At 59.1% G+C, this 53981-nt stretch carries 69 protein-coding genes and 1 pseudogene (1 of these 70 running past the window's edge); 49 read left to right on the top strand and 21 right to left on the bottom strand.

Annotated elements, in window-relative coordinates; translation table 11 throughout:
* From fusA to rplQ, 30 genes are all read left to right on the top strand, one after another.
* Positions 1-1956, top strand: partial view of an elongation factor G gene (fusA, locus tag AO268_RS18150; protein WP_099169437.1) — the 3' portion only. It extends 150 nt beyond the left edge of the window; the window shows 1956 of its 2106 coding nt (coding positions 151-2106); the start codon falls outside the window, past its left edge; it ends in the stop codon at positions 1954-1956.
* A 30-nt stretch (positions 1957-1986) separates the two neighbouring features.
* Positions 1987-3180, top strand: coding sequence for an elongation factor Tu (gene tuf, locus AO268_RS18145; protein WP_029299269.1), 1194 nt, complete (start codon positions 1987-1989; stop codon positions 3178-3180).
* Between the two features lie 157 nt (positions 3181-3337).
* Positions 3338-3649 carry a 30S ribosomal protein S10 gene (rpsJ, locus tag AO268_RS18140; protein ID WP_003186070.1) on the top strand — a complete coding sequence of 104 codons (312 nt, stop codon included), beginning with the start codon at positions 3338-3340 and terminating at the stop codon, positions 3647-3649.
* A gap of 81 nt (positions 3650-3730) precedes the next feature.
* On the top strand, positions 3731-4366 hold the full coding sequence (rplC, locus tag AO268_RS18135) for a 50S ribosomal protein L3 (protein WP_003194649.1): 636 nt from the start codon (positions 3731-3733) through the stop codon (positions 4364-4366).
* Positions 4367-4378: 12 nt separating this feature from the next.
* Positions 4379-4981 carry a 50S ribosomal protein L4 gene (gene rplD, locus AO268_RS18130; RefSeq protein ID WP_029299292.1) on the top strand — a complete coding sequence of 201 codons (603 nt, stop codon included), beginning with the start codon at positions 4379-4381 and terminating at the stop codon, positions 4979-4981.
* Entirely contained in the window at positions 4978-5277 is a 300-nt protein-coding gene (gene rplW, locus AO268_RS18125) for a 50S ribosomal protein L23 (RefSeq protein ID WP_002555488.1), read from the top strand. The genes rplD and rplW overlap by 4 nt, the downstream gene beginning before the upstream one ends.
* A 14-nt stretch (positions 5278-5291) precedes the next feature.
* Positions 5292-6116, top strand: a complete 825-nt coding sequence (gene rplB, locus AO268_RS18120) for a 50S ribosomal protein L2 (protein ID WP_003176423.1) — start codon at positions 5292-5294, stop codon at positions 6114-6116.
* A gap of 16 nt (positions 6117-6132) precedes the next feature.
* Positions 6133-6408, top strand: coding sequence for a 30S ribosomal protein S19 (rpsS, locus tag AO268_RS18115; RefSeq protein WP_002555486.1), 276 nt, complete (start codon positions 6133-6135; stop codon positions 6406-6408).
* Between the two features lie 11 nt (positions 6409-6419).
* A complete protein-coding gene (gene rplV / locus AO268_RS18110; RefSeq protein WP_003103908.1) occupies positions 6420-6752 on the top strand; it encodes a 50S ribosomal protein L22 in 333 nt (110 codons plus the stop codon).
* 13 nt (positions 6753-6765) lie between these two features.
* Complete coding sequence (gene rpsC / locus AO268_RS18105; RefSeq protein ID WP_003176422.1) at positions 6766-7452, top strand: 30S ribosomal protein S3; 687 nt, start codon at positions 6766-6768, stop codon at positions 7450-7452.
* A gap of 12 nt (positions 7453-7464) precedes the next feature.
* Positions 7465-7878: a 50S ribosomal protein L16 gene (gene rplP / locus AO268_RS18100; protein ID WP_003232424.1), complete on the top strand. Its 414-nt coding sequence runs from the start codon at positions 7465-7467 to the stop codon at positions 7876-7878.
* Positions 7878-8069 carry a 50S ribosomal protein L29 gene (gene rpmC / locus AO268_RS18095; protein WP_002555481.1) on the top strand — a complete coding sequence of 64 codons (192 nt, stop codon included), beginning with the start codon at positions 7878-7880 and terminating at the stop codon, positions 8067-8069. Before rplP ends, rpmC begins: the two co-directional genes overlap by 1 nt.
* Positions 8070-8071: 2 nt before the next feature.
* The gene (gene rpsQ, locus AO268_RS18090) at positions 8072-8338 is read left to right on the top strand and encodes a 30S ribosomal protein S17 (RefSeq protein WP_003176419.1); all 267 of its coding nucleotides are present in this window, start codon (positions 8072-8074) and stop codon (positions 8336-8338) included.
* A gap of 23 nt (positions 8339-8361) precedes the next feature.
* Positions 8362-8730 carry a 50S ribosomal protein L14 gene (gene rplN / locus AO268_RS18085; protein ID WP_002555479.1) on the top strand — a complete coding sequence of 123 codons (369 nt, stop codon included), beginning with the start codon at positions 8362-8364 and terminating at the stop codon, positions 8728-8730.
* Between the two features lie 11 nt (positions 8731-8741).
* A complete protein-coding gene (gene rplX / locus AO268_RS18080) occupies positions 8742-9056 on the top strand; it encodes a 50S ribosomal protein L24 (RefSeq protein WP_029299388.1) in 315 nt (104 codons plus the stop codon).
* A gap of 22 nt (positions 9057-9078) precedes the next feature.
* The gene (gene rplE, locus AO268_RS18075) at positions 9079-9618 is read left to right on the top strand and encodes a 50S ribosomal protein L5 (protein ID WP_003210069.1); all 540 of its coding nucleotides are present in this window, start codon (positions 9079-9081) and stop codon (positions 9616-9618) included.
* Positions 9619-9631: 13 nt separating this feature from the next.
* Positions 9632-9937 carry a 30S ribosomal protein S14 gene (gene rpsN, locus AO268_RS18070; protein ID WP_003176414.1) on the top strand — a complete coding sequence of 102 codons (306 nt, stop codon included), beginning with the start codon at positions 9632-9634 and terminating at the stop codon, positions 9935-9937.
* Between the two features lie 208 nt (positions 9938-10145).
* On the top strand, positions 10146-10538 hold the full coding sequence (rpsH, locus tag AO268_RS18065; RefSeq protein ID WP_017848802.1) for a 30S ribosomal protein S8: 393 nt from the start codon (positions 10146-10148) through the stop codon (positions 10536-10538).
* A 12-nt stretch (positions 10539-10550) separates the two neighbouring features.
* A complete protein-coding gene (gene rplF / locus AO268_RS18060) occupies positions 10551-11084 on the top strand; it encodes a 50S ribosomal protein L6 (protein WP_003176412.1) in 534 nt (177 codons plus the stop codon).
* A 10-nt stretch (positions 11085-11094) separates the two neighbouring features.
* Positions 11095-11445: a 50S ribosomal protein L18 gene (rplR, locus tag AO268_RS18055; RefSeq protein ID WP_003186037.1), complete on the top strand. Its 351-nt coding sequence runs from the start codon at positions 11095-11097 to the stop codon at positions 11443-11445.
* 3 nt (positions 11446-11448) lie between these two features.
* A complete protein-coding gene (gene rpsE / locus AO268_RS18050; protein ID WP_003186035.1) occupies positions 11449-11949 on the top strand; it encodes a 30S ribosomal protein S5 in 501 nt (166 codons plus the stop codon).
* A 2-nt stretch (positions 11950-11951) separates the two neighbouring features.
* Entirely contained in the window at positions 11952-12128 is a 177-nt protein-coding gene (gene rpmD, locus AO268_RS18045) for a 50S ribosomal protein L30 (RefSeq protein WP_003176408.1), read from the top strand.
* A gap of 3 nt (positions 12129-12131) precedes the next feature.
* On the top strand, positions 12132-12569 hold the full coding sequence (gene rplO / locus AO268_RS18040; RefSeq protein WP_003176407.1) for a 50S ribosomal protein L15: 438 nt from the start codon (positions 12132-12134) through the stop codon (positions 12567-12569).
* Complete coding sequence (secY, locus tag AO268_RS18035; RefSeq protein ID WP_053125863.1) at positions 12570-13898, top strand: preprotein translocase subunit SecY; 1329 nt, start codon at positions 12570-12572, stop codon at positions 13896-13898.
* A 28-nt stretch (positions 13899-13926) separates the two neighbouring features.
* Entirely contained in the window at positions 13927-14043 is a 117-nt protein-coding gene (rpmJ, locus tag AO268_RS18030) for a 50S ribosomal protein L36 (RefSeq protein WP_002555468.1), read from the top strand.
* Positions 14044-14172: 129 nt separating this feature from the next.
* Complete coding sequence (gene rpsM, locus AO268_RS18025) at positions 14173-14529, top strand: 30S ribosomal protein S13 (RefSeq protein ID WP_076964124.1); 357 nt, start codon at positions 14173-14175, stop codon at positions 14527-14529.
* Between the two features lie 30 nt (positions 14530-14559).
* Positions 14560-14949: a 30S ribosomal protein S11 gene (gene rpsK, locus AO268_RS18020; protein WP_002555466.1), complete on the top strand. Its 390-nt coding sequence runs from the start codon at positions 14560-14562 to the stop codon at positions 14947-14949.
* Positions 14950-14967: 18 nt separating this feature from the next.
* Complete coding sequence (gene rpsD / locus AO268_RS18015) at positions 14968-15588, top strand: 30S ribosomal protein S4 (protein WP_003210056.1); 621 nt, start codon at positions 14968-14970, stop codon at positions 15586-15588.
* A 22-nt stretch (positions 15589-15610) separates the two neighbouring features.
* Positions 15611-16612 (top strand): DNA-directed RNA polymerase subunit alpha, encoded by a 1002-nt coding sequence (locus tag AO268_RS18010; RefSeq protein WP_003176403.1) that lies wholly within the window; start codon positions 15611-15613, stop codon positions 16610-16612.
* Positions 16613-16653: 41 nt separating this feature from the next.
* Positions 16654-17040 (top strand): 50S ribosomal protein L17, encoded by a 387-nt coding sequence (gene rplQ / locus AO268_RS18005; protein ID WP_007918448.1) that lies wholly within the window; start codon positions 16654-16656, stop codon positions 17038-17040.
* A gap of 83 nt (positions 17041-17123) precedes the next feature.
* Here rplQ and AO268_RS18000 read toward each other — a convergent pair whose 3' ends face one another.
* Positions 17124-17597, bottom strand: coding sequence for a hypothetical protein (locus AO268_RS18000; protein WP_076964123.1), 474 nt, complete (start codon positions 17595-17597; stop codon positions 17124-17126).
* A 276-nt stretch (positions 17598-17873) separates the two neighbouring features.
* Here AO268_RS18000 and AO268_RS17995 point away from each other — a divergent pair.
* Positions 17874-19322: pseudogene (locus AO268_RS17995) on the top strand (catalase).
* A gap of 155 nt (positions 19323-19477) precedes the next feature.
* Positions 19478-19942, top strand: a complete 465-nt coding sequence (bfr, locus tag AO268_RS17990; protein WP_029299402.1) for a bacterioferritin — start codon at positions 19478-19480, stop codon at positions 19940-19942.
* Positions 19943-20009: 67 nt separating this feature from the next.
* Here the strand turns inward: bfr and uvrA are convergent, their stop codons facing one another.
* On the bottom strand, positions 20010-22844 hold the full coding sequence (gene uvrA / locus AO268_RS17985; protein WP_099169436.1) for an excinuclease ABC subunit UvrA: 2835 nt from the start codon (positions 22842-22844) through the stop codon (positions 20010-20012).
* A gap of 178 nt (positions 22845-23022) precedes the next feature.
* Here uvrA and AO268_RS17980 point away from each other — a divergent pair, with 178 nt between their 5' ends.
* Together AO268_RS17980 and AO268_RS17975 are read left to right on the top strand one after the other, a co-directional pair.
* Positions 23023-24417 (top strand): MFS transporter, encoded by a 1395-nt coding sequence (locus tag AO268_RS17980; protein ID WP_076964120.1) that lies wholly within the window; start codon positions 23023-23025, stop codon positions 24415-24417.
* 9 nt (positions 24418-24426) lie between these two features.
* Positions 24427-24942: a single-stranded DNA-binding protein gene (locus AO268_RS17975; RefSeq protein WP_017849542.1), complete on the top strand. Its 516-nt coding sequence runs from the start codon at positions 24427-24429 to the stop codon at positions 24940-24942.
* 138 nt (positions 24943-25080) lie between these two features.
* Here the strand turns inward: AO268_RS17975 and AO268_RS17970 are convergent, their stop codons facing one another.
* From AO268_RS17970 to AO268_RS17960, 3 genes are all read right to left on the bottom strand, one after another.
* Positions 25081-25959, bottom strand: coding sequence for a pirin family protein (locus AO268_RS17970; protein WP_076964119.1), 879 nt, complete (start codon positions 25957-25959; stop codon positions 25081-25083).
* Positions 25960-26064: 105 nt separating this feature from the next.
* Complete coding sequence (locus AO268_RS17965) at positions 26065-26976, bottom strand: LysR substrate-binding domain-containing protein (protein WP_099169435.1); 912 nt, start codon at positions 26974-26976, stop codon at positions 26065-26067.
* An 88-nt stretch (positions 26977-27064) separates the two neighbouring features.
* A complete protein-coding gene (locus AO268_RS17960; protein WP_099169434.1) occupies positions 27065-27697 on the bottom strand; it encodes an isochorismatase family protein in 633 nt (210 codons plus the stop codon).
* 399 nt (positions 27698-28096) lie between these two features.
* On the opposite strand from AO268_RS17960, the gene tam reads away from it, so the two are divergent.
* Positions 28097-28858, top strand: a complete 762-nt coding sequence (gene tam, locus AO268_RS17955) for a trans-aconitate 2-methyltransferase (protein WP_099169433.1) — start codon at positions 28097-28099, stop codon at positions 28856-28858.
* A gap of 10 nt (positions 28859-28868) precedes the next feature.
* Here tam and AO268_RS17950 read toward each other — a convergent pair whose 3' ends face one another.
* Positions 28869-29417, bottom strand: coding sequence for a cysteine hydrolase family protein (locus tag AO268_RS17950; RefSeq protein ID WP_076964115.1), 549 nt, complete (start codon positions 29415-29417; stop codon positions 28869-28871).
* 96 nt (positions 29418-29513) lie between these two features.
* Here AO268_RS17950 and AO268_RS17945 point away from each other — a divergent pair, with 96 nt between their 5' ends.
* Together AO268_RS17945 and AO268_RS17940 are read left to right on the top strand one after the other, a co-directional pair.
* On the top strand, positions 29514-30497 hold the full coding sequence (locus AO268_RS17945; RefSeq protein ID WP_099169432.1) for a GlxA family transcriptional regulator: 984 nt from the start codon (positions 29514-29516) through the stop codon (positions 30495-30497).
* A 194-nt stretch (positions 30498-30691) separates the two neighbouring features.
* Positions 30692-31576: a sugar nucleotide-binding protein gene (locus AO268_RS17940; protein ID WP_099169431.1), complete on the top strand. Its 885-nt coding sequence runs from the start codon at positions 30692-30694 to the stop codon at positions 31574-31576.
* A gap of 165 nt (positions 31577-31741) precedes the next feature.
* Here AO268_RS17940 and AO268_RS17935 read toward each other — a convergent pair whose 3' ends face one another.
* The 5 genes from AO268_RS17935 to AO268_RS17915 all read right to left on the bottom strand — a co-directional run bounded on the left by AO268_RS17935 (position 31742) and on the right by AO268_RS17915 (position 35797).
* Positions 31742-32440 (bottom strand): OmpW/AlkL family protein, encoded by a 699-nt coding sequence (locus tag AO268_RS17935; protein ID WP_076964112.1) that lies wholly within the window; start codon positions 32438-32440, stop codon positions 31742-31744.
* Between the two features lie 120 nt (positions 32441-32560).
* The gene (locus tag AO268_RS17930; RefSeq protein WP_099169430.1) at positions 32561-33079 is read right to left on the bottom strand and encodes a DUF3299 domain-containing protein; all 519 of its coding nucleotides are present in this window, start codon (positions 33077-33079) and stop codon (positions 32561-32563) included.
* 11 nt (positions 33080-33090) lie between these two features.
* Positions 33091-34356, bottom strand: a complete 1266-nt coding sequence (locus AO268_RS17925) for an ABC transporter permease (protein ID WP_099169429.1) — start codon at positions 34354-34356, stop codon at positions 33091-33093.
* A 1-nt stretch (position 34357) separates the two neighbouring features.
* Positions 34358-35068 carry an ABC transporter ATP-binding protein gene (locus AO268_RS17920; RefSeq protein ID WP_099169428.1) on the bottom strand — a complete coding sequence of 237 codons (711 nt, stop codon included), beginning with the start codon at positions 35066-35068 and terminating at the stop codon, positions 34358-34360.
* Positions 35069-35203: 135 nt separating this feature from the next.
* On the bottom strand, positions 35204-35797 hold the full coding sequence (locus tag AO268_RS17915; protein WP_076964108.1) for a DUF2796 domain-containing protein: 594 nt from the start codon (positions 35795-35797) through the stop codon (positions 35204-35206).
* A 134-nt stretch (positions 35798-35931) separates the two neighbouring features.
* Here AO268_RS17915 and AO268_RS17910 point away from each other — a divergent pair, with 134 nt between their 5' ends.
* Positions 35932-36279 carry a hypothetical protein gene (locus tag AO268_RS17910; RefSeq protein WP_099169427.1) on the top strand — a complete coding sequence of 116 codons (348 nt, stop codon included), beginning with the start codon at positions 35932-35934 and terminating at the stop codon, positions 36277-36279.
* Here AO268_RS17910 and trxA read toward each other — a convergent pair.
* The 4 genes from trxA to AO268_RS17890 form a co-directional block, all read right to left on the bottom strand.
* Positions 36276-37148, bottom strand: coding sequence for a thioredoxin (gene trxA, locus AO268_RS17905; protein ID WP_076964106.1), 873 nt, complete (start codon positions 37146-37148; stop codon positions 36276-36278). The two genes, AO268_RS17910 and trxA, sit on opposite strands and share 4 nt — an antisense overlap.
* Before the next feature lie 72 nt (positions 37149-37220).
* The gene (locus AO268_RS17900; RefSeq protein WP_099169426.1) at positions 37221-38210 is read right to left on the bottom strand and encodes an Abi family protein; all 990 of its coding nucleotides are present in this window, start codon (positions 38208-38210) and stop codon (positions 37221-37223) included.
* Positions 38211-38473: 263 nt separating this feature from the next.
* Entirely contained in the window at positions 38474-39127 is a 654-nt protein-coding gene (locus tag AO268_RS17895; RefSeq protein ID WP_099169425.1) for a class I SAM-dependent methyltransferase, read from the bottom strand.
* Entirely contained in the window at positions 39124-39579 is a 456-nt protein-coding gene (locus AO268_RS17890) for a YbaY family lipoprotein (RefSeq protein WP_076964103.1), read from the bottom strand. Before AO268_RS17890 ends, AO268_RS17895 begins: the two co-directional genes overlap by 4 nt.
* Before the next feature lie 139 nt (positions 39580-39718).
* On the opposite strand from AO268_RS17890, the gene nrdR reads away from it, so the two are divergent.
* The 11 genes from nrdR (at position 39719) to AO268_RS17835 (ending at position 47926) form a co-directional block, all read left to right on the top strand.
* Complete coding sequence (gene nrdR / locus AO268_RS17885; RefSeq protein ID WP_162493898.1) at positions 39719-40183, top strand: transcriptional regulator NrdR; 465 nt, start codon at positions 39719-39721, stop codon at positions 40181-40183.
* Positions 40180-41316 (top strand): bifunctional diaminohydroxyphosphoribosylaminopyrimidine deaminase/5-amino-6-(5-phosphoribosylamino)uracil reductase RibD, encoded by a 1137-nt coding sequence (ribD, locus tag AO268_RS17880; protein ID WP_076964101.1) that lies wholly within the window; start codon positions 40180-40182, stop codon positions 41314-41316. The genes nrdR and ribD overlap by 4 nt, the downstream gene beginning before the upstream one ends.
* A gap of 37 nt (positions 41317-41353) precedes the next feature.
* Positions 41354-42016, top strand: a complete 663-nt coding sequence (locus tag AO268_RS17875; RefSeq protein ID WP_044269053.1) for a riboflavin synthase — start codon at positions 41354-41356, stop codon at positions 42014-42016.
* Positions 42017-42031: 15 nt separating this feature from the next.
* Positions 42032-43123: a bifunctional 3,4-dihydroxy-2-butanone-4-phosphate synthase/GTP cyclohydrolase II gene (gene ribBA / locus AO268_RS17870; protein ID WP_076964100.1), complete on the top strand. Its 1092-nt coding sequence runs from the start codon at positions 42032-42034 to the stop codon at positions 43121-43123.
* 90 nt (positions 43124-43213) lie between these two features.
* Complete coding sequence (ribH, locus tag AO268_RS17865; protein WP_099169424.1) at positions 43214-43690, top strand: 6,7-dimethyl-8-ribityllumazine synthase; 477 nt, start codon at positions 43214-43216, stop codon at positions 43688-43690.
* The gene (gene nusB, locus AO268_RS17860) at positions 43687-44187 is read left to right on the top strand and encodes a transcription antitermination factor NusB (protein WP_076964099.1); all 501 of its coding nucleotides are present in this window, start codon (positions 43687-43689) and stop codon (positions 44185-44187) included. Before ribH ends, nusB begins: the two co-directional genes overlap by 4 nt.
* A gap of 18 nt (positions 44188-44205) precedes the next feature.
* On the top strand, positions 44206-45171 hold the full coding sequence (gene thiL, locus AO268_RS17855; protein ID WP_099169423.1) for a thiamine-phosphate kinase: 966 nt from the start codon (positions 44206-44208) through the stop codon (positions 45169-45171).
* 66 nt (positions 45172-45237) lie between these two features.
* A complete protein-coding gene (locus AO268_RS17850) occupies positions 45238-45966 on the top strand; it encodes a substrate-binding periplasmic protein (protein WP_099169422.1) in 729 nt (242 codons plus the stop codon).
* Between the two features lie 129 nt (positions 45967-46095).
* Positions 46096-46713, top strand: coding sequence for a GTP cyclohydrolase II (gene ribA, locus AO268_RS17845; RefSeq protein WP_076964096.1), 618 nt, complete (start codon positions 46096-46098; stop codon positions 46711-46713).
* Complete coding sequence (locus AO268_RS17840) at positions 46710-47129, top strand: nuclear FMR1 interacting 1 family protein (protein ID WP_076964095.1); 420 nt, start codon at positions 46710-46712, stop codon at positions 47127-47129. The genes ribA and AO268_RS17840 overlap by 4 nt, the downstream gene beginning before the upstream one ends.
* Positions 47129-47926: a cobalamin-binding protein gene (locus tag AO268_RS17835; RefSeq protein WP_076964094.1), complete on the top strand. Its 798-nt coding sequence runs from the start codon at positions 47129-47131 to the stop codon at positions 47924-47926. The genes AO268_RS17840 and AO268_RS17835 overlap by 1 nt, the downstream gene beginning before the upstream one ends.
* 146 nt (positions 47927-48072) lie before the next feature.
* Here AO268_RS17835 and AO268_RS17830 read toward each other — a convergent pair whose 3' ends face one another.
* From AO268_RS17830 to AO268_RS32765, 6 genes are all read right to left on the bottom strand, one after another.
* Complete coding sequence (locus tag AO268_RS17830) at positions 48073-49968, bottom strand: TonB-dependent receptor domain-containing protein (protein WP_099169421.1); 1896 nt, start codon at positions 49966-49968, stop codon at positions 48073-48075.
* A gap of 133 nt (positions 49969-50101) precedes the next feature.
* Complete coding sequence (dxs, locus tag AO268_RS17825; protein ID WP_099169420.1) at positions 50102-52000, bottom strand: 1-deoxy-D-xylulose-5-phosphate synthase; 1899 nt, start codon at positions 51998-52000, stop codon at positions 50102-50104.
* Between the two features lie 98 nt (positions 52001-52098).
* Entirely contained in the window at positions 52099-52986 is an 888-nt protein-coding gene (ispA, locus tag AO268_RS17820; protein ID WP_076965339.1) for a (2E,6E)-farnesyl diphosphate synthase, read from the bottom strand.
* The gene (locus tag AO268_RS17815) at positions 52983-53225 is read right to left on the bottom strand and encodes an exodeoxyribonuclease VII small subunit (RefSeq protein ID WP_029299452.1); all 243 of its coding nucleotides are present in this window, start codon (positions 53223-53225) and stop codon (positions 52983-52985) included. Before AO268_RS17815 ends, ispA begins: the two co-directional genes overlap by 4 nt.
* 179 nt (positions 53226-53404) lie before the next feature.
* A complete protein-coding gene (locus tag AO268_RS17810) occupies positions 53405-53716 on the bottom strand; it encodes a contact-dependent growth inhibition system immunity protein (RefSeq protein WP_076965338.1) in 312 nt (103 codons plus the stop codon).
* Entirely contained in the window at positions 53713-53928 is a 216-nt protein-coding gene (locus AO268_RS32765) for an RNase A-like domain-containing protein (protein ID WP_176561390.1), read from the bottom strand. The genes AO268_RS17810 and AO268_RS32765 overlap by 4 nt, the downstream gene beginning before the upstream one ends.
* Positions 53929-53981: the final 53 nt, after the last annotated feature.

The raw sequence follows: 53981 nt of genomic DNA, 5'->3' as shown, positions 1-53981 counted from the left end.
GACTGGATGGTTCAGGAGCAGGAGCGTGGTATTACCATTACTTCTGCTGCTATTACCGCCTTCTGGAAAGGTTCTGCCAAGCAGTACAAGGACGAGCACCGCTTTAACGTAATCGATACCCCGGGCCACGTGGACTTCACTATTGAAGTTGAGCGTTCCCTGCGTGTACTCGACGGCGCGGTCGTTGTGTTCTGCGGTACTTCGGGTGTTGAGCCTCAGTCGGAAACCGTATGGCGTCAAGCCAACAAGTACGGTGTTCCACGTCTTGTTTACGTAAACAAGATGGACCGTGCCGGTGCGAACTTCCTGCGCGTGATCGGTCAGATCAAGCAGCGCCTGGGTCACACTCCGGTGCCAATCCAGTTGGCAATCGGTTCCGAAGACAACTTCCAGGGCCAGATCGATCTGATCACCATGGAAGCGGTCTATTGGAACGATGCCGACAAAGGCATGACTCCTCGTCGCGAGCCTATTCCTGCTGAACTGCAGGAACTGGCTGACGAATGGCGTAACAACCTGGTAGAAGCTGCGGCCGAAGCCAACGAAGAATTGATGAACAAGTACCTCGAAGGTGAAGAACTCACCAACGTGGAAATCAAGGCTGCTCTGCGTCAGCGTACTATTGCTGGTGAGATCGTCTTGGCTGTTTGTGGTTCTTCCTTCAAGAACAAGGGTGTTCCCCTGGTTCTCGACGCCGTTATCGACTACCTGCCTGCTCCAACCGACATTCCTGCTATCAAGGGTACCAACCCGGATAACGAGGAAGAAGAGATGGAGCGTCATGCAGACGACAACGAGCCGTTCTCGGCCTTGGCGTTCAAGATCGCTACCGACCCATTCGTGGGTACCCTGACTTTCGTCCGCGTTTACTCGGGCGTGTTGGCCTCCGGCGATGGCGTGATCAACTCGGTCAAGGGCAAGAAAGAGCGTGTGGGTCGTATGGTGCAAATGCACGCAAACGCCCGTGAAGAGATCAAGGAAGTGCGCGCTGGTGACATCGCGGCCCTGATCGGCATGAAGGACGTCACCACTGGTGAAACCTTGTGCAACGCTGATAAGCCAATCATCCTGGTTCGCATGGACTTCCCGGAGCCGGTTATTTCGGTTGCCGTAGAGCCTAAGACCAAGGATGACCAGGAAAAAATGGGTATCGCACTGGGCAAGCTTGCTCAGGAAGATCCATCTTTCCGCGTCAAGACTGATGAAGAGACTGGTCAAACGATCATCTCCGGCATGGGCGAGTTGCACCTGGACATCCTGGTTGACCGGATGCGCCGTGAGTTCAACGTCGAAGCCAACATCGGTAAGCCTCAGGTTTCCTATCGTGAGCGCATCACGAAGAACTGTGAAATCGAAGGCAAGTTCGTTCGTCAGTCCGGCGGTCGTGGTCAGTTCGGTCACTGCTGGATCCGTTTTGCTCCTGCTGACGAAGGTCAGGAAGGTCTGCAATTCGTGAACGAAGTAGTAGGTGGTGTTGTTCCTAAGGAATACATCCCTGCTATCCAGAAGGGCATCGAGGAGCAGATGAAGAACGGTGTTGTTGCCGGCTATCCGCTGATCGGCCTGAAAGCAACCGTTTTTGACGGTTCTTACCACGACGTCGACTCCAACGAGATGGCGTTTAAGGTGGCTGCCTCCATGGCAACCAAGCAACTGGCCCAGAAGGGCGGTGGTGAGTTGCTTGAGCCAATCATGGCGGTAGAAGTTGTTACACCTGAAGACTATATGGGTGATGTCATGGGCGACCTTAACCGTCGTCGCGGCATGATCTTGGGTATGGAAGACACGGTTTCCGGCAAAGTGATTCGCGCCGAGGTTCCGTTGGGTGAGATGTTCGGTTATGCGACCGACGTTCGCTCCATGTCCCAGGGTCGCGCAAGCTACTCTATGGAATTCAAAAAATACAACACAGCTCCGGCGCATATCGCTGAAACTGTATCCAAAAAACAAGGCTGATTCAGTCCTTTAGGCAAGGAGTTAATTGTCGTGGCTAAAGAAAAATTTGATCGTTCCCTACCGCACGTCAACGTTGGCACCATCGGTCACGTTGACCACGGTAAAACCACTCTGACTGCTGCTCTGACTCGCGTTTGCTCCGAAGTATTCGGTTCCGCAATCGTTGATTTCGATAAAATCGACAGCGCGCCAGAAGAAAAAGCTCGTGGTATCACCATCAACACCGCGCACGTTGAATACAACTCGCTGATCCGTCACTACGCTCACGTTGACTGCCCAGGTCACGCCGACTATGTGAAGAACATGATCACCGGTGCTGCCCAGATGGACGGCGCAATCCTGGTTTGCTCGGCCGCTGATGGTCCGATGCCACAAACCCGTGAGCACATCCTGCTGTCCCGTCAGGTTGGCGTTCCGTACATCGTGGTTTTCCTGAACAAGGCTGACCTGGTAGACGACGCTGAGCTGCTGGAACTGGTTGAGATGGAAGTGCGCGATCTGCTGAGCACTTACGACTTCCCAGGCGACGACACTCCGATCATCATCGGTTCTGCTCGTATGGCTCTGGAAGGTAACGACGAAAACGAAATGGGCACCACTGCCGTTCGTAAACTGGTTGAGACTCTGGACAGCTACATTCCAGATCCAGTTCGTGTTATCGACAAGCCGTTCCTGATGCCAATCGAAGACGTATTCTCGATCTCCGGTCGCGGTACTGTTGTAACTGGCCGTATCGAGCGCGGTATCGTCAAGGTTCAGGATCCACTGGAAATCGTTGGTCTGCGTGACACTACCGTCACCACCTGCACCGGTGTTGAAATGTTCCGTAAGCTGCTCGACGAAGGTCGTGCTGGCGAGAACTGCGGCGTTCTGCTGCGTGGTACCAAGCGTGACGACGTTGAGCGTGGCCAGGTTCTGGTCAAGCCGGGTTCGGTCAAGCCGCACACCAAGTTCGAAGCTGAAGTGTACGTGCTGAGCAAAGAAGAAGGCGGTCGTCACACTCCGTTCTTCAAAGGCTACCGTCCACAGTTCTACTTCCGTACTACTGACGTGACTGGTAACTGCGAACTGCCGGAAGGCGTTGAGATGGTAATGCCGGGCGACAACATCAAAATGGTTGTTACCCTGATCAAAACCATCGCAATGGAAGACGGTCTGCGCTTCGCTATCCGTGAAGGCGGCCGTACCGTTGGTGCTGGTGTTGTAGCTAAAATCATCGAGTAAGCATCTCTTCTGAGATAGCTTCGATGTTTTGAAAAGCCCCCGCTCAGCGGGGGCTTTTTTATTGGGTTGACACCTATCTGGGGCGTCTATAGAATTGCGCCTCCTTTTAACGGGCGTATTGCGCTCGCTGGGAATAGCAGCCGGAGTCTGAAATCCAATGCAAAATCAGCAAATCCGTATCAGGTTGAAGGCTTTTGACCATCGCCTGATCGACCAATCCACCCAGGAAATCGTGGAAACCGCGAAACGTACTGGGGCACAAGTGCGTGGTCCTATTCCACTGCCTACCCGCAAAGAGCGGTTCACCGTTCTGGTCTCCCCGCACGTCAACAAAGACGCGCGTGACCAGTACGAGATCCGTACTCATAAGCGCGTTCTGGACATCGTCCAGCCAACGGATAAAACCGTTGATGCTCTTATGAAGCTTGATCTGGCGGCCGGTGTGGAAGTACAGATCAGCCTCGGCTAAGACTCGGGTCTTAGTCGTGTAACGCTCTGAAATGGGCGGCCATAGCGGGTGAAAGCCCCGTACACTCATGAGGTTTACAACATGACTATTGGTGTAGTCGGTCGTAAATGCGGTATGACCCGTATTTTCACCGAAGAAGGTGTCTCCATTCCGGTCACGGTCATTGAGATCGAGCCGAATCGCGTCACCCAGTTCAAAACTGAAGAAACCGATGGCTATCGTGCAGTGCAAGTCACTGTCGGCGAGCGTCGTGCTTCGCGCGTGACTGCTGCTCAAGCAGGTCACTTCGCTAAAGCAAACGTTGCAGCTGGTCGTACTGTCATGGAGTTCCGTCTTGAAGATGGCGACTACCAGGCTGGCGATCTGATCAACGCTGAAATCTTCGCCGCTGGTCAACTGGTTGATGTAACCGGTCAGTCCAAGGGTAAAGGCTTCCAGGGTACGATCAAGCGTTGGAATTTCCGTGGCCAAGACAACACTCACGGTAACTCCGTTTCCCACCGCGTCCCGGGCTCTATTGGCCAGTGCCAGACTCCTGGTCGTGTATTCAAGGGCAAAAAAATGTCCGGTCATATGGGCGCTGAGCGCGTGACCGTGCAGTCCCTCGAAGTAGTGCGCGTCGACGCTGAACGCAATCTGTTGTTGGTCAAGGGTGCTGTTCCTGGCGCTACTGGCGGCAACCTGGTTGTACGTCCAGCGGCCAAGGCTCGCGGTTAAGGGGAAGCTGACATGCAATTAAATGTAAATGACGCTCAAGCGATCGAAGTTTCCGAACTGACATTTGGCGGCGAATTCAACGAGACGCTCGTTCACCAAGCAGTCGTGGCCTACATGGCCGGCGGCCGTCAAGGTAGCAAGCAGCAAAAGACCCGTTCCGACGTTCGTGGTGGCGGTAAGCGCCCTTGGCGTCAGAAAGGTACTGGCCGTGCTCGTGCCGGTACTATCCGTAGCCCAATCTGGCGTGGCGGCGGTACCACTTTCGCAGCTCGTCCACAGGATCACTCTCAGAAGCTCAACAAGAAGATGTATCGCGCAGCACTGCGCTCCATCCTTGCTGAACTCGTGCGTACTGATCGTCTGGTCGTGGTTCAGGACTTCGCTGTTGAAGGTCCAAAAACCAAAGATCTGCTGGGCAAGCTGAACAACATGAATCTGACCGACGTTTTGATCGTGTCCGAAGCTGTTGATCAGAACCTGTACCTGGCTGCTCGCAACCTGCCACACGTTGATGTACGTGACGTGCAAGGTTCCGATCCAGTTAGTCTGATCGCATACGACAAGGTGTTGATCACCGTGTCGGCCGTGAAGAAATTCGAGGAGCTGCTGGGATGAACCAGGAACGCGTATTTAAAGTTCTGCTTGGCCCGCACGTTTCCGAAAAGGCTACGGTTCTGGCTGACAAGAAAGGCCAGTTCGTTTTCAAGGTTGCAACTGACGCAACCAAGCTGGAAATCAAGAAGGCCGTCGAAAGCCTGTTCAGCGTGAAAGTAGAGCGTGTTACTACCCTGAATGTTCTGGGTAAGAGCAAGCGCACTGCTCGCGGTCTGGGCAAGCGTAATGACTGGAAGAAGGCAGTTATCTCGCTTCAGCCAGGCCAAGATCTCGATTTCAGCAGCAGTGCTGAGTAAGGAAGGGGTGCATCATGGCAATCGTTAAATGCAAACCGACTTCCCCTGGCCGCCGTTTTGTGGTCAAGGTGGTCAACCAGGAGCTGCATAAAGGCGCTCCTCACGCACCGCTGCTCGAGAAGAAATCGAAGACTGGTGGTCGTAACAACAATGGTCGTATTACCACTCGTCACATCGGTGGTGGCCATAAGCAGCATTATCGTCTGGTCGATTTCCGTCGCAACGACAAAGATGGCATCTCTGCCACTGTCGAGCGTATCGAATACGATCCAAACCGTACTGCTCACATCGCTCTGCTGCTGTACGCAGATGGCGAGCGTCGCTACATCATCGCGCCTAAAGGCGTGAGTGCTGGCGACCAGCTGATCGCAGGTGCCCTGGCACCGATCAAGCCGGGCAACGCTCTGCAGCTGCGTAACATTCCAGTTGGTAGCACCGTACACGGCATCGAATTGAAGCCAGGTAAAGGCGCACAGATCGCTCGTTCCGCTGGTGCTTCGGCTCAGCTGATCGCTCGTGAAGGTGTCTACGTGACCCTGCGTCTGCGTTCTGGTGAGATGCGTAAAGTACTGGCTGAATGCCGTGCGACCCTGGGCGAAGTCTCGAACTCCGAGCACAGCCTGCGTTCGTTGGGTAAAGCTGGTGCCAAACGCTGGCGTGGCGTTCGCCCAACCGTTCGTGGTGTTGCCATGAACCCGGTTGACCACCCACACGGTGGTGGTGAAGGTCGTACCTCTGGTGGTCGTCATCCGGTATCGCCATGGGGCTTCCCGACTAAGGGCGCGAAGACTCGTGGTAATAAGCGTACCGACAAAATGATCGTCCGTCGTCGCAAGTAAATAGAGGGATACGACAGTGCCACGTTCTCTGAAAAAAGGTCCTTTTATTGATCTTCACCTACTGAAGAAGATCGAAGTGGCGGCGGAAAAGAACGATCGCAAACCAGTTAAGACCTGGTCGCGCCGTTCTATGATCCTGCCACAAATGGTCGGTTTGACCATCGCAGTACACAACGGTCGTCAGCACGTCCCAGTTCTCGTTAACGAAGACATGGTCGGCCACAAACTGGGCGAGTTTGCCGGTACCCGCACTTATCGTGGGCACGTGGCAGACAAGAAAGCCAAGCGTTAAGGGGTTAGGAAATGGAAGTAGCCGCTAAGTTGTCGGGCGCTCGAATCTCCGCCCAGAAAGCCCGCTTGGTCGCCGACCAGATCCGCGGGAAGAAGGTGGGCGAAGCGCTCAACCTGTTGGCTTTCAGCAGTAAGAAAGCCGCCGAGATCATGAAGAAAGTGCTGGAGTCGGCCGTAGCCAACGCCGAGCATAACGAAGGCGCAGACGTTGATGACCTGAAGGTCAGCACCGTTTTCGTCAACGAAGGGCGTTCGCTGAAGCGTATCATGCCGCGTGCCAAAGGCCGTGCTGATCGCATCGTCAAGCGGTCTTGCCATATCACTGTCAAGGTTGCTGACAAGTAACGGAGTCGAAGAGATGGGTCAGAAAGTACATCCCATTGGCATTCGCCTGGGAATCGTCAAGGAGCACACCTCCGTCTGGTACGCAGACGGTCGGACTTATGCGGACTATTTGTTCGCTGATCTGAAGGTGCGTGAGTATCTCCAAGACAAACTAAAAAGCGCGTCCGTAAGCCGTATCGATATCCATCGTCCGGCCCAAACTGCACGTATCACCATCCACACCGCTCGTCCAGGTATCGTTATCGGGAAGAAAGGTGAAGATGTTGAGAAACTGCGTCAGGACCTGACCAAGCAAATGGGTGTGCCTGTGCACATCAATATCGAAGAGATCCGCAAGCCGGAGCTCGACGGTATGCTGGTTGCGCAGAGCGTAGCTCAGCAGCTGGAGCGCCGCGTAATGTTCCGTCGTGCTATGAAGCGCGCTGTACAGAACGCCATGCGCATTGGTGCCAAGGGCATCAAAATCCAAGTGAGCGGTCGTCTCGGCGGTGCTGAAATCGCACGTACTGAATGGTATCGCGAAGGTCGTGTGCCACTGCACACCCTGCGTGCCGACATCGACTATGCCAACTACGAAGCTCACACCACTTACGGTGTGATCGGTGTAAAGGTTTGGATCTTCAAGGGCGAAGTAATTGGTGGTCGCCAAGAAGAACTGAAACCACAAGCACCAGCGCCTCGTAAAAAAGCTGCTAAGTAAGGGGTACGCCAAATGTTGCAACCTAAGCGTACGAAGTTCCGCAAGCAGATGACAGGCCACAACCGTGGTCTGGCGCAGCGCGGTAGCAAAGTCAGCTTCGGCGAGTTCGCGCTGAAGTCTGTAGCTCGTGGTCGTCTCACCGCTCGTCAGATCGAGTCAGCGCGTCGTGCACTGACCCGTCACGTAAAACGTGGCGGCAAGATCTGGATCCGTGTATTCCCGGACAAGCCGATCTCCAAAAAACCTCTCGAGGTTCGGATGGGTAAAGGTAAGGGTAACGTGGAATACTGGGTAGCCCAGATTCAGCCAGGCAAAGTCCTGTATGAAATCGAGGGTGTAACTGAAGAGCTGGCGCGTGAGGCTTTTGCCCTGGCTGCTGCAAAGCTGCCGCTCGCCACCGCCTTTGTTAAACGGACGGTGATGTGATGAAAGCGAATGAACTTCGTGAAAAATCCGCACAGCAGCTGAACGAGCAACTGCTCGGCCTGCTGCGCGACCAGTTCAATCTGCGTATGCAGAAAGCAACTGGCCAGTTGGGGCAGTCTCATCTGCTCTCGCAAGTTAAGCGTGACATTGCTCGCGTGAAGACTGTGCTCAACCAGCAGGCAGGTAAGTGATCATGGCTGAAGCCGAAAAGACTGTCCGTACGCTGACTGGCCGTGTTGTCAGCGACAAGATGGACAAAACCATCACCGTTTTGATCGAGCGTCGCGTTAAGCACCCGATCTACGGTAAATATGTTAAGCGTTCGACTAAGCTGCACGCGCACGACGAAACCAACCAGTGCCACATCGGCGACAAAGTCACTATTCGTGAAACTCGTCCGCTGGCCAAGACCAAGTCTTGGGCACTGGTTGATGTTCTCGAACGCGCTGTGGAAGTCTAAGGACTAGGGGTCGGAGAAATTATATGATTCAGACTCAATCCATGCTCGATGTGGCCGATAACAGCGGCGCTCGCCGTGTTATGTGCATCAAGGTGCTGGGTGGCTCCCATCGTCGTTACGCTGGTATCGGTGACATCATCAAAGTTACCGTCAAGGAAGCAATTCCTCGCGGTAAAGTGAAAAAAGGCCAAGTGATGACTGCTGTTGTAGTCCGCACTCGTCACGGCGTACGTCGTGCTGATGGCTCCATTATCCGCTTTGATGGCAACGCTGCTGTTCTTCTGAACAACAAGCAAGAGCCGATCGGCACCCGTATCTTTGGGCCAGTGACCCGTGAACTTCGTACTGAGAAGTTCATGAAGATCGTCTCGCTCGCCCCAGAAGTGCTGTAAGGAGATCCGACATGCAAAAGATTCGTCGTGACGACGAGATCATCGTGATCGCCGGCAAAGACAAAGGTAAGCGCGGTAAGGTGCTGAAGGTTCTTGCTGATGACCGTCTGGTCATTGGTGGTCTGAACCTGGTCAAGCGTCATACCAAGCCTAACCCCGCGTCGGGCGTACAGGGCGGTATCGTCGAGAAAGAAGCGCCATTGCACGCTTCTAACGTCGCCATCTTCAACGGCGAAACCAACAAGGCTGACCGCGTTGGTTTCAAAGTAGAAGACGGTAAGAAAATTCGTGTCTTCAAGTCGACCCAAAAAGCGGTTGATGCTTGAACACTGCTAGGTAGATAAGACCATGGCACGACTAAAAGAGATTTACCGGAAGGAAATCGCTCCGAAGCTTAAGGAAGAACTTAAGCTTTCGAACGTGATGGAAGTTCCGCGCGTTACCAAAATCACCCTGAACATGGGTCTGGGCGAAGCGATCGGCGACAAAAAAGTCATCGAGCACGCTGTTGCTGACCTGGAAAAGATCACCGGTCAAAAAGTCGTTGTGACTTACGCTCGGAAATCCATCGCTGGCTTTAAAGTCCGTGAAGGTTGGCCGATCGGCGTCAAAGTGACTCTGCGCCGTGAGCGTATGTACGAGTTCCTGGATCGTCTGCTGTCGATCTCCCTGCCTCGGGTTCGCGACTTCCGCGGCCTGAATGCCAAGTCCTTCGATGGTCGTGGTAACTACAGCATGGGCGTGAAAGAGCAGATCATCTTCCCGGAAATCGACTACGACAAGATCGATGCTCTCCGCGGTCTGGACATCACCCTGACCACCACTGCCAAGAACGATGATGAAGGCCGCGCTCTGCTGCGTGCGTTCAAATTCCCGTTCCGCAACTGATTGGAGTAGGACCATGGCCAAGATGAGCATGAAAAACCGCGAGCTGAAGCGTCAGCTCACGGTTGCCAAGTACGCCAAGAAGCGTGCAGCACTGAAAGCTATCATCGTTGATCTGAACGCAAGTCCAGAAGCGCGTTGGGAAGCTACAGTAGCTCTGCAGAAGCAGCCACGTGACGCAAGCGCCTCGCGCATGCGTAACCGCTGCCGCCTGACCGGTCGTCCACACGGCGTTTACCGCAAGTTCGGCCTCGGCCGTAACAAACTGCGTGAAGCGGCTATGCGTGGTGACGTACCAGGTCTGGTCAAAGCCAGCTGGTAAGTACTTTCGACGTCTCGGTGGCCAGGATCGCAAGATACTGACCGCCGGTGGCCTAGAAACTGGAACAAGCCCCTTTTGGGGCTTGTTTCATTTCCGGAGTGTGTCTAAAATACGCGGCTCGCCTGAGCCCGTGTGTTTTATGCCCGGAGATTCTCGGTGACATATGTAGCCGCAAGGCTAATTTTTTTGTATTAGGAGCGTCTAGCCCATGAGTATGCAGGACCCGTTAGCGGACATGCTAACTCGTATCCGTAATGCCCAGATGGCTGAAAAGTCCGTCGTAAGCATGCCATCTTCCACGTTGAAGGTAGCTGTTGCCAAAGTCCTGAAAGACGAAGGCTACATTGCGGGTTATCAGATCAGCAGCGAAATCAAGCCACTGCTGTCCATCGAGCTGAAGTACTTCGAAGGCCGTCCGGTCATCGAGGAAGTGAAGCGCGTTAGCCGTCCAGGCCTGCGTCAGTACAAGTCCGTTGAAGATCTGCCGAAAGTTCGTGGCGGTCTCGGTGTGTCTATCGTCTCCACCAACAAAGGTGTGATGACGGATCGTGCTGCGCGCGCTGCCGGTGTCGGCGGCGAAGTTCTTTGCACTGTGTTCTAAGGGGGGATAAGCATGTCTCGCGTCGCTAAGAACCCCGTTAAGCTGCCAGCCGGTGTCGAAGTAAAATTCGCAGGCCAACAGCTTTCGGTGAAGGGTGCCAAGGGTACTCTTGAACTGAACATCCATTCGTCCGTTGAGATCGTTGAAGAAGCTGGTGAGCTGCGTTTCGCTGCTCGCAATGGCGATCAACAAACTCGCGCAATGGCCGGTACCACGCGTGCGTTGGTAAACAACATGGTCCAAGGCGTAAGCCAAGGCTTCGAGCGTAAGCTCCAGCTGGTCGGTGTTGGTTACAAAGCGCAAGCAAAAGGCACGGTTTTGAACCTGGCCCTTGGCTTCTCGCACCCAGTGGATTACGAACTGCCGGAAGGCATCACCGCTGAAACTCCTAGCCAGACCGATATCCTGATCAAGGGCATCGATAAGCAGCTGGTAGGTCAAGTGGCTGCCGAGATCCGCGACTTCCGTCCACCAGAGCCGTACAAAGGCAAAGGTGTGCGCTACGCGGACGAAGTCGTCCGTCGTAAAGAAGCCAAGAAGAAGTAGGGCATAGCAAATGACCGACAAAAAAGTTACTCGACTGCGTCGCGCTCGCAAAGCACGCCTGAAAATGCACGAACTCGAAGTCGTGCGTCTCTGCGTGTTCCGCTCGTCGCAGCACATCTACGCCCAGGTCATCTCGGCCGACGGCAACAAAGTCCTGGCAAGCGCCTCGACTTTGGATAAAGAACTGCGTGATGGTGCCACTGGCAACATCGACGCGGCCACTAAGGTTGGCCAGCTGGTCGCTACGCGTGCTAAGGCCGCTGGCGTCTCGCAAGTGGCTTTCGACCGCTCTGGCTTCAAGTACCACGGCCGCGTTAAAGCGCTGGCTGATGCTGCTCGTGAAGCTGGGCTGGAGTTCTAAGTTATGTCAAATAACGACCAAAAGCGCGACGAAGGCTACATTGAGAAGCTGGTTCAAGTTAACCGCGTAGCCAAAACCGTTAAAGGCGGCCGTATCTTCACCTTCACCGCGTTGACCGTGGTAGGTGATGGCAAGGGCCGTGTTGGCTTCGGCCGTGGCAAGTCGCGTGAAGTGCCTGCTGCGATCCAGAAGGCAATGGAAGCTGCTCGTCGCAACATGATCCAAGTTGACCTGAACGGCACCACTCTGCAGTACGCAATGAAGTCCGCTCACGGCGCTTCGAAGGTGTACATGCAGCCTGCTTCTGAAGGTACCGGTATCATCGCTGGCGGCGCTATGCGTGCTGTCCTCGAGGTTGCTGGCGTTCAGAACGTTCTGGCCAAGTGCTACGGCTCGACTAACCCTGTAAACGTGGTTCACGCCACTTTCAAGGGTTTGAAAGCTATGCAATCTCCTGAATCCATTGCCGCCAAGCGTGGCAAAAGCGTCAAGGAGATCTTCTGATCATGGCTACCGTTAAAGTAACGCTGATCAAAAGCATGACCGGCCGCATCCCTAACCACAAATTGTGCGTTAAGGGTTTGGGTCTGCGTCGCATCGGTCACACTGTAGAAGTCCAGGATACTCCCGAGAATCGCGGGATGATCAACAAGGCTTACTACATGCTGCGTGTCGAGGGTTAATCGATGAAACTCAATGATCTGAGTCCAGCGCCGGGTTCCCGTCGCGAAAAGCATCGTCCGGGCCGTGGTATCGGTAGCGGTTTGGGTAAGACTGGTGGCCGTGGCCACAAAGGTCAGACCTCCCGCTCCGGTGGCACCATCGCTCCAGGCTTTGAAGGCGGTCAACAGCCGCTGCATCGTCGCCTGCCGAAGTTCGGTTTCGTTTCCCTGAAGGCCATGGATCGCGCAGAAGTGCGTTTGTCCGAGCTGGCTAAAGTGGAAGGCGACATCGTTACCGTGCAGACCCTGAAAGATGCCAACGTGATCAACGTCAACGTACAGCGTGTGAAAATCATGCTGTCCGGTGAAGTGACTCGCGCTGTCACTATCGGCAAGGGAATCGGCGCCACCAAAGGTGCGCGTTCGGCTATCGAAGCAGCTGGCGGCAAGTTCGAGGAATAAATGGCTAAGCAAGGTGCTCTCTCAGCGCTCGGCAAAGGCGGTATGTCTGAACTTTGGGCTCGTCTGCGTTTTCTGTTCCTGGCGATTATCGTCTACCGAATAGGCGCACACATCCCGGTTCCAGGTATCAACCCGGACCGACTCGCAGACCTGTTTCGACAGAATGAGGGGACCATTCTTAGCTTGTTCAACATGTTTTCCGGCGGCGCGCTGGAGCGGATGAGCATCTTTGCACTGGGGATCATGCCGTACATTTCGGCATCGATCATCATGCAGTTGATGAGCGCCGTCAGCCCGCAGCTGGAGCAGTTGAAGAAGGAAGGTGAAGCTGGTCGTCGCAAGATTAGCCAGTACACCCGCTACCTCACTGTCGTTCTTGCTCTTGTCCAGGCGATTGGCATGTCCATTGGCCTGGCAGGGCAGGGCGTAGCGTTCACTGGTGACTTTGGCTTCCATTTCGTCGCGGTAACCACGTTTGTGGCTGGTGCGATGTTCATGATGTGGCTGGGTGAGCAGATTACTGAGCGTGGTGTTGGCAACGGTATCTCGATGTTGATTTTCGCAGGTATCGTCGCCGGTCTTCCGAGGGCAATCGGGCAGTCTTTCGAGTCTGCACGTCAGGGTGATATCAATATCTTCGCCTTGGTTGCCATCGGTTTGCTGGCAGTAGCGATTATCGGTTTTGTGGTGTTCATTGAGCGTGGCCAGCGTCGTATTGCTGTTCACTACGCCAAGCGTCAGCAGGGCCGCAAGGTCTTCGCCGCGCAGACCAGCCACTTGCCGCTGAAAGTGAATATGGCCGGTGTAATTCCTGCTATCTTCGCGAGCAGCATTTTGCTGTTTCCGGCTTCGTTGGGTGCCTGGTTCGGTCAGTCTGAAGGTATGGGCTGGTTGCAGGACATCTCGCAGTCGATCGCTCCTGGTCAGCCGTTGAATATTCTGCTGTTTAGTGCAGGGATTATTTTCTTCTGCTTCTTCTATACGGCGTTGATGTTCAATCCGAAAGACGTAGCGGAAAACCTGAAGAAGTCCGGTGCCTTTATTCCGGGTATTCGTCCAGGCGAGCAGTCGGCACGCTACATTGATGGCGTTCTGACCCGTTTGACCCTGTTCGGTGCTCTATATATGACGGCCGTGTGCTTGTTGCCCCAGTTCCTGGTGGTTGCAGCAAACGTTCCGTTCTACCTTGGCGGGACCTCGTTGCTGATCGTCGTCGTGGTTGTGATGGACTTCATGTCCCAAGTACAATCGCACCTCGTTTCGCACCAGTACGAATCCCTGATGAAGAAAGCCAACCTGAAGGGCTACGGCAGCGGCATGTTGCGCTGAGTACCCCATAAGGTTCGAGGAGTTGGTGATGAAAGTTCGTGCATCGGTGAAAAAGCTGTGCCGTAACTGCAAGATTATTCGCCGCGAAGGTGTTGTTCGAGTAATTTGCAGCGCGGAACCGCGTCACAAACAGCGCCAAGGCTGAGTGTGATCCGCTTGAAGCCCGGCAGCTAGTGCGCTGCCGGGTTGATTATTTGTTATTACAGCGATATTATCTCGCGCCCTATTTCTTGGCTTCCGGGGCGTAGGTAGCTGTCAATTGGAGTCCCACTGAATGGCCCGTATTGCAGGCGTTAACATTCCAGATAACAAGCACACTGTTATCTCGCTGACCTACATCTATGGTGTTGGTCGCACTACTGCGCAGAAAATTTGCGCAGTTGCTGGGGTAAACCCAGCCGCTAAGATCAAGGATCTGAGCGACGAGCAGATTGAATCGCTGCGTGGCGAAGTGGCGAAGTTCACCACTGAAGGTGACCTGCGTCGCGAAATCAACATGAAAATCAAGCGTTTGATGGACCTCGGTTGCTATCGCGGTCTGCGTCATCGTCGTGGTCTTCCAGTGCGCGGTCAGCGTACCAAGACTAACGCGCGTACCCGTAAAGGTCCGCGTAAGCCGATCCGCAAGTAATCGCCCCAGCGAATCGACAGGAAAATTATCATGGCAAAACCTGCTGCTCGTCCTCGTAAAAAAGTTAAAAAGACAGTGGTTGATGGCATCGCCCACATCCATGCGTCTTTTAACAATACCATCGTGACCATCACCGACCGTCAAGGTAACGCGCTTTCTTGGGCTACCTCCGGTGGTTCGGGTTTCCGCGGTTCCCGCAAGTCCACCCCGTTTGCTGCTCAAGTAGCTGCTGAACGTGCTGGTCAAGCTGCGCTGGAATATGGCCTGAAAAACCTCGACGTTAACGTCAAGGGTCCAGGTCCAGGTCGTGAGTCTGCTGTCCGTGCTTTGAACGGCTGTGGCTATAAGATCGCCAGCATCACCGACGTGACGCCAATCCCGCACAACGGGTGCCGTCCGCCGAAGAAGCGCCGCGTGTAATCCAGGAGATTGTAAAGAATGGCTCGTTACATTGGTCCAAAATGCAAACTCGCTCGTCGCGAAGGCACCGATCTCTTTCTGAAGAGCGGCGTGCGCGCGATCGAATCGAAGTGCAACATTGAAGCAGCACCTGGTATCCACGGCCAACGCCGCGGTCGCCAGTCCGACTACGGCACCCAACTGCGTGAAAAGCAGAAGGTCCGTCGTATCTACGGCGTTCTCGAGCGTCAGTTCAGCGGCTACTACAAAGAAGCTGCTGGCAAGAAAGGTGCAACCGGTGAAAACCTGCTGCAACTGCTCGAATGCCGTCTGGACAACGTTGTATACCGTATGGGCTTTGGTTCTACTCGTGCCGAATCCCGTCAGCTGGTATCGCACAAATCCGTCAGCGTAAACGGCCAAACCGTTAACGTCCCGTCCTACCAGGTTCGTGCTGGTGACGTGGTCGCGATTCGCGAGAAAGCAAAAAACCAACTTCGCATTGTCCAAGCTCTCGATCTGTGTGCCCAACGTGGCCGCGTAGAATGGGTAGAAGTAGACACTGAGAAGAAGTCGGGCGTTTTCAAGAACGTTCCTGCTCGCAGTGATCTGTCCGCCGACATCAACGAAAGCCTGATTGTCGAGCTCTACTCCAAGTAAGGGCTAGAAAATAGGTGCATCCATGCAGATTTCGGTAAATGAGTTCCTGACACCCCGCCACATTGATGTGCAGGTTGTCAGTCCAACCCGCGCCAAGATCACTCTCGAGCCTCTCGAGCGTGGTTTTGGCCACACCCTGGGCAACGCGCTGCGCCGCATCCTGTTGTCCTCAATGCCCGGCTGTGCAGTAGTCGAGGCCGAGATTGACGGTGTGCTCCACGAGTACAGCGCCATCGAAGGTGTACAGGAAGACGTAATTGAAATCCTGTTGAACCTTAAAGGTCTGGCTATCAAGCTGCACGGCCGTGACGAAGTTACGCTGACCTTGTCGAAGAAGGGTTCGGGGGTGGTTACCGCTGCCGATATTCAGCTGGATCATGATGTCGAGATCGTTAACCCCGATCACGTAATCGCTAACCTGGCGTCTAACGGCGCCCTGAACATGAAGCTCACCGTAGCTCGTGGTCGTGGTTATGAACCGGCCGACTCGCGTCAGAGCGATGAAGACGAAAGCCGCAGCATTGGTCGCTTGCAGCTTGACTCTTCGTTCAGCCCGGTTCGCCGTATCGCATACGTGGTGGAAAACGCCCGTGTCGAGCAGCGTACTAACCTGGACAAGCTGGTTATTGATCTGGAAACCAACGGTACTCTGGATCCTGAAGAGGCTATTCGCCGCGCTGCAACCATCCTGCAACAGCAGTTGGCTGCGTTCGTCGACCTCAAGGGTGACAGCGAACCAGTGGTAATCGAGCAGGAAGACGAGATCGATCCGATCCTGCTTCGCCCGGTTGACGATCTGGAACTGACTGTACGTTCGGCTAACTGCCTTAAGGCGGAAAACATTTACTACATCGGTGACCTGATTCAGCGTACCGAAGTAGAACTGTTGAAGACTCCGAACCTGGGCAAGAAATCCTTGACTGAAATCAAGGACGTTCTGGCCTCCCGCGGTCTGTCCCTCGGCATGCGCCTCGACAACTGGCCGCCTGCAAGTCTTAAGAAGGACGACAAGGCGACTGCCTGATCGTCGTAATCACCGAACGTGAGTTTGGTAAGGAATGAACCATGCGTCATCGTAAAAGTGGTCGTCACCTGAGCCGTACCAGCTCGCACCGCAAGGCCATGTTTCAAAACATGGCGGTGTCGCTGTTCGAGCACGAGCTGATCAAAACTACACTGCCGAAAGCCAAAGAACTGCGTCGCGTTGCTGAGCCGCTGATCACTTTGGCCAAGACAGACAGCCTGGCTAACCGCCGTTTGGCTTTCGACCGTACTCGCTCGAAAGCTATCGTTGGTAAGCTCTTCAACGACCTGGGCAAGCGTTATGCTACCCGTGAGGGTGGCTACCTGCGCATCCTCAAGTGCGGTTTCCGCACTGGCGACAACGCGCCTATGGCGTACGTCGAGTTGGTTGATCGTGCTACTGCTGGCGAAGCTGTATCCGCCGAGTAAGACGACAGTCTGCTACGAAAAACCGGGCCTAGTGCCCGGTTTTTTGTGGGCGATGGAAAAGCATCCGGTTGTGGGGATGATGCTTATTGTCGAGCGGCAACAGGCCACTTGATCGAACGAGGGTCCGCTTCCTGATTCTTCTCGAGCAGGAAGGTGCCGTCCTGCTTGGGGATGTTCTGGTCGCTGGGGATGTGAGCTTGCTGTCCGAAGATGCCGGTCTTGGCATTAAATGTCAGGTCATGCAGCGCCACATTTCCGTACCAGTCCTCTGAGGGGAGTGAGATATAACTGATGGCGTAGTCTTGATCTGCGAAGGAGCCTTTCACGACATAGACGCCATAGTGCTCTTCACCCGGAGAAATGATTTTGTATAACCCATTCTCATAGTAATAAAGCGTCGCTTCCTTGAAGGGTTTGGCGTCATAAAGCTTCTGATAGGTCAGGTGGTGGATATGGGTAGGCTTACCGAATGTGACGTCAATGGACGGGGCTGCAGGAGCTGCCAGAGCCGGAATACTGAAGGTTAAGAACATCAATCCCATCAAATTTATTTTCATCATTGTGTGCCATGACTTTTCTGGGGTGGGGCCTGAGTATATGAGTTCGGGTACCTAAAAATTATTTCTGAGCCCCCAAGGAATCTTTAGCAAATGTACCAATACCGGTTCCACGGCCAGTGGCCTGTTTGGCTTTGGCTATTTGAATCAGAATTTCGTTAGTAATTAACTATCGATGTGCATGATTTAATAAATTTGATGGTGTCATCTTCCTGGTCAATACTCTCTCCAAGCCGATTAGCCGGCAGTTCCATGACTGACCTGAGGAGATTGAGCATGAGCCAGAATAAAACCCTTACAACCGCCAGCGGTGCTCCCGTCGCGGATAACCAGAACTCCCGTTCCGCTGGCCCGCGTGGCCCGCTGCTGCTCGACGATTTTCACCTGCTCGAGAAGCTTGCCCACTTCAACCGTGAAAACATCCCAGAGCGTCGTGTACACGCCAAAGGCTCGGGCGCGTATGGCACATTCACGGTGACCAAAGACATCACCCGCTACACCAGTGCCAAACTGTTTGAAGCGGTTGGCAAGCAGACTCCGACCTTCTTGCGTTTCTCGACAGTCGGCGGTGAGCGCGGCTCGGCTGATACTGAGCGCGACCCACGTGGTTTCGCCCTGAAGTTCTACACCGAAGAAGGGAACTGGGACATCGTGGGCAATAACACCCCGATCTTCTTCATCCGTGACCCGCTGAAATTCCCGGACTTTATCCACACCCAAAAGCGTTTGCCGCAAAGCAATCTGAAAAGTGCGCAGATGAAGTGGGACTTCTGGTCGCATTCGCCTGAGGCGCTGCACCAGGTCACCATCTTGTTCTCGGACCGTGGCATCCCGGACGGCTATCGTCATATGCACGGCTTTGGTAGTCACACCTACAGCCTGATCAGCGCCAAGGGTGAGCGTCACTGGGTCAAGTGGCACTACAAGACCAAGCAAGGCATCAAGAACCTGGCGCCTGCCGATGCTGCACGCCTTGCCGGCACCGACCCGGATTAAGCCCAGCGCGATCTGTTCGAGGCCATTGAGCGCGGTGACTTCCCAAAATGGCGGGTGTGCATCCAGATCATGACCGAGGCCCAGGCCAACGCTCATTACGAGAACCCTTTCGACGTGACCAAAACCTGGTCGCAGAAAGAATTCCCGCTGATTGAAGTGGGGGAACTGGAGTTGAACCGCAACCCGCAGAACTACTTCGCCGAAGTGGAGCAGGCCGCGTTCGGTCCAAGCAACATGGTGCCTGGTGTCGGTTTGTCGCCGGATCGCATGCTGCAAGGTCGCGTGTTCGCTTACGCTGACGCACACCGCTATCGTATTGGTACCAACCACCAGCACCTGCCGGTGAATGCTTCGCGCAGCCCGGTCAACAACTACCAGCGCGATGGCTCCATGGCGTTTGGCAGCAACGGTGGCGCGGCTCCCAACTACGAGCCCAACAGCTACAGCGATGCGCCCAAACAGGCTCCGCAGTACGCAGAACCTGCCCTGGCCCTCAGTGGTGTGGCGGATCGCTACGATCACCGCGAAGACACTGACTACTACAGCCACGCCGGTGCGTTGTTCCGCCTGATGAATGCTGAGCAAAAAGCGCTGTTGATCAACAACATCGCCGGTGCGATGGCGGGTGTTTCCAGCGATGTGGTTCAGCGTCAGTTGCAGCACTTCTTCAAGGCCGATCCGGCTTATGGAGAAGGGATCGCAACGGCACTGGGTGTATCGCTTAACTAACTCTAAGTGATAAGCAGAACCGCCCTCATTTGGGCGGTTTTTGCGTTATTTCAGCTACTTTTCTCCGAAAAACTTCACTTTTATGCCGTTCATCCCGTGACCTGCGGGTCCGCTTGGTTCAAACTACAGCCTTTCAAGCAGGGAGATGTAGGGCGATGCAAGGTCACCCCGACGTAATCGATTACCTCAACACGTTGCTGACGGGCGAACTGGCAGCTCGTGACCAATATTTCATCCACTCGCGTATGTACGAAGACTGGGGCTTTACCGAGCTCTACGAGCGTATCAACCACGAAATGGAAGAAGAGGCACAGCACGCCGACGCACTGATGCGCCGTATCCTGATGCTCGAAGGCACGCCGCGTATGCGTCCTGACGACCTGGATACCGGCACCACCGTGCCTGAGATGCTCGCCAGCGACTTGCGCCTGGAATACAAGGTTCGCGCTGCGCTCTGCAAGGGCATTGAGCTTTGCGAAAAGCACAACGACTATGTGACCCGGGAAATCCTGCGCGTACAGTTGAACGATACCGAAGAAGATCACACTTATTGGCTGGAAAAGCAGTTGGGTCTGATCAAGTTGATCGGCCTGGAAAACTACCTGCAATCGCAGTTCTGATTCCGCCGGCATAAAAAAGCCCCTGTCACCGTAGCGGTGACAGGGGCTTTTTGTTGGGCCCGAAAACTCAGGCCCGGTCGCGCGCCAGCAACGGCTTCAGATAGTAGCCAGTGTGGGACTGCGGCATCTCCGAAACCTGCTCCGGCGTACCCACCGCAATAATCTGCCCACCCTTGGAACCGCCTTCCGGCCCCAGGTCCACCAGCCAGTCGGCTGTCTTGATCACATCCAGGTTGTGCTCGATCACCACTACGGTATTGCCGTGGTCGCGCAAACGATGCAGTACGTCGAGCAATTGCTGGATATCCGCGAAGTGTAAACCGGTGGTCGGCTCATCGAGGATATACAGGGTCTTGCCGGTATCGCGCTTGGACAGCTCGCGGGACAGCTTCACCCGCTGCGCCTCACCACCGGACAGCGTAGTCGCCGACTGCCCTAGCTTGATATACGACAAGCCCACGTCCATCAGGGTCTGGAGCTTGCGTGCCAGGGCTGGCACTGCATCAAAGAACACCCGCGCTTCCTCGATGGTCATCTCGAGGGTTTCATGGATGTTCTTGCCCTTGTATTTGATCTCCAGGGTTTCGCGGTTGTAGCGCTTGCTCTTGCACACATCGCACGGCACGTAGATGTCCGGCAAAAAGTGCATCTCGACCTTGATCAAGCCGTCGCCCTGGCACGCCTCGCAGCGCCCGCCCTTGACGTTGAAGGAGAAACGCCCAGGCCCATAACCCCGGGAGCGGGACTCCGGCACGCCGGCAAACAGTTCGCGTATGGGCGTGAACAGCCCGGTATAGGTCGCCGGGTTGGAGCGGGGGGTACGACCAATCGGGCTCTGGTCGATATCCACCACCTTGTCCAGCAGCTCCAGGCCCTTGATGCTGTCATGGGCGGCAGCTTCCAGGGTGGTGGCACCGTTCAATGCGGTGGCGCTGAGGGGGAACAGGGTGTTGTTGATCAGCGTCGACTTGCCTGAGCCGGATACACCGGTCACGCAGGTCAGCAGGCCCAGAGGGATTTCCAGATCGACATTGCGCAGGTTGTTGCCGCGCGCGCCCTTGAGGTGCAGCGCCTGTTTTTTGTTACGTGGCGTACGTTTGACCGGCACTTCGATTTTCACCCGGCCAGACAAGTATTTGCCGGTCAATGAGTCCGGGTGGGCCATGACTTCGGCCGGTGTGCCCTGGGCAACAATATGGCCGCCATGCACGCCCGCACCGGGGCCGATATCGACGACGTAGTCCGCCAGGCGAATGGCATCCTCATCATGCTCGACCACGATCACCGTGTTGCCGATATCCCGTAGGTGCTTGAGCGTGCCCAGCAAGCGATCGTTGTCGCGCTGATGCAGGCCGATGGAGGGTTCGTCGAGGATGTACAGCACGCCCACCAGGCCGGCACCGATCTGGCTGGCCAGGCGAATGCGCTGGGCCTCGCCGCCGGACAGGGTGTCGGCACTGCGATCCAGGGACAGGTAGTCCAGGCCCACGTTGACCAGGAACTGCAGGCGCTCGCGGATTTCCTTGAGGATCTTGTCGGCAATCTCGCCGCGGCGCCCGGTCAGCTTCAGTACGCCGAAGTATTCGCAGGCATCGCCGATCGGCAGGTTGGTCACCGCCGGCAGGGTCTTCTCGCCGACCCATACGTGGCGGGCTTCGCGACGCAAGCGGGTGCCGCGGCAATCCGGGCAGGGCTGGGTGCTGAGGAACTTGGCCAACTCCTCGCGCACGCTGGCCGACTCGGTTTCCCGGTAGCGCCGTTCCAGGTTAGGCACGATGCCCTCGAACGGGTGGGAGCGCTTGACGATATCGCCACGGTCATTGAGGTACTTGAAGTCGACGTTCTGCGAGCCGCTGCCATGCAGGATGACTTTCTGTTGCTCGGCCGGCAACTCGTTGAACGGCACTTCCAGGCTGAATTTATAGTGGGCGGCCAACGACCCGAGCATCTGGAAGTAATACACATTGCGTCGGTCCCAGCCGCGTATTGCGCCCTCCGCCAGCGTCAGGTCGCCATTGACCAGGCGCTTGATATCGAAGAACTGCTTGACCCCCAGGCCATCACAGGTCGGGCAGGCGCCGGCCGGGTTGTTGAAGGAGAACAGCTTGGGCTCCAGCTCGCTGATGGCATGGCCGCAGATCGGGCAGGCAAAGCGCGCGGAGAAGATGATCTCTTCGCCCGGCTCGTCGTCCATCGGCGCCATCAGGGCGATACCATCCGCCAGCTTCAATGCGGTCTCGAACGACTCCGCCAGGCGTTGCTGCAGATCGGCGCGCACCTTGAACCGGTCGACCACTACATCGATGGTGTGCTTCTTCTGTTTATCCAGCTTCGGCGCTTCATCCAACTCATACAGCTTGCCGTTGATGCGGGCGCGGACAAAACCCTGGGCGCGCAGCTCTTCAAAGACCGACAAGTGCTCGCCCTTGCGCTCGCGAATCACCGGGGCCAGCAGCATCAGCTTGGCGCCTTCCGGCTGGGCCAGCACCAGGTCGACCATCTGGCTGACGGTCTGGGCTTCCAGGGGGATGTCGTGATCCGGGCAGCGCGGGATGCCGACGCGTGCGTACAGCAAGCGCAGGTAATCGTAGATTTCGGTGATGGTGCCCACGGTGGAGCGCGGGTTGTGGGAGGTGGACTTCTGTTCGATGGAAATGGCTGGCGACAGGCCTTCAATGGTGTCGACATCAGGCTTTTCCATCATCGACAGGAACTGCCGGGCATAAGCCGACAGCGACTCCACATAACGCCGCTGACCTTCGGCATACAGCGTATCGAACGCCAGTGATGACTTGCCGGACCCGGACAAGCCGGTGATGACAATCAGTTTGTCCCGGGGCAGGGTCAGGTCGATGTTCTTCAGGTTGTGGGTTCTAGCCCCACGAATCAGGATCTTGTCCAAGATGGCCTCGCACGGCGGGCGTAAATAATGCAGGAGTATACGGCTAAAGACTGGATGAATATACACTGCCAAAAGGCCGCTTGCAGCCTGACATGAAAGCCACGCGGCAAAGCGCCGCATATACCCTCTCAATCGATGGGACTGGTAGAATCGCCGCCGGTTCACACGAGGTTTTTCCATGCACGATCCCCACAGCGAACGCATGAGTAGCGGCGAGACCCGAGCGGCAAGCGGTCTGGCCCTGGTGTTCGCCTTCCGTATGCTGGGTATGTTTATGGTGTTGCCGGTGCTGGCGACCTATGGCATGGACCTCGCCGGCGCGACCCCGGCCCTGATCGGCCTGGCGATTGGTGCCTATGGCCTGACCCAGGCGATTTTCCAGATCCCGTTCGGGATCATTTCCGACCGCATTGGCCGCCGGCCGGTGATCTACCTGGGGCTGATCGTCTTCGCCCTGGGCAGCGTGTTGGCAGCCAATGCCGATTCGATCTGGGGCGTGATCGCCGGGCGCATCCTGCAAGGTGCCGGGGCGATTTCCGCGGCGGTGATGGCGCTGCTGTCGGACCTGACCCGCGAACAACATCGCACCAAGGCCATGGCCATGATTGGCATGACCATCGGCTTGTCGTTTGCCGTGGCCATGGTGGTCGGCCCCCTGCTGACCCGCGCCTTTGGCTTGCACGGCTTGTTCCTGGCCACCGGCGGCATGGCGCTGTTCGGCATCCTGGTCGTGGCCTTTATGGTGCCGCGCTCCACCGGGCCGCTGCAGCACCGCGAGTCGGGTGTGGCGAAGCAGGCGCTGCTCCCGACGCTCAAGCACCCGGACCTGCTGCGCTTGGATTTAGGTATCTTCGTATTGCACGCGATGTTGATGTGCAGTTTCGTCGCCTTGCCCCTGGCGCTGGTGGAAAAAGCCGGGTTGCCCAAGGAGGAGCACTGGTGGGTGTACCTGACCGCGTTGCTGATTTCGTTCTTCGCCATGATCCCGTTCATCATCTACGGCGAGAAGAAACGCAAAATGAAACGAGTTTTGCTCGGCGCCGTCGCGACATTGATGCTCACTGAACTATTCTTCTGGCAGTTCGGCGACAGCCTACGGGCGCTGGTAATCGGCACGGTGGTGTTTTTCACCGCGTTCAACCTGCTGGAGGCGTCACTGCCTTCGCTGATCAGTAAAGTTTCACCGGCCGGCGGCAAGGGCACGGCCATGGGGGTGTATTCCACCAGCCAGTTCCTCGGCTCGGCGCTGGGCGGCATCATGGGCGGCTGGATGTTCCAGCATGGCGGTTTGTCGGTTGTGTTCCTCGGATGTGCCGGGCTGGCTGCACTTTGGCTGGTCTTTGCTGTTACCATGCGCGAACCTCCCTACGTCACAAGTCTGCGTTTGCCGCTATCGCCCGAGGCGATCCGTGAAAGCGGTCTGGTCGAGCGCCTGAAGGCCGTCGTAGGGGTAACAGATGCAGTCGTGGTCGCGGAAGAGGCGGCCATTTACATCAAATTGGACACCGAACTATTGGATCGCGCGACGCTCGAGCAACTGGTAAACCCAGTGCCGACAGCGCGCCCAGCCTAGGAGAACGTTATGGCCCGTGGGGTTAACAAAGTCATATTGGTCGGTACATGCGGCCAGGATCCCGAAGTTCGCTACTTGCCTAACGGTAACGCCGTGACCAACCTGAGTCTGGCGACCAGCGAACAGTGGACCGACAAGCAGACCGGCCAGAAGGTCGAGAAAACCGAATGGCACCGTGTGTCGATGTTCGGCAAGGTTGCAGAGATCGCCGGTGAATACTTGCGCAAAGGTTCGCAGGTCTACATCGAAGGCAAACTGCAGACCCGCGAGTGGGAAAAAGACGGCATCAAGCGTTACACCACAGAAATCGTGGTCGACATGCAAGGCACCATGCAACTGCTGGGCGGCCGTCCACAGGGCGACCAACAGGGCCAGGGCGGCATGTCCAACTCGGCACCGCGTCCACAGCAGTCCCGTCCGCAGCCAAGCCAGCAGCCACAGCGTGAGTCGCGTCCAGCGCCACAGCAGGCGGCACCGCAGCCAGCAGCCGACTTCGACAGCTTTGATGACGATATTCCGTTCTAGGATACGGCTCAGATACTTGATGTAAAGTTTTACCCTGAAAGCCCCGGTGCATAAGCATCCGGGGCTTTTTTATTGCGCCAGCGCAACCAGCGATGGCCGCGTATCTGCAGGACGCCCGAGGGCGGCTTAGAGAGTGTGTCAGCTCGGGATTTGTCCGAAGCCGCCTTTGGCGTATTTGACGAGAGTGCGACGGATGTCTTCCTCGGTTGTCATCACCAGAGGGCCGTATTTGATGAAAGGTTCACCGATGGGGCTGCCAGCGATGAGCACGAAGTGGCACGGTTCGCTCGAAGTCATCCTTAGTTCGACTTGCGCGCCAGCGCTCACGGTTGTGGAGTGGCCCGCGGGTATGCTCTGCTCCTCTGCATTGCAGTGAACCGTCAATGTACCGCTGACTGCATAAATCCAGGCTTGAAAGCCTTCAGCAAGCGTATGAGCAAATACGCCGTCGGCTTGCAGGGAACCGTCGAGCAAGGTTAGCGGCTCTGGCGTGCCCTCCGCTCCGATGACATCGCCACTGCGTCCCAGTACCACCCGAACGCGGTGTCCGGGTGCCTGAATGATCGGTACCTGTTGTGCCGGTACATGAAGCGTACGCGCGGGTGTCAGCTTGAGATGGCTCGGGAGATTAACGAACACTTGCAGAGCATGGGTGCGAGCATTTGCTTCAGGGACTTCCTCGTGAACCGCGCCACTCGCGGCTGCCAGCCAGTACAGGTCACCAGCTTTGAGTGCGAGGTTGTGCCCCAGGGTGTCACGGTTCAGCAAGTTGCCTTCTGAATCCTCGAACATCACCGTGACGGCAGAAATCCCGGCATGAAGATGCGGTGCGAAAGTGGGCGCGGTCATGACGAAGTGGTCCACCATAAGCAGCGGGTCCATACGGGTGGCAAACATGTCCTCAGAGAAATGCAGAGCGGTGAAGCCTTCGCCGATGGTGTGAGTGACACCCGAGACGATCTGACCCAGTCGTGGGCTGGCGAGTGTGTCGGGTTCAAGCCTGGTGATGTGATTCATGATACGGCCCTCTGATTGGTGTCCTGTTGGGGGGCAATCTAGAGGCGAACCCGGAAACCGAGAAGCCGTCCATTTCAGGATTCAGCGTCCAAGGCAATGGACGATCTACATCAAGACCTTTTTCGGGAATTCTCGGGCCAGGTGATCGAGAAACGCGCGTACTGAAGGCAAGAGTCCTTGCCGAGAAGGAATGAGCGCGGTGATGGTCGAATCGCCCGCCAGCCATTGTGGCAGTACGCGTCGCAAGGCTCCAGACCGCACAGCTGCCTGGCAGATATAACCCGGCAAGGCCACGATACCCAGGCCGCTGATGGCTGCCTGCTGCAAACCGGTGATGTCGTCGCTTTGCAGCCTCGGCTCCAGCGGTATGACTGCTTCTTCGTTCGCGTGATGGGCGTGGCGCAAGCGCCATATTGGCACTGCACCGGGCCGGGCCATGAACAGCGTGGGGTGTTTGTGCAGGTCCTGAGGGGTCTGGGGCTCACCGTTGGCGTCCAGATAACGGGCTCCGCCAAACAGGAACCAGGGGGCCGGCGCAAGTGTGTGCTGTACCAGGTCAGAGTCGGGCAACGGGGCGGAATGAGCGCGCACAGCGACATCGTAGTTTTCACCGACGATGTCGACGGTCCGGTTGGCCGCGAGGGAAACAATATTGACGTTGGGATACTGGGTGAGGAAGTCGGCAATAATTTCCGACATGACGTATTGCATTATCGCGTTGCCCGCCGTGCAGCGAATCGTGCCACTCGGTTCGGTCAGGCGATGCCGGATCGTGCTCTCGGCCAGCTCAGCCTCACGCAGCATGGCGACGGCATGCTGGTAGAAATCCGCTCCGGCGTCGGTCATCCCGAATTTGCGTGAGGTCCGGTTGAGCAGGCGAACGCCCAGATTGTTTTCAAGTCGCTGAATGCGGTGACTGAGGGTGGATTTTGGCATCTGCAAGATTCGACCGGCAGCGGTGAATCCGCCCCGGTCGACCACCTGCACAAAGAAAAAGAAGTCATTGAGATCCAGCACTCATCACCTCATTGTTCGTCTGATTGGACGCTGAGGAGGGATTGTGCCGGGATATTGCAGGCTGATCCAGTGACCCGATGAAGAGGTTTTAGCGGCGAGAAGCAGTGTATATCTGCCCGACCAGCGTGGCCCATGGCATGTCGATAGCACCATAGACAGTCTCTGCTTCTGGTCGGGCATTGTCCTTGAGGATTTCCACCATCAAGCTGGCGTAGTCGGACGGGATCACGCCCGCTTGCATCATGCGCAGCAGACCGGCCTGACGCTTGGTGTCGCTGAACGTGCCGGATGCATCGACTGCCACATAGGCATCGTAGCCCCGGGCTACGGCGGTCATGGCCGGAAAGGCTGCGCAGACCTCAAGGGATACCCCGGCGAAGATCAGTTTCTTGCGCCCGGTGGCTTCAATGGCCTGCGCGACACGTTCGTCGTCATAGGCGTTGACTGATGAGCGGTCGATAATTTCGATGCCTGGCAAGGCGTCGACCAGCTCAGGGAAGGTGGGCCCCCACAAGCTGTCCCGTGCTGTGGTCGTGACCACAATTGGCAGGTTAAGCGCCTTGGCCGCTTTGGCTAATGCCACGACATTGTGTTTCAGCTCACCGATCGAGTAGTCCCGGACCCCGGCTATGAGTCCAACTTGATGGTCGACCAGGATCAGTGCGGCGTTATCAGCAGTCAGTGGGTCATAGCTCAGGGTTTTATCGGTAGGTAAGCTCATTTTTTCAGCCTCTTGAGGGAAATGGTGTTATCTGGCGACCGTGTTCTCGGTCGTGATGAGACCAAAACTACGGGTTAAGCCATTCACTCAGAAGCCCTTGAAACTCGAACTCAGTGTCCAACAGGTTGAACGCGCACCCCAGGGCCGGATTTTGCTCCGCCGCCTGAACAAGCAGCGGTCCGAGATTGAGCGGAGGTGAGGTTTGTGTAAAAACATATTGCGTACTGCCAGCACCGGGTACACCGGCGGCCAAGAGGTTATCCTGCGGCAACAAAAAACGATGGCATTCACTTCGGGGGGCTTGCTTGCAGGAGAAAAATCCCTCAGCTCTGGCATTTGTCCCCATGCGCCACAAGATTTAGGCTGTAGTGCATTCCCTTGCCCAAGAAGGAAACCCCGATGACCTGGTCTGCCCAGCAGTATTCGATGTTTGAACAACAGCGCACCCGTCCCGTCCGCGACCTGGTGGCTGCTATCCCTACGGGTGAGGTGCGTACTGCGGTCGATCTGGGGTGTGGCCCGGGCAACTCCACCGAGGTGCTGGCCGAGCGTTTCCCCCGGGCGACGATCACTGGCCTGGACAGCTCGCCGGACATGCTGGCCAGCGCCCGTGAGCGGTTGCCGGCACTCAACTTTGAATTGGCCGATATCGGTGCCTGGAAGCCTGCGCAACCGTTTGATGTGATCCTGGCCAATGCCTCGCTGCAATGGGTGCCGGACCACGCCACCCTCTACCCGCACCTGGTGGCGCAGTTGACGCCGGGCGGGACGCTGGCGGTGCAAACCCCGGACAACCTCAACGAACCCGCCCACCGCCTGGCCCGTGAGGTGGCCGCGCAAGGGCCGTGGGCGGGCAAGATCGGCGCGGTCAAACATGAGGCGCGTCACCCGGCGAGTTATTACTACGAATTGTTGAGCAAACATTGCAGCACCGTCGATGTATGGCACACCACCTATTACCACCCGCTCAGCGGCCATGAGGCGGTGGTGGAGTGGTTCAAGGGCACGGGACTGCGGCCATTCCTCGCACCGCTGGAGGAGGTCGAGAAAGGCGCCTTCCTCGACGCCTACCTGGCGCGCATCCGCGAGGCTTATCCCGCCCTGGCCGATGGCACGGTGTTGCTGCCGTTTCCACGGCTGTTCATTATCGCTACGCGCTGACAGCCCGCCGTCAGGCCTTCAGGAACTCATCCGCTGACACCACGCTGGCATAGGCGAATGCCAGCGATGCCATGTAGGCATCATGCACCTGGGCTGCGGCAATGGTCTTGCCATTGAACTCCAGGTCGCGAGTGGCGCAGGCGTCGTGGATCACCGTGACGTTGTAGCCATAGTCCGCCGCTGCCCGAACCACTGCGTCGATGCACATATGGCTCATGCTGCCGACTACCACCAGGTCGGTGATGCTGCGTTGTTCCAGCAACTCGCGCAGGTTGGTTTGGCGAAACGCATTTACAAAATGCTTGAGCACCACCGGCTCGTCGTTTTCGTTCCGCACCTGGGCATGTATGTGCGCGCCTTCGGAGCCTGGGGTGAAGAAGGGCGCATCTGCCGAGGTGAACTCATGGCGCACGTGGATCACCGCGTCGCCGGCCTGGCGAAATGCCTGGAGCACCTGCTGCGCCTTGTCGGCCGCGGCTTCCACGCCGGTCAATGGCCACTTGCCGTGGGGGAAGTAGTCGTTCTGGATATCGATTAGGATAAGTGCTTGCTTGGCCATGGGTATTTTCTCGTGAGGGGTTGATGCGCCCAGTATCGTGGCTGGCGCGTGGCACGGGGATTGGCCGTACCGACAATAACAGGGGGAAAACTGACAATGGCTGTGGAACGCTCGATCATCGAGCTCGGCGTGCTGATTTATCACGGCGCGCAGATGGCCGCTGTGCATGGGTTGACCGACCTGTTTGGCGTCGCCAATCGCATTGCCGCCGAGCATCAGAGCCGGCAGTTGCCCTTGTTACGTGTCAGCCACTGGCAGGTCAATGGCGATGGTACGCCTGTTCGCAGCTTCGACAGCCAGCCTGGCCCCGATCAACCATTGATGGCCGTGCTGGTGCCGCCGTCGATTGGCGAGTTTTGCGAAGAGCAGGCGCCGCCCGCGCTGCTGCACTGGCTGCGCCTGCAACATGCCGCCGGCACGGTACTGGGGGGCGTGTGCATCGGTTCGATCATGCTGGCGCGCAGCGGTTTGCTCGATGGGCGCAGGGCCACCGCCCACTGGTCTTCGGCCAACACCTTCGCCAGCCGTTTTCCTGCGGTACGCCTGGAGGCCGACAAGCCGATGGTCGATGATGGCGACCTGATCACCACCGCCGGGCTGATGGCCTGGTCCGAACTGGGCCTGCGCTTGGTCGAGCGCCTTATGGGCCCAAGCATCGCCGCCGACACCGCGCGCTTTCTGGTGATTGCACACAGCGACAGCGCCAGCCAGTGCGGCAGCAATTTTGCGCCGATCCTCAGCCATGGCGACGGGGCGATCCTCAAGGTCCAGCACGCGTTGCAGGCCAGTGGTGCGGTGGATGTCTCCCTTACGGCGATGGCCCAGGCGGCCGGCCTGGAAGAGCGCACTTTCCTACGGCGTTTTCGCAACGCCACCGGCTTGAAACCCACCGAATATTGCCAGCACCTGCGGGTCGGCAAGGCACGGCAGATGCTGGAGTTCACCAATACCACCATTGATCAGATTGCCTGGACCGTGGGTTACCAAGACCCGAGCGCCTTTCGCGCCATCTTCAAGAAAATTACCGGCCTTGCGCCCAGCGATTATCGCAATCGGTTTGGGGTGAAAGCACCTGCCTGAATTATCGAGTGGCCCGGTGTCCCTGACGGCCTGCGCCTCGCTCCTGCAAAAAGCCTTGATTGAGCGACTACTTAGTAAGTGACGGTTGCGCTACAAACCCGCAAAATGCAACGATTCTGGCCAATACCAACGGCATGGCATCCATGCCTGTCGATAATAGCCATCGTTCCAAACAGACCGGGCCTGCTCAATCTATGCGAATGCGCCTTATGTTACTGGGCGGCGGGAATGCCCTCGGGCAAGCGCTGATTCGCCTTGGTGCGGAGGAAGATATCGGTTTCCTCGCGCCGCGCCCGCCCCAAGACGGCTGGGATGCCGCCAGCCTTACCCAATTGCTCGACGACACCCGTCCCGACGCCTTGATCAACCTCGCCTACTATTTCGACTGGTTCCAGGCCGAGAGCGTGAACGAGGCCCGCCTGGCCGGGCAGGAGTCTGCCGTCGAGCGCCTGGCGGAACTGTGCCAACACCACAACATCACGCTGCTGCAACCGTCCAGCTACCGGGTGTTCGATGGCTCGCGCGCCACCGCCTACAGCGAAAAAGACGAACCAGTGCCCCTGGGCCTGCGTGGCCAGGCGTTGTGGCGCATTGAACAGAGCGTGCGCGCCACCTGCCCGCAACATGTGCTACTGCGCTTTGGCTGGCTGCTTGATGACAGTATCGATGGCGCGCTCGGGCGTTTCCTGGCCCGTGCCGAGCAACCCGAGCCCTTGCTGCTGGCCGATGACCGGCGCGGCAACCCGACACCGGTGGACGATGCGGCACGGGTGATTATCTCGGTGCTCAAGCAACTCGATTGTGCGGCGCCGCTGTGGGGCACCTACCATTACGCCGGGCAAGAGGCGACCACCCCCGTGGCGCTGGGCCAGGCGATCCTCACCGAAGCGCGCACCTTCCATGCGCTGGCGGTCGAAGCGCCGACAGCCCAGGCCCACGCCGCCCGGCCGGATGCCGCCGACGAGCCACAGCATGCAGTGCTGGCCTGTAAGAAGATCCTGCATACATTCGGCATCAAGCCACGGGCGTGGCGTGCGGGACTGCCGGCGTTGCTCGACCGCTTCTACCGGCATCACTAGCTGACGGAACAAAAAAATGTGGGAGCCCGGCTTATGTAGGCGCTGGCTTGCCTGCGATGCAGACACCTCGGTCTATCAAAGACACCGAGGCGATGCTATCGCAGGCAAGCCAGCCCCCACACAAGCCAGCTCCCACATTGTTTTGTGGCGTTTATTAAGCCGGGTTTAGAACTTGTAGCCGATACCGACCATGTAGACCATCGGATCCACGTCCACATTGACCTTGGCGCGGGTGCCCGCCGCCAGGGCGTTGTTGTCGACGGTGGCCTTGGTGCTGATGTCGATGTAGCGCACCTGACCGTTGATCATCCACTTGTCGTTGATCATGTAGTCCATACCGATCTGCGCCGCCCAGCCCCAGGAGTTCTCGGCCTTGAAGTTGCTGAAGCCTTCGCCCTGGGCGCGGCTGCTGACGTGTTCGTCATAGATCCAAGTGTAGTTGATACCCGCACCGACGTAAGGCTGGAACGCCGACTTGCTGTCCAGCGGGTAGTACACGACGCTCAGGGTCGGCGGCAGCTGCTTGAGGCTACCGAGCTTGCCGTTGGCGGCGCCGAGGGCGGTGTTCTTGATCTTCACATCATGCTCGAACGGCGTGGCGGCCAGCAGTTCGATACCGACGTGGTTGGTCAGCATATAGGCGAAGTTGAGGCCCAGTTGCGTGTCGCTGCTCATGGTCGCCTTGCCGCCCAGGTTGGTGCCGGCCAATGGGCCCTGGTCAACCTTGACGCTGCCGCTGTCGGCCTTTGGGTTAACGGTGATGGCACCGGCGCGAACGAGGATGTCGCCAGCCTCGTGGGCGTGGGCGAGAGGGGCGGCGAGTGCGAGCGCGAAGAGGGAAGCGCTAAGCAGTGACTTGTGCATGGGTGGCTCCAAAGGACGTTTTTAGTTGGCTATGTCCAATGGTAAAGATCGCTGCACTTGGGCCTTTGACTCAGCTCAATGAAACGGTGATCAGCCAAATACACCGCTTATCGACAGGTGTCAGTCCGGCAACTCGTAGATGTAAATCTTCTCGGCTTCCATCTGATAGCCCGCATCCGCCAGTTCGCTGGTGGACGGCTTGACCTGCATCTGCCCCTCGATCCAGTACGGCTGGTACAGCTCCTCCAGCTTCACGCCGATCTCGCTCCTGACATGCACGATCTGGTTCGACGGCGGGGGCGGCACATGAATGCAGGCGCCGAAGTACGGCACCAGCAGGAACTCAGTGGTGCGGCCTTCCTCGCTGACTTCCAGCGGCACGATATAACCCGGCAGGCGGATATGCTGGCCGTTCAACTGGGCCACCACCGGTGCATTGGGCAAGTCCTGCCTGGCCGCTGGCGCGGCCTCCGCCGACAGGGCGTCGGCCATGTTCGACAGGTCGTGCAGCGGCGTCATATTGGGCACCTCCACTGGGGCATCCGGCGGAATCATTTCCTGCCACGACAAGTCTCGGGGCTCGGCGGCCCAGGCGGGCACGGCCACCATCAATAACAGCGCAAGCAGGGCACGGCGCATCAAAGCCTTCCTCATAAACGGATCGACAGGCCATCGGCCAACGATTGTCGATAGGCGCGCCAGGCCGGCACGCTGCCCATCAGCAGGGCGGCGATCAGGATACCGGCGAGCAGCGTCCATTCATACGGGCTGGGCAGCGCCAGTGGCAGGTCCAGGCCGTAATTGGCCTGTAGATAGCCACGGGACGCGGCGATGCATACGTACAGCAGGCCAACCCCCGCAACCACCCCGGCCAGTGCCAGGGCAAAGGCCTCGAAAATCAGCAGGCTTGCAATGTGCCACGGTCGTGCGCCCACCGAACGCAGGATCGCCATTTCCCGACGGCGCTCATTGAGGCTGGTGAGGATCGCCGTGAGCATGCCGATCAAGCCGGTCAGCACCACAAACAGCGAGATCACGAACAGCGCCTTTTCGGCGGTGCCCATCATGCTCCACAGCTCTTGCAAGGCCACGCCCGGCAGGATCGCCAGCATCGGCTCGCCACGGAACTCGTTGATCTGCCGTTGTAGGGCAAAGGTCGAAATCTTGTTGTTCAGCCCCAGCATAAACGCGGTGATGGCTTGCGGCGTGAGGTCCATATTGCGCGCCTGGTCGGCACTGACCCGGCCCTTGCCCTGGGCGGGCACGCCGTTGTGCCAGTCGATATGGATCGCTTCCATGCCGCCGAGGCTGATGTGCAACGTGCGGTCCACCGGGGTGCCGGTGCGTTGCAGAATGCCGACCACGGTGAACGGTTTGTCATCGTGCTTGACCAGGCTGACCACCGCCACGCCATGGGCCAGCACCAGCTTGTCGCCGAGTTTGTAATGCAGGGCGTCGGCCACTTCGGCGCCGAGCACCACTTCAAACGGGTCGCTATCAAACGCACGGCCACTGGCCAGTTGCAGGTTCTGCTTGCGGCCGTACTGGTAGTGCTCGAAGTAGGCTTGGGTGGTGCCCATCACCCGGTAGCCGCGATGGGAGTCGCCGAGGGACATGGGGATTGCCCATTTCACCTGTGGGCTGGCGGCAAAGTGCTCGAAGCTGTCCCAGCGGATGTTGTTGGTGGCGTTGCCGATGCGAAATACCGAGTACAACAGCAGGTTGACCGAGCCTGCGCGGGCGCCGACGATCAGGTCGGTGCCGCTGATGGTGCTGGCAAAGCTGGCGCGGGCCTCGGTACGCACGCGCTCCACCGCCAACAGCAGGCACACCGACAGGGCGATGGCGAAGGCGGTGAGGATCGCGGTAAAGCGGCGGTTTGCCAGGCTGGCCATGGCTAGACGGAACAAATACATCTCAAACCTCGAGCGGCGCGGCGGCGCGATTGAGTTCGGCCAGCGACAGGTTGCGGTCGAACAGCGAAGCCAAGCTCTGGTCATGGCTGACGAACAACAGGCTGGCGCCCGCCTCGCGGCATTCGGCGAACAACAGTTGAAGGAAGGCTTCCCGGGCATCGTGGTCCAGGGCCGAGGTCGGCTCGTCGGCGATCACCAGTTCCGGTTGGCCGATCAAGGCCCGGGCGGCGGCCACCCGTTGTTGCTGGCCGATGGACAGCGCATCGGCACGGCGCCCGAGCAAGTCCGGGTCCTTGAGGCCCAGGTGCGCGAGCAGGGTCGCGGCGGCCTGGTCGACACTGCCATGGCGCTGGATCGCCCGCTGCGCCCGCAGCTTGGAGAAGTGGCAAGGCAGTTCGACGTTTTCGCGGACCGAGAGAAACGGCAGCAGGTTGAACTGCTGGAAGATATAGCCGGTGTGGTCGACCCGGAACCGATCGCGGGCGCCGGCCGACAAGTCGGTCAATTCCTGGCCCAGCAGGCGGATGCTGCCGCGACTGGGTGTCTGCACCCCGCCCAGCAGGCCGAGCAGGGTGGTTTTGCCGCTGCCGCTGGGGCCCTTGAGGAACAGGGTTTCCCCCGGCTCCAGGCGAAACGCCGGGATCTCCAGTAACTGGGGGTGACCGGGCCAGTTAAAGCCCAGGTCGGACAGTTCGATCAGTGCTTGGGTCATGGGAACTCAATATCACCTGCAGAGCGCGGTCACCTGTGGGAGCTGGCTTGCCTGCGATGCAGACGACGCGGTGTATCAGTGACACCGCGCCGATGCCATCGCAGGCAAGCCAGCTCCTACATCAACCGTGTGGGGTCAGAATTTCAGGGTCGCGGCAGCCGCCGTTGCTTCAACACCTTGCTGGCCGCCCGGGCTGATCAGTTGTACCTGAATTTTCTGGGTGGCGGGGAAGGTCTTGAAGAGGTTCGTCAGGTCGAGGTTTTTCAGCGCGGCAGGGGTGGCGCAGGTGAACTGGTAGTGGGCGTGGATTTCGCTGTGATCATGGTCATGGGCGGCCGCACCTTTGCCGTCGGTGGCGTGGTCATGATCGTCTTCTGGCTTGTCGCCAAACAGCGGGCTTTCCAGCTCTTGGGTGCTGACCACACAACCGGCAGCCTTGGGCAGGCTGAACAGCACCAGGGGTTGTTCCAGCTGCTTGCGGGCGGCGGCAACCTTGGCTTTGTCGGCGTCGGTGGTGGCCAGGTGCTCGAACCCCACCAGGTTCATCGCCGGGCTTTCCAGCTCCAGTTCCAGGGCCTTGCCATCGAGCGCTGCATTGAGGCGGCCAACGCCATGCTCATGGGCGCCAAGGCTGCCATGTTCATGGTCGTGATCGTGGTTGTGTTCGTCAGCGGCCTGGGCGGCCAGTGGCAACAGGGCAAACGGCAAAGCGAGCAACAGGCGGCGCATGGGGAGACTCCAGGGCGAGCATGAGGGTTTTGTTATGTGATCTTATAACAAAAGAGCCGAGAGTTTGACCGCCTGCTTGGCGTTGCGCAAGACGCATGGGAGCATGCTCGTCAGAAAAGTGCTGAGGACGAGCAATGATGCGAATTCGTGGAACCATCGGCGAGCTGCCCGTGGACTTGACCCTGGAGCTGGACGACCGCGATTGGGCGCGGCTGGGCGTGCACCTGCAGGCGGCCACGCCGGCGCCGGACACCGTGCCCGCCGCCGCGCCGGTCAATCAGGACGAGACCCTGTGGCAGGCCGCCCAGGACCTGCTGCGCGAGGCCGGGCCACTCAGCGGGCTGGAGTTGTCAGACCGCCTCGAAGGGCTGGCCGGTAGCGCCCAGGCCGGTAAGCGCCTGTTGGTGCGCCTGCGCCATAGCGCCAAGGTGAAGGTGTCCAGCGGCGGGGATACGCCGCAGTACAGTTGGATTGCTGATTAGTACAGCGCCGCAAACAGCTTGCGGCGATACACCGTGACCAGCGGGTGGTCGTTGCCCAGCAACTCGAACACTTGCAGCAGTGTCTTGTGCGGCAGGCCTTCGTTGTAGCTGCGGTTACGGATAAACAGCTTCAGCAAGCCTTCCAGCGCCGCGTCATATTGCTGGCGGGCCAATTGCTGCACGGCCAGTTGATACGCCGCTTCATCATCCTGCGGGTTTTGCGCCAGGCGGGCCTTGAGGTCAGCGGCGTCCGGCAGGTCGGCGGCCTGGCGCAGGAAGGTGATCTGCGCCTTGGCACCGGCGAGTGCCGCCTTGTGCGCATCGCTCTTGACCGCATCGAGCACGGCCTGCGCTTCGCCCAGTTCGCCACGTTCGGCCAGGCAGCGGGCGTAGAGGATCAACGCGCCGGCGTTGGTGTTGTCTTCACCAAGCAAGGCCACCAGTACGGCCTCGGCCTCACTGACCCGGCCTTCGGCAAACAGCGCCTGGGCCTGCTCCAGCGGGTCCGCCTCGGCAGGGGGCGGCATCTGCACATGGGGTTCCAGCAGTGCGCGAATCTCAGACTCAGGCTTGGCCCCGGCAAACCCATCCACCGGCTGGCCGTCCTTGAACAGCACCACGGTCGGCAGGCTGCGAATGCCAAAGCGCGCAACGATATCCTGCTCGGCTTCGCAATCGACCTTGGCCAGCAGCAACTCGCCCTGATAGCTCTCGGCAATCTGCGCCAGCAACGGCATCAACGCCTTGCACGGCGCACACCATTCGGCCCAGAAATCCACCAGCACGGGTTTGTGGAACGAGTTTTCGATGACAGCCTGATCGAAGGTGGCGGTGGTGACATCGAAAATGTAGGGCGTGGGCTCACTCATGGAGGTTCTCAATGACGCGTGGGATGGGGCAACTATAAAGACTGGCGGTCTCTATCGGAAGCAGCGCAAGGATCAAGCGCGAGATACCCGCCAAAAAGGGTCCTGATACCAGTCACGAGGGAACCCCATCGCTTTTAGGTTGAGGTTGGGAAAACCGTTGATCAGGTGATAGAGATGCTGGTCCCAGCGAGTGTGGGGGCTTATCTGATACATCAGATGGTTAAGCATGCAAAGTGTCGGAAAAATGCGGGTATGGGGCCCTGGCTGGAGGAGATGGTTTGGCCACGGGAAATTGGCTTTCCTGGGTAATTCAGGACGAATACCCAGTTGCCGATTCCACATTCTTGAGTGATGGGCGCACATGTTTCGCACAGTGGTCAAAGTGTGAAGCCAGGACTGCAGCAGTGGTGCGGGGAGCCCCAGGCGCCTGGCAATGGCTTTTTTATCCGCGTCCCTGGCCAGGCCAGAGAGGTCGCCCAGCGTCAACTCTTCCAGCATCGCCCAACCCGGCATGAGAGCGGGGTGGTCATAGGTGTTTGGATAGTGACGCGCGTAGCTTTCTTTGGCTCTTTGACGCTTGAGATGGGCTTTTCGATTGTCGTCTGTGTGTAGTCGGTCGACACGCAAGCATTCGTGTTCGTAGTCGCGGGTCGCCACAGACTGTCTGGTGTGTAGCGTTGCAAGCAGGCGCTGGTGGTTAAATGTCGGGTGAAAAGCCTGGCTGTCGATGTACCAATGGCTGCCGTAGGTGGGGCCCATGTGATTGCTGATGACTGCACGGGAGGCGATCTCGACCCGCTCAATGGCATCCATGGCCAATAGGCGCAGGCGGCGGTCAAAGTCGTAGAGTCGTGCCAGTTGGTGAAAGTGGATGCCGGCATGGAAGTGGTGGTTGATATCTTCCGATTGTTGGAAGGGCCGCATATAGGGGCTTAATCGAAAGAAACTGACCGACTGCAGGAAGCCCCGAGCGCCTGTTTCATCGTCAATGATCAAGCCCCGGGACTTGAGCAGCTCCAACTGGGCCGGGACGTCAATGGCAGGTTTGTCGAACGCCCTCATGCCGGAAAACCAGCAGGCATAAAAAACCCGCACAATTTGTGCTTGGTTACTGGCGCAACCAGAGGCATGGCGGGTGTATTGCCAAGCAGATTATGCAACTGCCCAGGTTTTTGCAACGCCCTTGGAGGGACGCTGACCGGCGAAAAAACGGGGGAAGGCATGCAGGTCGATCGTCCAGGCCGCGTGCGGGAGGACGGTATTTTCCATGTCCTGCCGGGCGCTGTCTTAGCCACTCTATTGCTGAAAATTTGTAACTGAGAGGCCTAGCGCCGCGAATGGTACAGACTCACCCTACGAAACTCCCAAGGCTCCGCCAGGTCCGGCAGGGTCAGCGCCTCCAGGATCCCCAGCCGCTGATAATCCGCATGTTGGAAGTCCCGCACCCGCGAGTCGGCGACCAAGGCTTCGCGCCCGCGGCTGAGGAATTGATCCAACAGCGGCAGGTTGGCCCGGTCGTACAGCACGTCGGCCACCAGGATCAGGTCGAAACGATCGGCTTCGGCAAAAAAATCCGCCGAATAGCCCAGCGTCACGCCATTGAGTTGCGCATTCGCCCGGCAGGCGCCGAGTGCCAGCGGGTCGAGGTCACAGGCCACCACTTCCAGGGCGCCGGCTTTCACGGCGGCAATCCCCGCAACGCCTGAGCCGGCGCCAAAATCCAGGACACGTTTGCCCGCCACCCACTCGGGGTTGGCGGCCAGGTAGCGGGCCAGTGCCAGGCCACTGGCCCAGCAGAAACTCCAGTAGGGCGGCTCATGCAGGATGCGTCGGGTTTCCTCGGGGCTGAAGGCGCGGTCCATGTTGTCGGCGTCCAGCAGCCATAACGACAGGTCGGTGCCGGGCAACGGGCAGGGCACCAGTTGCGCGTCGCCGATCAGTTCGCTCAAGGCCCGTTGCAGGTGCAGCGGTGGCGTCATGGGGCGCGCACGAGTTGCAGGGGGCCGGTGGTCTGGGTGATAGCTTGCTGGATACGCACCGCCGGCAGGTGCAGGATCAACTGCCCGGACTGGCTGGCGCGGCCGCGCAGTTCAACGCGGGCGCCAGTGGGGAACGCTTGCGGGTTGAAGCGCAGGCGGAAGGCCAGCGGTTTGTTGTTGCCGATCAGCACGCTGCTGGCCAGCAGTTGTTGCGGGCGGCTGCGGTCGTCGATCACCAGCAGCGCCAGCTCCACTTCGGCACCGGCCGGTACGCCATTGAGGGTGCCGCTCACTTCACGCTGATAGGCCGGCAAAGGCCCGAGCGGTTCCTGGCCGGGAATTTTTTTCTCTTGTTGCGGCGTGGGTTGCGGGGCCGCTGGTTTTGGCGCTTCGCTGCTGCAGGCGACCAGAAAACTGAACATTGTGAGTAAAACCAGCGGTCGTAACGGCATGTACGGCTCCAAAAAGGGCAAAAATCCGTGAACTAAACAGAAGAAACATAATAGTCAGCCTATATACCGTAAAGGCTATGGCTTGTCTTGCCACGGGGATGCGCTACCATGGCCCTCCCTTTTTTTGTTGCCTGCCACCATGCACTGTCCCTTCTGCGGTGCCAACGACACCAAGGTCATTGACTCGCGTCTGGTCGCCGAGGGCGATCAAGTGCGTCGCCGGCGCGAATGCCTGGCCTGCGGTGAACGTTTCACCACCTTTGAAACCGCCGAACTGGTACTGCCGCGCCTGATCAAGTCCGACGGCAGCCGCCAGCCCTTCGACGAAGAGAAACTGCGCGCCGGTATGCAGCGCGCCCTGGAAAAACGCCCGGTGAGTGTCGAGCGCCTGGAAGCGGCGCTGGCGCATATCAAGCACAAGCTGCGGGCGACCGGCGAGCGCGAGGTCAAGAGCCTGGTGGTTGGAGAACTGGTGATGGGCGAGCTGCAAAAGCTCGACGAAGTTGCCTACATTCGTTTCGCCTCGGTGTATCGACGCTTCCAGGACCTCAATGAGTTCCGCGAAGAGATCGATCGCCTGGCCCGTGAGCCGGTCAAAGAATGAACCCTCCTTCTGCAGAACAGGCGGTGCTCGACGCCCATTACATGGCCCGCGCCCTCGAATTGGCGCGCAAGGGCCTGTACACCACCCACCCCAACCCCCGGGTCGGCTGTGTGATTGTGCGCGATGGGCAGATTGTCGGCGAAGGCTGGCATGAGCGCACCGGCGAACCCCATGCCGAGCCCAACGCCTTGCGCGCCGCCGGCGATAAAGCCCGGGGTGCCACGGTGTACGTGACGCTTGAACCGTGCAGCCATTATGGCCATACGCCGCCCTGCGCCGATGCGCTGGTGACCGCTGGCGTAGCGCGGGTGGTCGCGGGCATGCAGGACCCGAACCCGGAAGTGGCCGGGCGTGGCCTGCAGCGCCTGGCCCAGGCCGGTATCGAGGTGCTCGGCGGCGTGCTGGAAAGCCAGGCACGCGCGCTGAACCCTGGGTTCCTCAAACGCATGGAGCACGGCCTGCCGTTTGTGCGGGTCAAGCTGGCGATGAGCCTGGACGGGCGCACCGCAATGGCCAGTGGCGAAAGCCAATGGATCACCGGCCCCGCCGCCCGCGCCGCCGTGCAGCGCCTGCGGGCCGAGGCCAGTGTGGTGTTGACCGGCGCCGATACCGTGCTGGCCGATGGTGCACGCCTGACCGTGCGCGCCGCCGAACTGGGCCTGGATGCGCAAACCACCGCCCTGGCCATGTCGCGCCCGCCGCTGCGCGTGCTGATCGACGGTCGCCTGCGGGTGCCGCTCAATGCGCCGTTCTTCAAGGCCGGCCCGGCCCTGGTCATCACCTGCGTGACCGCGGAAAACCAGTTCCCCCGTGGCCCCGAATGCCTGGTGGTGCCGGGCGTTGATGGCCAGGTCGACCTGCGCTCGGCCCTGGTGGCCCTGGCGGCCCGTGGCGTCAACGAGGTGCTGGTGGAAGCCGGCCCGAGCCTGGCTGGCGCGTTTGCCCAGCAGGGCCTGGTGGACGAGTACGTGATTTTTGTCGCCGGCAAGTTCCTGGGCTCCGCCGCCCGGCCTTTGCTGGACTGGCCGCTTGAGAAACTGGCCGATGCCCCCCAACTCAGGATTACCGACATGCGCGCTGTAGGCGACGACTGGCGAGTCACTGCCATTCCTGTGCCAGCAGCGGGCGTATAATTCTTGCCCTGCGCCACGCTTCTTTCTGGAGGACTTCATGTTTACTGGCATTATCGAATCCATCGGCAGTATCCGCGCCATGACCCCCAAAGGCGGCGACGTGCGCCTGCTGGTTGAAACCGGCAAGCTGGACCTCGGCGACGTCAAGCTGGGCGACAGCATCGCCGTCAGCGGCGTGTGCCTGACCGTCATCGAACTGCCGGGCAACGGCTTTGCCGCCGATGTCAGCCGCGAGACGCTGGACTGCACCGCGATGAATGACCTCAAGGCCGGCAGCCCGGTCAACCTGGAAAAAGCCCTGACCCCGACCACCCGCCTGGGCGGCCACCTGGTCAGCGGTCATGTCGACGGCGTTGGCGAAGTGGTGGCGCGCAGCGAAAACGCGCGGGCCGTGGAATTCCGCATCCGTGCGCCGAAAGAACTGGCCAAGTACATCGCCCACAAAGGTTCGATCACCGTCGATGGCACCAGCCTGACCGTGAACGCCGTGAATGGCGCCGAATTTGAACTGACCATCATTCCCCACACCCTCAGCGAAACCATCATGGCCTCGTACCAGCCGGGTCGCCGGGTGAACCTGGAAGTGGACTTGCTTGCCCGTTACCTGGAGCGCCTGCTGCTGGGCGAAAAGGCCGCAGAGCCTGCAGCCGGTAACATCACCGAAAGTTTTCTGGCCGCTAACGGCTACCTGAAATCCTGACCAAGGGGGTGCCGCGTGGCGCTCAATAGCATCGAAGAACTGGTTGAAGACATCCGCCAAGGCAAGATGGTCATCCTGATGGATGACGAAGACCGCGAGAACGAAGGCGACCTGATCATGGCCGCCGAGTTGTGCCAGCCGGAACACATCAACTTCATGGCCAAGCACGCCCGTGGCCTGATCTGCATGCCCATGAGCCGCGAGCGCTGCGAACTGCTCAAGCTGCCGCTGATGGCGCCACGCAATGGTTCGGGGTTTGGCACCAAGTTCACCGTCTCGATTGAAGCGACCACCGGCGTGACCACCGGCATCTCCGCCGCTGACCGTGCCCGTACCGTGCAAGCCGCTGCCGCCAAAGACGCCAAGGCCGAAGACATTGTCAGCCCTGGCCATATCTTCCCGCTGATGGCCCAGCCTGGTGGCACCCTGGCCCGGGCCGGCCATACCGAAGCGGCCTGCGACCTGGCGCGCATGGCCGGGTTCGAGCCGAGCGGGGTGATCTGCGAAGTGATGAACGACGACGGCACCATGGCCCGTCGCCCGGAGCTGGAAGCCTTTGCTGCCGAGCACAGCATCAAGATCGGCACCATCGCCGACCTGATCCACTACCGGATGATCCACGAGCGTACCGTTCAGCGGATCGCCGAGCAGCCGCTGGACAGCGAACTGGGGCATTTCAACCTGGTGACCTACCGTGATTCGGTGGAAGGCGATGTGCACATGGCCCTGACCCTGGGCAACATCTGCGCCGAAGAGCCAACCCTGGTGCGTGTGCACAACATGGACCCGTTGCGCGACCTGTTGATGGTCAAGCAGCCGGGCCGGTGGAGCCTGCGGGCCGCCATGGCCGCGGTGTCCGCGGCGGGCAGCGGGGTCGTGCTGTTGCTGGGCAACCCGGTGGATGGCGATGTGCTGCTGGCGCATATCCGCGAAAGTGCTGACCAGGTGCCGGCGAAAAAACCGACCACCTACAGCATCGTCGGCGCCGGTTCGCAGATCCTGCGTGACCTGGGCGTGCGCAAAATGCGCCTGATGAGTGCGCCAATGAAATTTAATGCGATATCCGGTTTCGACTTGGAAGTAGTAGAATACGTGCCCTCCGAATAAAGGCCGGCGATTGTCGCCCGTTGTTCGCGGTTCAAATATCACTAAGGGGCGCGTCATAAACGCGTCCCGGCTCTTTAAGAGATTTGTCGAATGATCCTCAAGACCATCGAAGGTACCTTCATCGCCCCCAAAGGCCGCTACGCCCTGGTGGTTGGCCGCTTCAACAGCTTCGTGGTTGAAAGCCTGGTAAGCGGTGCCGTGGACGCCCTGGTTCGCCACGGTGTGAGCGAAAGCGATATCACGATTATCCGTGCCCCTGGCGCCTTCGAGATTCCACTGGTTGCGCAGAAAGTGGCGCAGCAAGGCGAATACGCAGCGATCATCGCCCTGGGCGCGGTCATTCGTGGCGGCACCCCGCACTTCGAGTACGTGGCTGGCGAATGCACCAAGGGCCTGGCCCAGGTGTCCATGGAGTTCGGCGTGCCGGTTGCTTTCGGCGTGCTGACCGTGGATTCCATCGAGCAAGCCATCGAGCGTTCCGGCACCAAGGCCGGTAACAAAGGCGCTGAAGCTGCCCTGTCCGCGCTGGAAATGGTCAGCCTGCTGTCGCAGTTGGAGGCCAAGTGATTTCCGACGAGAGCGATCGTTTCAACCCACGCGAGCCACGTCCTGCAGACGCCGGCAAGCCATCGAAGAACGAAAAGCGCCGGGCTGCCCGTCAGTTGGCGACCCAGGCGCTGTATCAGCGTCAGATGGCGGGTACTTCGCTGAACGAAATCGAAGCGCAGTTTCGTGTCGACAACGATTTTACTTTCGCCGACCTGCCGTACTTTCACGACATCCTGCACGGCGTGCATGCCAACCTGACCGAGATCGACACGGCCCTGGCGCCTTGCCTGGACCTGACCCTCGAAGAGCTGGACCCGGTTGAACTGTGCGTGATGCGCCTGTCCACCTGGGAACTGCTCAAGCGCGTCGACGTGCCGTACCGCGTTGTGATCAACGAAGGGATCGAACTGGCGAAAGTCTATGGTTCGACCGACGGTCACAAGTTCGTCAACGGCGTGCTCGACAAGCTGGCCCCGCGCCTGCGTGACGCCGAAGTGAAGGCGAACAAGCGCTAACCTGCGCTTGGCTCCCTGATGGGCGAGTTCGAGCTGATCCGCACCTACTTCGCCGCCGCGCCCTGTGCGCAAGGCGGCGAGGGCATTGCCCTGGGGATCGGCGACGACTGTGCCTTGCTGGCTGTTCCCCCGGGGGAACAGCTGGCAATCTCCACCGATACCCTGGTGGCCGGCGTGCACTTTGCCGACCCCTGCGACCCGTTCCTGCTCGGCCAGCGCTCGCTGGCAGTGGCAGTCAGCGACCTGGCGGCCATGGGCGCCAATCCTCTGGCATTCACGCTTGCACTCACCACACCGACGGTCACGGCCGATTGGTTGCAACGCTATGCCCAGGGCTTGAACGCCATGGCCCAGCGCTGCAGCGTGGGCCTGGTGGGCGGCGATACCACCCGGGGGCCGCTGAGCCTGACCATTACTGTATTTGGCCGTGTCCCGGCGGGGCAGGCGTTGACCCGCAGTGGCGCGCAGCCGGGCGACCTGCTGTGTGTGGGCGGTGACCTGGGCAATGCGGCCGGGGCTTTGCCATTGGTCCTGGGGCAGCGTAGCGCCGCCGCGCAGATCGCCGAACCGCTGCTGGGCCACTACTGGTCGCCGCAACCGCAGTTGGCCCTGGGCATGGCGTTGCGTGGCAAGGCGACGGCTGCACTGGATATTTCCGACGGCCTGCTGGCCGATTGCGGGCATATCGCCAAGGCTTCAGGTGTAAGCCTGGTGATCGAGCGGCAGCGCTTGCCGCTGTCGGCGGCGTTGCTGGCCTTCCTGGGGGAGGATCAGGCGCGGTCTGCGGCCTTGAGCGGTGGCGACGATTACGTCCTGGCATTTACCTTGCCGCCTGCTGAGCTGGCGCCATTGCTGGCCGATGGTTGGCCGGTGCAGGTTGTCGGGCGTGTGGAGGCGGGGGCGGGCGTGCGACTGCTGGATGCCAGCGGCCACGACATCACCCCGGCTGTGGGCGGTTATCAACATTTTCGCGAGACGCCTTGATACGGCAGGCTGCGCTACCCTTTAGCGCATTGTAGAAACGATCGCTTTTCCCAGGAGGACGTCATCATGGGGCTACGTCGCTGGTTGCTGATCCTGCTGTGTATTGTCGCGTCTCCCGTGTGGGCCGGTGACACCCCCGAAGTGCCCAGCCAGATCCGTCTGGCCAGTGAAACCTGGAATGACTACACCAACGCCGACGGCAGCGGCCTGGCCTGGGACGTGTTGCGGGAAATCTTCGAGCCGGCCGGGGTCAAGGTCAAGATTCGCAGCGTGCCTTATACCCGTTCGGTCGGCCTGGCCCGGCGTGGCGAAGTGGATGCCTGGGTCGGCTCCTATCATGATGAAGCCGAGGGCGTGCTGTACGCGCGCTGGCACTATGACGCCGACCACATCTACGCCCTGGGCCTGGCCAACGGCCCGGTGCCGACCCTGGCGACCCTGGGCACCTACCGCCTGGCCTGGGTGCGTGGCTACAAGTACGAGGAGTACCTGCCCAATATTCACCGCTTCAACCAAATCGAACGGCGTGGCGGGATTTTGCCGATGCTCCAGCACGGGCGGGCCGACTTCTACATCGATGCCCTGGCCGAGCTGAAATACATCCTTGGCCAGGCCAAGGATCCCGCAGCGTTCAAGCTGACGCACATTGCCGAACTGCCATTGTTCCTGGGGTTTACCAACAACCCGCGGGGGCGGGCGTTGCGGGCGCTGTTTGACCGGCGCATGGCGGCACTGGTAGACAGCGGCGAGTTGAAACCGATTTTCCAGCGTTGGAACCAGGCGTATCCGTTTTGACGCCCATAGAACCAAGGCAAAGGCCAATCGAACCTATTGATCTTTATCAGCGATAATTCAGCTTAAGCGTCTGTAGGAACGTGCTGTTACAATGCCCGCCTCTGTGAAATCTGAAATCAGGAGCACACGGTGCCCGTCGTTTTCGTTGCTGCTTCCAAGCTGCCTACCCCCTTTGCCACGTTCACCATGCATGGCTTTCTTGAAAAAGCCTCCGGGCGCGAGCACGTCGTGCTCAGCCTGGGCGATGTGGCCGATGGCGCCCCCGTCCTGGGCCGCTTGCACTCCGAATGCCTGACCGGTGACGCACTGTTCAGCCAGCGTTGCGACTGCGGCTCGCAACTGGAAGCCGCCATGCAAGCCATCGCCCGTGAAGGTCGTGGCGTGCTGCTGTATCTGCGTCAGGAAGGCCGTGGCATTGGCTTGCTGAACAAGATCCGCGCCTACGAACTGCAAGACGGTGGCGCCGATACCGTCGAGGCCAACGAGCGCCTGGGCTTTGCCGCCGACCAGCGTGACTACGCCATCTGCCTGCCGATGCTTGAACACCTTGGGGTCAAGTCCCTGCGCCTGATGACCAACAACCCGCGCAAGGTCAAGGCCTTGACCGAGATGGGCATCACCGTCGCCGAGCGCGTGCCGTTGCACACCGGGCATAACCCGCACAACAAACTCTACCTGGCAACCAAGGCCAGCAAGCTCGACCACATGATGGGCAACGAGCATCAGGGCGAGGTTGGCCGGGCGTGACGCGTGGCCAGGTCAAGCGGCGGCTGTCCTTCAGTTGGTGGCAGTACCTGGCGTTGGCGCTGCTGCCGTTGTTCGTGATCAATCTGGTATTTGGCCAGGGTGAGCCGCTGTTGCCGGTGCTGGCGATGCCGTTTTTTATCGCCGGGGCCGCGTCGATGTTTGCCAGCCTGCGTTACTTCCATGGCTACAAACATGCGCTGATCGCCACCTCCAAGGCCCTCGATACGCCTGAAGAACCCGCCGCGTGGATTACCCTGGCGGCCCGTCGGCGCACGGCGTTGCTGGTCGCGGCGTTGCCGGCCTGGATCGGTGCGCTGGCGGTGTTCGTCGGCCTGGAAGCGGTGCCGCTGTTTCTGCTGGCCTTGTCGACCCTGGTGCTGTTCTACCTCTATCGCATCCCGCGTCAGCTCGGTTGATGCGCCTCTGGCTGGCGGGTCTGCTGCTGGCCGCCAGCGCGTCGGCGACGGCGGTCGAGCGGGTGGTCAGCCTCGCGCCTTCCTTGTCTGAAATCGTCGTTGAACTGGGCGCTGCCGATCTGTTGGTGGGCGTACTCGACGGCGGTGAACGGCCTGACGCGCTGCGTAACCTGCCCTCGGTGGGGCATTATGGGCAGTTGGATCTGGAGCGACTGCTCAGCCTGCAGCCTGACTTGCTGCTGCTCTGGCCCGGCAGCGTCGGCCCTGCCCAGCGTGAGCAGCTCAAGCGCTTGAACATCCCGGTCTACGTCGCTGAACCCCATAGCCTTGAACAACTGAGCCGCCAGGTCGAAGCCATCGCCCAACAACTAGGCCGCGCTGAAGAAGGTCACCAACTGGCGGCCCGTTTGCGTCAACGCTTGGCCGAGTTGCGCCAGCGCTATCAGCGCAGCCAGCCGTTGCGGGTGTTCTACCAGGTGTGGAACCAGCCGCTGTACACCGTAGGCGGTGGGCAAATCATCAGCGATGCGCTCAGCGTGTGTGGCGCGCGCAATGTGTTTGATGACCTCAAGCTGCCAGCCCCGCAGGTCAGTATCGAGTCGGTGTTGCAGCGTGATCCCGAGGTGATCCTCGCGGCGGATCAAGCGCAACTGGACGACTGGAAGGCCTGGCCCCAGGTGGCGGCGGTGGCCCAGGGACGCTTGCTGATCGTGCCGGACAAAGGGCTGGAGCGGCCCAGTGGGCAGATGGTGGAGGCGGTGGCGAGGTTGTGTCAGGTGATTGCGCCGAACCGCTAAGACCGCTATCGCAGGCAAGCCAGCTCCCACCTTTGACTGTATTCACCCATCAAAAGGTGGGAGCTCGGCAGTGCAGAATATTTTAGCTACACCACAGAACACATGTGGGAGCTGGCTTGCCTGCGATGGCGTCGGCCTAGGCAGCCTCAGAGCTGCGGCGTCCACGTCACCCCAAGCATCCACGTCCGGCCTTCTTCGCGGTACGGCTGGTTGTTCGCGAAGTTTGGCTCGTCATAGCTGTACCACGCCCGCGTATAGCGGCGATCCAGCAGGTTATCGACCTTCAACGACAATGCCACTTCCCGATTCAGCGCCCAACTGCTGCGCAATCCCAGCAGGTAATAGCCCGCGAGCCGGTTCTTGTTGTCTTCGGCGTCGTAGCTGCTGCTGATGGCCTGCCAACTGGCGCCCAGGCTCAATTGCTCGAACTGCCGATCCAGGTCCAGGTTCAGGGTGCGCCGGGCACGACGGGCCAGGGTATGGCCGCTGTCGCGGTCGCGCGGGTCGATGATGGATAGGCCCAGGTTGCCTTGCCAGCCGAACAGCTCTTGCTTGAGTGCGGCTTCGAGGCCGTTGATGCGGGCGGTGGCGACGTTTTGCGGTTTGCTGCTGGCGTCGAGGATGATCGCGTCTTTCAGGTCGGTGCGGTACAGCGAAGCTTCCAGGCGTGTGCTGTCACTGAGTTGGCTGCGCCATTGCAGTTCGTAGCTTTTCGAGGTTTCGGGTTGCAGGTTGGGGTTGCTGTACTTGGTGTCTGGGTAGTACAGGTCATTGAAGGTTGGCGCACGAAAGCCCTCGCTGTAACTCAGTAATACGTCGTTGTCGCTGTTGACCGGCAAGGTCAGCGTGCCGCTCCAACTGTTCTGCCCGCCGAATTGCTGGTTGTCGTCGCGGCGCAGCCCCAGTTCGGTGGAAAACCACTCCCCCTTGAAACGATGCTGGATAAACGCGGCGCGGTTCCAGCGGCTGTTTTCGCTGAACGTGGTGCTGCCGTGAAAACGGTCTTCATACCATTCGCCACCGAGGATCAGGCTGTTCTGCTGATCGAGCGTCAGGTCGTTCTGCCAGTTGATCGAGTCGCGATAGGTGTTGAACACACTGAAGTCAGCGCTGAGCTTGTCACGTTTTGTGTCGCGGTTTTCACTGTGGCCTAGCTCCACACGGGTCTGCCAGGCCTCGTTGGGTTGGGCATCGATATAAGCGCTGGCGCTGCTGACGGTGTAGTCGGTATAGGGCTTCTGGCCGACACTTTGCCCGCTAGCGAAATCATAGCGACCAAAGCTGTTGTCATATTCCGACTTGCCACGGCTATCCAGCAGGTTGAAACCCACCTCCAACTGATCGCTGAACTCATGGCTGAGGTTCAAGCTCAGCGACTTATTGCGATAGGCATCATGGTCGTGGTCGCTGGGGAAGGATGCATGGCTCCAGTCAATACCGGCGGTGTCATCCAGGCTCGCGCCCAGGTTGAAGCGTGTGCGCTCATCGCCGCCCGACAGGCCGAGGCTGCGCTCCCAAGTGTTGTTGCTACCAAAGCCCAGCTTCAGGCGCGGTTGCAGGCCTTGTCCGGCATTGCGACGGGTAAACACCTGAATCACCCCGCCGATGGCGTCGCTGCCGTAAATCACCGAACGCGACCCGCGCAGCACTTCCACCCGTTCAATCTGATCGATATTCAGGTATTGCAGGCCGCTGTCGCCGGAGGTGGTATTGGCAATCCGCTGGCCATCCACCAGTACCAGGCTTTGCGCGGACTTGGTGCCACGCAAGAAAATCCCCGGCAAGCTGCCCCGGCCACCGGTGCGCGCCACTTGCACGCCAGGCACGCGGCTGAGCAGGTCGGTCACGCTGGAGGGTTGCAGGCGGTCGATATCGTCGCGGGTGAACACGGTGTTGGCGGCGCTGCTGTCATTGCGCGCCTGCACCTGGCGGTTGGCGCTGATGACCACATCGGGGAGCTTCAGGGCGGCGTCGCGGGTGTCGGCGAGCAGGTCCGCAGTGGGTAAAAGCAGGAGTGGCAGAGCAAGTCGCAGGTGTTTCATGGGCCGTCCATGGGTTCCAAGGCAATACAAAAAAATGTGGGAGCTGGCTTGCCTGCGATAGCATCACCCTAGTCTCTCTGAAAGACCGAGGTGTTTGCATCGCGGCAAGCCAGCTCCCACAGTTTGATCCGCTTTACAGGCCGAGCAAGGCCATGCGCTGGCGAACGGCTGCCTCGATCCCCGCTTCATCCAGCCCACACTCGGCCAGCATCTGCGCCGGCTTGGCATGCTCCACATAAATGTCCGGCAAGCCCAGGTGCAGCACGGACTTGAGGATATTCTCCCGCGCCAGGAACTCGCTGACCGCCGCTCCGGCACCGCCCATGATGGCGTTTTCTTCAACCGTTACCAGCAACGCATGGCTGCCGGCGATCTCGCGCACCAGGGCTTCATCCAGGGGTTTGACGAAACGCATGTCGATCACGCTGGCGTCGATTTTTTCTGCCACTTTCAGGGCTTCGGCCAGTTGCACACCAAACACCAGGAACGCGGTCTGGCTGCCCTGGCGCCGCACGATACCCTTGCCGATCTCGATCGGTTCCAGGTCTTTCTCGATCACGGCATTCGGGCCATTGCCACGGGGGTAGCGCACTGCTGCCGGGCCGTTGTACAGGTGGCCGGTGCTAAGCATCTTGCGCAGCTCGTTCTCGTCGCTCGGCGTCATCACCAGCATGCCGGGGATGCACCGCAAGTACGACAGGTCGTAGCTGCCGGCGTGGGTCGGGCCGTCTTCGCCCACCAGGCCGGCGCGGTCGATGGCGAACAGCACGTCGAGGTTCTGCACCGCCACATCGTGAACCAACTGGTCATAACCGCGCTGCAGGAACGTGGAGTAGATCGCCACTACCGGCTTGGCGCCTTCGCAGGCCATGCCGGCGGCAAAGGTCACCGCATGTTGCTCGGCAATCGCCACGTCGAAGTAGCGCAGCGGGAAACGTTCGCTGAACGCCACCAGGTCGGAGCCTTCCTTCATCGCCGGGGTAATGCCCACCAGGCGCGGGTCGGCGGCGGCCATGTCGCACAGCCACTCGCCAAACACACCGGAGTACTTCGGCCCGCTGGCCTTTTTCGGCGCCGCCACGGGCGCATCCAGTGGCTCGAGCTTGGTGATGGCGTGGTAGCCAATCGGGTCGACTTCCGCCGGGGCGAAGCCTTTGCCTTTTTTGGTGACGACGTGCAGGAACTGCGGGCCCTTGAGGTCGCGCATATTGCGCAGGGTGGCGATCAGGGTCGGCAGGTCGTGGCCATCGATCGGGCCGATATAATTCCAGCCCAGCTCTTCAAACAGGGTGCCGGGGACCAGCATGCCCTTGGCATATTCTTCGGTGCGGCGGGCAATTTCCCACGCGCCGGGCAGGCGTGACAGTACCTTCTTGCTGCCCTCACGCATGCTGGCGTAGGTGCGGCTGGACAGAATCTTCGCCAGGTAATTGGACAAGCCACCGACATTGCGCGAGATCGACATGTCGTTGTCGTTAAGGATCACCAGCATATTGGCGTCCACTTCCGGCGCATGGTTCAACGCTTCAAACGCCATGCCGGCTGTCAGCGCGCCATCACCGATCACGGCAATCGCCTTGCGATCACTGTTTTGCAGACGGGCGGCAATCGCCATGCCCAGGGCTGCACTGATCGAGGTGCTGGAATGGCCGACGCCAAAGGTGTCGTATTCGCTCTCGGCGCGGCGTGGGAAGGCGGCGATGCCGTCCTTCTGGCGCAAAGTGGCCATGCGTTCGCGGCGTCCGGTGAGGATCTTGTGCGGATACGCCTGGTGACCCACGTCCCACACCAGCCGGTCGTCCGGGGTGTCGAACACGTAATGCAACGCGATGGTCAGCTCGATGACGCCCAGGCCTGCACCAAAATGCCCACCGGTCTGACCGACCGTGTAGAGCAATTCCAGGCGCAACTCATCGGCCAGGGTTTCCAGCTCGGCTTCACCCAGGCGGCGCAAGCCGGCCGGCGTGTTGGCACGGTCCAGCAGAGGCGTGGTCGGGCGCTTGCGGGGAATCTCTTGAAACGTCGTGGGCATCAGGCGAATCGTTATAGGTATAGAAGAGGCGGCAGTTTACCTCAAGCATCGCAAACTGCCCACGCAGAGCACCGAACTTGGCTGATATGCGGTCGTAATCAGTGACGACGTTCGACGATATACCGCGCCAGGTCGCGCAGCGGCGCGGCTGCCGCGTCGAATGGTCGCAGGGCTGCCAGGGCCTGGTCGCGCAGCTCCAGGGCATAGGCCTTGGCGGCTTCCAGCCCCAACAGCGACGGATAGGTCGGCTTGTCACGGGCAATATCGGCGCCCTGGCGCTTGCCGAGGGTCGCGGTATCGCTTTCCACGTCGAGAATATCGTCCTGCACCTGGAACGCCAGGCCGATGGCCCGGGCATAGGTCTGCAAGGCCGCCAACTGCACGGCTTCGGCGCGGCCACTGGCCAGGGCGCCGAGGTGCACGGCCGCCTCGATCAACGCCCCGGTCTTGTGCCGGTGCATATATTCCAGGGCTTGCTGGTCCAGCTTGAGGCCCACCGAGCCGAGGTCAATCGCCTGCCCCCCGACCATACCGGCCGGGCCCGCAGCGCTGGCCAACGCGGTGACCATGCGCAGGCGGATCTCGGCATTCACGCCGCTCAGGCGCGGATCAAGCAAGGCACTGAACGCCAGGCTTTGCAGGCCGTCACCGGCGAGGATCGCACACGCCTCGTCAAAGGCCTTATGGGTAGTGGGTTGGCCGCGACGCAGATCGTCATCGTCCATCGCCGGCAAATCGTCGTGTACCAGCGAGTAGGCATGAATCAACTCCACCGCACATGCCGCGCCATTGGCTTGCGCGGCGTCCACCCCCAGCGCCTCACAGGCCGCATAGGCGAGCAAGGGCCGCACGCGCTTGCCGCCGTTCATCACGCTGTAGCGCATGGCGTCATACAGCCTGGCCAGCTCCGGGCTTGGCGCCACGAACAGCGGTTCGAGCGCAGCATTGACCCGGGCCTGGCTGCTGGCCTGATAAACGTCGATCATTGCGCTTGTTCCGCGTCAAAAGGTTCTTCGGCCAACTCCCCATCCCGCTCCAGCAACACCTGGACCTTCTGCTCCGCCTGCGCCAGGGCGCTCTGGCAATCGCGGGTCAGGCCAATACCTTGCTCGAACGCCGTCAACGAGTCTTCCAGCGACAACTCGCCGTTCTCCAGACGCTCGACCAGGGTTTGCAGATCGGCGAGGGATTGTTCGAAATCGAGTGCAACTTTTTTGCGGGCCATGGCGGCTATTCCGGTTGACGGTAAACGGGCGCGACACTANATAGGGGGGGGAGGGGCAAATGAGGGGAGGGGGCTAGGCATGCGTTGGGTGGGGTGTTGTGCATGCCCGGAGGATGGGGGGGGCTATTGCAGCGTTGACGTGCGATCAAATCGAGCCGTCCCGTTTATCGGGTTAATTTTTATGGGTTTCCCTTTGAGTTTTTCATAATGATTGAACTGACGTGTTCTAACCAGTCTTTGCCACTTTTCCATTCGTATGGATAGTAATAGTTGCAGCCTATTTCAAAAAATAAATAATTTTGTAACTCCTGCTCTGTTCTGTCTGAGAGTAAAAGCTCACGCAACTCTATATTTACTTGCATAAGGGTTTTTTCGGATGAATCAGATATAAAGTTTGAAATCACGTCGTCTGCACTAGCGTGATCGTCAGGCCAGTCTTGATTGAAGTAGCCCGCAAAAAATTGCTGTAATTCAAGATGCTTTTTAGTCATGGGCTCGGGTATCCCGTAAGTATTTTATAGCCGGTGGGCATTTTTTTATCTTTCAACAGTACAAGGTAGATTTTAGTTCCAGGTGTAGTTGCCAAGGCTCCTCTCACTAAGCTGGTGCCGATGGGATGTTGGGTTTTTTGAATGATTGTGATTTTTTCTTTACTGCCTTTAGGGATGGTCTGAAGTAGCCATGTATTTCCCCGGCATACCACCTAGCGCAACTTTTAAACTCGCCAAATGATCAAAAAACAATCAATTCGACGAG

This window comes from Pseudomonas sp. ICMP 8385 (assembly GCF_002699915.1).
Lineage (GTDB): Bacteria > Pseudomonadota > Gammaproteobacteria > Pseudomonadales > Pseudomonadaceae > Aquipseudomonas > Aquipseudomonas gessardii.
The sequence above is the reverse complement of the archived record's forward strand: the minus strand, read 5'-3'. Positions and strand labels throughout refer to the sequence as shown.

Coding starts and splice junctions, on each gene's coding strand:
- rpsJ (WP_003186070.1), top strand. CDS start 3,338: ATGCAAAATCAGCAAATCCGTATCAGGTTGAAGGCTTTTGACCATCGC.
- rplC (WP_003194649.1), top strand. CDS start 3,731: ATGACTATTGGTGTAGTCGGTCGTAAATGCGGTATGACCCGTATTTTC.
- rplD (WP_029299292.1), top strand. CDS start 4,379: ATGCAATTAAATGTAAATGACGCTCAAGCGATCGAAGTTTCCGAACTG.
- rplW (WP_002555488.1), top strand. CDS start 4,978: ATGAACCAGGAACGCGTATTTAAAGTTCTGCTTGGCCCGCACGTTTCC.
- rplB (WP_003176423.1), top strand. CDS start 5,292: ATGGCAATCGTTAAATGCAAACCGACTTCCCCTGGCCGCCGTTTTGTG.
- rplV (WP_003103908.1), top strand. CDS start 6,420: ATGGAAGTAGCCGCTAAGTTGTCGGGCGCTCGAATCTCCGCCCAGAAA.
- rpsC (WP_003176422.1), top strand. CDS start 6,766: ATGGGTCAGAAAGTACATCCCATTGGCATTCGCCTGGGAATCGTCAAG.
- rplP (WP_003232424.1), top strand. CDS start 7,465: ATGTTGCAACCTAAGCGTACGAAGTTCCGCAAGCAGATGACAGGCCAC.
- rpmC (WP_002555481.1), top strand. CDS start 7,878: ATGAAAGCGAATGAACTTCGTGAAAAATCCGCACAGCAGCTGAACGAG.
- rpsQ (WP_003176419.1), top strand. CDS start 8,072: ATGGCTGAAGCCGAAAAGACTGTCCGTACGCTGACTGGCCGTGTTGTC.
- rplN (WP_002555479.1), top strand. CDS start 8,362: ATGATTCAGACTCAATCCATGCTCGATGTGGCCGATAACAGCGGCGCT.
- rplX (WP_029299388.1), top strand. CDS start 8,742: ATGCAAAAGATTCGTCGTGACGACGAGATCATCGTGATCGCCGGCAAA.
- rplE (WP_003210069.1), top strand. CDS start 9,079: ATGGCACGACTAAAAGAGATTTACCGGAAGGAAATCGCTCCGAAGCTT.
- rpsN (WP_003176414.1), top strand. CDS start 9,632: ATGGCCAAGATGAGCATGAAAAACCGCGAGCTGAAGCGTCAGCTCACG.
- rpsH (WP_017848802.1), top strand. CDS start 10,146: ATGAGTATGCAGGACCCGTTAGCGGACATGCTAACTCGTATCCGTAAT.
- rplF (WP_003176412.1), top strand. CDS start 10,551: ATGTCTCGCGTCGCTAAGAACCCCGTTAAGCTGCCAGCCGGTGTCGAA.
- rplR (WP_003186037.1), top strand. CDS start 11,095: ATGACCGACAAAAAAGTTACTCGACTGCGTCGCGCTCGCAAAGCACGC.
- rpsE (WP_003186035.1), top strand. CDS start 11,449: ATGTCAAATAACGACCAAAAGCGCGACGAAGGCTACATTGAGAAGCTG.
- rpmD (WP_003176408.1), top strand. CDS start 11,952: ATGGCTACCGTTAAAGTAACGCTGATCAAAAGCATGACCGGCCGCATC.
- rplO (WP_003176407.1), top strand. CDS start 12,132: ATGAAACTCAATGATCTGAGTCCAGCGCCGGGTTCCCGTCGCGAAAAG.
- secY (WP_053125863.1), top strand. CDS start 12,570: ATGGCTAAGCAAGGTGCTCTCTCAGCGCTCGGCAAAGGCGGTATGTCT.
- rpmJ (WP_002555468.1), top strand. CDS start 13,927: ATGAAAGTTCGTGCATCGGTGAAAAAGCTGTGCCGTAACTGCAAGATT.
- rpsM (WP_076964124.1), top strand. CDS start 14,173: ATGGCCCGTATTGCAGGCGTTAACATTCCAGATAACAAGCACACTGTT.
- rpsK (WP_002555466.1), top strand. CDS start 14,560: ATGGCAAAACCTGCTGCTCGTCCTCGTAAAAAAGTTAAAAAGACAGTG.
- rpsD (WP_003210056.1), top strand. CDS start 14,968: ATGGCTCGTTACATTGGTCCAAAATGCAAACTCGCTCGTCGCGAAGGC.
- AO268_RS18010 (WP_003176403.1), top strand. CDS start 15,611: ATGCAGATTTCGGTAAATGAGTTCCTGACACCCCGCCACATTGATGTG.
- rplQ (WP_007918448.1), top strand. CDS start 16,654: ATGCGTCATCGTAAAAGTGGTCGTCACCTGAGCCGTACCAGCTCGCAC.
- AO268_RS18000 (WP_076964123.1), bottom strand. CDS start 17,597: ATGAAAATAAATTTGATGGGATTGATGTTCTTAACCTTCAGTATTCCG.
- bfr (WP_029299402.1), top strand. CDS start 19,478: ATGCAAGGTCACCCCGACGTAATCGATTACCTCAACACGTTGCTGACG.
- AO268_RS17980 (WP_076964120.1), top strand. CDS start 23,023: ATGCACGATCCCCACAGCGAACGCATGAGTAGCGGCGAGACCCGAGCG.
- AO268_RS17975 (WP_017849542.1), top strand. CDS start 24,427: ATGGCCCGTGGGGTTAACAAAGTCATATTGGTCGGTACATGCGGCCAG.
- AO268_RS17970 (WP_076964119.1), bottom strand. CDS start 25,959: ATGAATCACATCACCAGGCTTGAACCCGACACACTCGCCAGCCCACGA.
- AO268_RS17960 (WP_099169434.1), bottom strand. CDS start 27,697: ATGAGCTTACCTACCGATAAAACCCTGAGCTATGACCCACTGACTGCT.
- tam (WP_099169433.1), top strand. CDS start 28,097: ATGACCTGGTCTGCCCAGCAGTATTCGATGTTTGAACAACAGCGCACC.
- AO268_RS17950 (WP_076964115.1), bottom strand. CDS start 29,417: ATGGCCAAGCAAGCACTTATCCTAATCGATATCCAGAACGACTACTTC.
- AO268_RS17945 (WP_099169432.1), top strand. CDS start 29,514: ATGGCTGTGGAACGCTCGATCATCGAGCTCGGCGTGCTGATTTATCAC.
- AO268_RS17940 (WP_099169431.1), top strand. CDS start 30,692: ATGCGAATGCGCCTTATGTTACTGGGCGGCGGGAATGCCCTCGGGCAA.
- AO268_RS17935 (WP_076964112.1), bottom strand. CDS start 32,440: ATGCACAAGTCACTGCTTAGCGCTTCCCTCTTCGCGCTCGCACTCGCC.
- AO268_RS17930 (WP_099169430.1), bottom strand. CDS start 33,079: ATGCGCCGTGCCCTGCTTGCGCTGTTATTGATGGTGGCCGTGCCCGCC.
- AO268_RS17925 (WP_099169429.1), bottom strand. CDS start 34,356: ATGTATTTGTTCCGTCTAGCCATGGCCAGCCTGGCAAACCGCCGCTTT.
- AO268_RS17920 (WP_099169428.1), bottom strand. CDS start 35,068: ATGACCCAAGCACTGATCGAACTGTCCGACCTGGGCTTTAACTGGCCC.
- AO268_RS17915 (WP_076964108.1), bottom strand. CDS start 35,797: ATGCGCCGCCTGTTGCTCGCTTTGCCGTTTGCCCTGTTGCCACTGGCC.
- AO268_RS17910 (WP_099169427.1), top strand. CDS start 35,932: ATGATGCGAATTCGTGGAACCATCGGCGAGCTGCCCGTGGACTTGACC.
- trxA (WP_076964106.1), bottom strand. CDS start 37,148: ATGAGTGAGCCCACGCCCTACATTTTCGATGTCACCACCGCCACCTTC.
- AO268_RS17900 (WP_099169426.1), bottom strand. CDS start 38,210: ATGAGGGCGTTCGACAAACCTGCCATTGACGTCCCGGCCCAGTTGGAG.
- AO268_RS17895 (WP_099169425.1), bottom strand. CDS start 39,127: ATGACGCCACCGCTGCACCTGCAACGGGCCTTGAGCGAACTGATCGGC.
- AO268_RS17890 (WP_076964103.1), bottom strand. CDS start 39,579: ATGCCGTTACGACCGCTGGTTTTACTCACAATGTTCAGTTTTCTGGTC.
- nrdR (WP_162493898.1), top strand. CDS start 39,719: ATGCACTGTCCCTTCTGCGGTGCCAACGACACCAAGGTCATTGACTCG.
- ribD (WP_076964101.1), top strand. CDS start 40,180: ATGAACCCTCCTTCTGCAGAACAGGCGGTGCTCGACGCCCATTACATG.
- AO268_RS17875 (WP_044269053.1), top strand. CDS start 41,354: ATGTTTACTGGCATTATCGAATCCATCGGCAGTATCCGCGCCATGACC.
- ribH (WP_099169424.1), top strand. CDS start 43,214: ATGATCCTCAAGACCATCGAAGGTACCTTCATCGCCCCCAAAGGCCGC.
- thiL (WP_099169423.1), top strand. CDS start 44,206: ATGGGCGAGTTCGAGCTGATCCGCACCTACTTCGCCGCCGCGCCCTGT.
- AO268_RS17850 (WP_099169422.1), top strand. CDS start 45,238: ATGGGGCTACGTCGCTGGTTGCTGATCCTGCTGTGTATTGTCGCGTCT.
- AO268_RS17835 (WP_076964094.1), top strand. CDS start 47,129: ATGCGCCTCTGGCTGGCGGGTCTGCTGCTGGCCGCCAGCGCGTCGGCG.
- AO268_RS17830 (WP_099169421.1), bottom strand. CDS start 49,968: ATGAAACACCTGCGACTTGCTCTGCCACTCCTGCTTTTACCCACTGCG.
- dxs (WP_099169420.1), bottom strand. CDS start 52,000: ATGCCCACGACGTTTCAAGAGATTCCCCGCAAGCGCCCGACCACGCCT.
- ispA (WP_076965339.1), bottom strand. CDS start 52,986: ATGATCGACGTTTATCAGGCCAGCAGCCAGGCCCGGGTCAATGCTGCG.
- AO268_RS17815 (WP_029299452.1), bottom strand. CDS start 53,225: ATGGCCCGCAAAAAAGTTGCACTCGATTTCGAACAATCCCTCGCCGAT.
- AO268_RS17810 (WP_076965338.1), bottom strand. CDS start 53,716: ATGACTAAAAAGCATCTTGAATTACAGCAATTTTTTGCGGGCTACTTC.